Below are 50,549 nucleotides of genomic sequence, written 5' to 3'. Positions count from 1 at the left end.
GGCGGCCGGCGGCCGGCGGTCGGCGGTCGGCGGTCGGCGGTCGGCGGTCGGCGGTCGGCGGCCAGGACGGAACCGGCGCCGGGCGGGGCCACCCGCGCGAGCACCCGCGCCCCGCGCGACCTTCCGGTTCCCTGCCGGTCCCTCGGCGTTCACCAGCCGTTCGGGCAGGCGGGTGGTCCGGCCCGGCGAGCTCGCATACGGTGGTCGGCGTCCAGCGCGGACGTACGCCGCACGGCACCGCCGACCCGCACGTGGCCGGCACCACCGGCCCTCGCCGGGCCGGTACGGAGCCCGGAGCGGACAGGCGACCGCACGGGACACGGGGGGAGTCGCCGGTGGCCGAGGCCACCGCGCGGGGCGCACGGGGGGCGCGCGATGGACCGGAGCCTGTACCACGAGACGAGATCCACCGGAGCGGCCCTGGCCGCCACCGCCGTCTGCGCCGTGGCGGGTGGTGCCGTGCACGGGTTCGAGCTGCCGCCCGCGGGAGACACACGCCGGGTCTTCCTGGCGTTGCTCGCGCTCATGGTGCTGTCGATGCTCGTGGAACTGGTCGTGGACGTACGGCGTTTCCGCAAGGCCGTCCCCCTGGCCGACGACGTGGAGCCGCCGCCGGACGAGCGGCTGCGCGAGCGCCTCTTCCTCCCGGGCCTCTTCGCCTTCATCGTCGTGCCGACGACGGCGGCGGCCCTTGCGTGGGGATGGTGGGTCGCGCTGTTCCCGCTGACGTCCGCCGCCGAGTGGGGGACGCAGGCCGTGGTCATCACCGTCTGGGAGCGCCGGAACGGCCTGCTGCTGTGGCGGAAGTTCACGATGGGCAACGTGGGTCTCGCGACCTCCCCGCTCAGTCCACGGCCACCGACGCGAAACGCCACCGGTGCACCGTCCGCGTGACCAGGCCGGTGTCCGGTTCGGGCAGTTCCGGCAGTTCGGCGTCGTAGGCGGCGTCCCACCAGGTGACGACGAGGACGCGGTCCTGCGGGGCGCGGAGCGTCTCCCGGCGCAGCGGGGTGCCGTCGAGCGGCTGCGCCCGTGCCCAGGCCAGCAGCTCCTCGCCCCGGCCGGGCACGGCCCGCGCCTCCCACATCAGCGCGACGGTCACGAGTACAGGTTCTCCTTGCTGACCTCGTGCACGTGGTCGTGGCCGTGGCCGTGCGTGTGGCCCTGCCCCGGGACGTGCGGTTCCGTCACCGGCAGGGAGGAGTCGGCCGAGAGGTCCCAGTCGGAGGCGGCCCGGCCCCGGGCGACCATCTCCGCGCCGAGCGCGGCCACCATCGCACCGTTGTCCGTGCACAGCCCCGGCCGCGGCACACGTAGCCGGATGCCGGCCGCCTCGCAGCGCTCCTGGGCCAGGACCCGCAGCCGGGAGTTGGCGGCCACGCCGCCGCCGATCATCAGATGGTCGACGCCCTGGTCCTTGCAGGCCCGCACCGCCTTGCGGGTCAGTACGTCCACGACCGCCTCCTGGAAGGAGGCCGCCACGTCCCGCACCGGCACCTCCTCCCCCGCCGCCCGCTTCGCCTCGATCCAGCGGGCCACGGCCGTCTTCAGCCCGGAGAAGGAGAAGTCGTACGCCGCGTCGCGCGGGCCGGTCAGTCCGCGCGGGAACGCGATCGCGGCCGGGTCGCCCTCGCGCGCGTACCGGTCGATGACGGGGCCGCCGGGGAAGCCCAGGTTCAGCACGCGGGCGATCTTGTCGAAGGCTTCGCCGGCCGCGTCGTCGATGGTGGCGCCCATCGGGCGGACGTCGGAGGTGATGTCCGTCGACAGCAGCAGCGAGGAGTGCCCGCCGGAGACCAGCAGCGCCATCGTCGGCTCGGGCAGCGCGCCGTGCTCCAGCTGGTCGACGCAGATGTGCGAGGCGAGGTGGTTGACGCCGTACAGGGGCTTGCCGAGGGCGTAGGCGTACGCCTTCGCCGCCGAGACACCGACCAGCAGGGCGCCGGCGAGGCCGGGACCCGCGGTGACGGCGATGCCGTCGAGGTCGCGCGCGCTCACCCCCGCCTCCTTCAGGGCGCGGTCGATGGTGGGGACCATCGCCTCCAGGTGGGCACGGCTCGCCACCTCGGGGACGACCCCGCCGAAACGGGCGTGCTCGTCGACGCTGGACGCGACGGCGTCGGCCAGCAGAGTGGTGCCGCGCACGACACCGACGCCGGTCTCGTCGCAGGAGGTCTCGATCCCCAGGACGAGGGGCTCGTCGCGTGAGTCAGCCATGGTTGTCGGTTCCTTGTACGGAGTCGGCGCCCGCGGCGGGGCCGCCACCGGGCGCTGTGGTCAGTCGCATCACCAGGGCATCCACGTTGCCCGGCTGGTAGTAGCCGCGCCGGAAACCGATCGCCTCGAAGCCGAAGCGCTCGTACAGCCGCTGCGCGCGGGTGTTGTCCACCCGGCACTCCAGCATCACCTCGGCGCACTCGAAGGCGGTCGCCGCCCGCAGCAGCTCGGCCAGCAGCCGCCCGCCGAGTCCGGTGCCCCAGTGGTCGCGGGCGACGGCGATGGTCTGCACGTCGGACTGGTCGCCGGAGGCGGCGAGGCCCGCGTACCCGACGATCCGGGCGCCGCGCTCGCCGACCGCGCCGCCGTCACCGGCCGCGCCCCCCTCGCCCACCGCGCCGTCCCCGCCCACCGCTCCGTCCGGTCCGGCCGTTCCGGGGACCTCCGCGACGACGTACTTCCGGGTCGCCCCGGGGCCGCGCGCGTGGGCCAGCTCGGACCAGAACATGCCTCTCGACCAGGCGTCCTCCGGGAACAGCTCCCGTTCCATCCGGAGCACGGGGTCGATGTCCCACCAGCGCATCTCGCGCAGCTCGGGCTGTACGGGTGGCGTCACGGGCTCGGTCGCTCCGGTCACTTGGGGGTGACCACCTTGTAGTTCTTGGGGACCTGGGCGTCGGGCCGGCGCAGGTACAGCGGCCGGGGCGCGGGCAGCTCCCCGCCCGCCGCGAGCTTCTCGGCGGCCAGGGACGCCAGGGCGGCGGCGGACACGTGCTCGGGCTCGTGCGCCTTCGGGAAGGTGTCCGGGTAGAGCAGCGCGCCCGCGCCGACGGCCGGGAGTCCGGCCACCTGCTCGGCGATGTCGGCGGGACGGTCGACCGCCGGGTCGGTGAGGCGGGTGCGTGAGTCGGCGTACCGGGCCCAGTAGACCTCCTTGCGGCGGGCGTCGGTCGCCACCACGAAGGGTCCCTCCAGGTCGGCGGCGTAGGCGAGGCCGTCCAGCGTGCACACGCCGTGCACGGGCACGCCGAGCGCGAGTCCGAACGTGTCCGCGGTCATCAGGCCGACGCGCAGCCCCGTGTACGGGCCGGGGCCGGTGCCGGCGACGATGCCGGTGACGGCGTCGAGCCCGAGACCGGCCTCGGCGAGCACGCGGTCGACGGCGGGCAGCAGCAGCTCGCCGTGCCGGCGTGCGTCCACCTGGCTCGACGAGGCGATGACGTCCGTACCGTCGTGCAGCGCGACGGTCACGGCGGGCGTGGCGGTATCCAGAGCGAGCAAGAGCACGCAAACAGCCTACGGCGCCGCGGGGCCCGTGTCGGACGCCCACCGGCCGGCCCGGCGCCGCCCGCCCGTGCCGCCCTGCGCCGACCGGAGGCATCCCGCGTCGCCCACGGCGACCGCGCGATCACCGAGTGCTACCGTCGCGGGGAAACGGGTGCACGCGTACGACGACGAGGTGGTCGCCAGTGGTAAGCAGCAGCGCCGGTCTCGTCACCGGCCTCACGGCGGCGGCCCTCGTGACGATCGGCTTCCTCGGCCACCAGGCGTCGACCAGCGCCCCGGCCGACCCCGGCCGGACCCGGGCCAGCAGCACGCCCGCTCCCGGCGCCTCCAAGGCACCCCGCGACCTCCGGCGCCCCGACGCGCTGCCCTCGGGCTCCGGCAAGGGTGAACGGGTGGTGTACTCGGTGGACGACGACCGGGTGTGGCTGGTCGACCCGGGCGACCGGGTCCGGCGCACCTTCCGGGTCACGCCCAGCGGGGTGGACCCGGCACCGGGCACCTACGCGGTCACGTCCCGCTCCAAACGGGTCACCGGCTCCGACGGCATCCCGGTCGAGCACGTCGTGCGCTTCACCAGCGTCGGCGGCGTGGTCATCGGGTTCAGCGCGGCGGTGGACGGTTCCATGGCGAAGCCCGGCCCGGGCCGGCGCACCGGCGGCATCCGGGAGACGCGCGCGGACGGCGACGCGATGTGGCGGTTCGCGACGGTCGGGCAGCGGGTCGTCGTCGTCCCCTGAGACGCCGGGAGCCCCATGGACCGCCCAGGACTCACGTGACGCACGCGGCCTGGACCGCCCGAAACTCACGTGACACACGCGGTCTGGACCCGCCCAGGACCCACGGCAACACGGCCACCAGGGCTCACCGGCAGCACGGCACGGGTCAGGCGGCCTCGCGGCGTTCCCGTACAGGACGGCGGATCTCCGGTTCGGGCGCGCGCGGCGGTGTCGAGATCACCGTCGCGGCGGCACAGGACGCGAGCAGGTCGCGCATCGAAACTCCGGCGGACGCGGACGCGGGCGCGGGCGACTGCGGCCGCTGCCGGGTTTGCGGCCGCGACTGCGGCTGCGACTCGGTCTCTGACATGGACGCCTCCTGAAGGTCGGGGGCGGGCGTAGTTAGGCATGCCTAACTACGAGCTGGATACCATGTGACCACGCGCAAGACCCGGAACGCAATATTTTCCCGACACCCTGTCGGAACGCCTCCCGGTCGAAAGCCCCGGGAGCCCGAGCCCGGGTTCAGACGGTGAGCACGCTCAGGTCGGCCGCGGCCCAGCGCTCACCGACGCCCATGAGCGTCACGTACCGCACCTCGTCGGTGGTGTCGCCGACGGCCCGGTCGATCCGGAGCCGCAGCCGGTCGTCGGTCAGCTCCTCGACCTTGCCCTCGCCCCACTCCACCACGATCACCGAGTCGGACAGGGAGACGTCGAGGTCGAGGTCCTCCATCTCGTCCAGGCCGCCGGACAGCCGGTAGGCGTCGACGTGGACGAGCGGCGGTCCGTCGCCGAGCGAGGGGTGCACGCGGGCGATCACGAAGGTCGGGGAGGTGACGGCGCCGCGCACGCCGAGGCCCTCGCCGAGCCCCCGGGTCAGCGTCGTCTTGCCCGCGCCCAGCTCCCCGCTGAGCATCACCAGGTCGCCGGCGCGCAGGACCGTGGCGAGCCTGCGGCCCAGTTCCCTCATCTGCTCCGGGGAGGTGACGGTGATCGCGACGCCCGAGGCGGACTCGGCGAGCTCGTAGGGCGCAGGGGATGCAGGGGGCACAGGGGCCTGGGGGGTCCGGGGGGTCTCAGAGGGCTCAGCCGGGTCCCGCGGTGCTGCTGGTGCTTCCATAGCCGTCAACGGTAGCGGCTGGCGGCACCGCGCCCGCGCGGGCGAGCAGGTCGGCAAGCCGGTCGGTGACCAGCTCCGGATGTTCCAGCATCACCAGGTGCCCCGCGTCGGGCACGAGCACCAGCTCCGCGTCCGGCAGCAGGTCGGCGATCGCCTCGCTGTGCTCGCTCGGCGTGACCAGGTCCCGTACGCCGGCCAGGACGAGGAGGGGCAGGCCGGCGAAGTGGGCGAGGGCCTCGGTCTTGTCGTGGTCGTTGAAGGCCGGGTAGTACTCGGCGACCACGTCGATCGGCGTGGACTCGATCATCCGCTCGGCGAACCGGGCCACGGCCGGGTCGACGTCCCGGGACGCGAACGAGTACCGCTTGATGATCCCGGCGAACAGGTCCGCCGTGGCCCGCCGCCCCTTCTCCACGAGCTCGGCCCGCTGCCCCAGTGCCTTCAGCACGCCCGGCAGCACCCGCCGGACCGCGTTGACACCGGCCACGGGCAGCCCGAAGTTGACCTCGCCGAGCCGCCCGGAGGACGTGCCGACGAGCGCGACGCCGACGACCCGTTCGGCGACCAGGGCGGGGAACGCGTCGGCCAGGGCCATCACGGTCATGCCGCCCATGGAGTGCCCGACCAGCACGATCGGCCCCTCGGGTGCGGCCGCGTCGATGACGGCCTTCAGGTCCCGGCCCAGGTCCTCGATGGTGACCGGCCGGCCGTCCCGCACCTGCGAGACGCCACGGCCGGACCGTCCGTGGCTGCGCTGGTCCCAGTACACGGTGCGGACGACGCCCCTGAGGGCCTCCCGCTGGAAGTGCCAGGAGTCCTGGTTGAGGCAGTAACCGTGAGCGAAGACGACCGTCACGGGGGCGGGCGCCTTGCGGCCGAACAGCCGCCGGCGGCGCCGGGTGAGCGCGGACTCCGTCTCCGGATCGACGTCGTCGACCTCGTAGTACAGCTCGGTGCCGTCGTCGGCGTACGCCTTGCCCGGGGTGCCGCGCAGTGCGCCGTACGGGCCCGCCGAATCGAGTGCGAGCCGGGCCTTCTGGCGTATCCCGCGGCCGACGGTGAGCCGTTCTATCGCCACGCCGGCCGCGGCGCCCGCCGCGACCACGCCTATCGCGACACCGGCGATGCCGGTCGCCCGGCGCCATCCGCCGGCGGCGGCCTCCGTGGCGGAGGCGACGGCTGCGGTGACGACCTCCGCGTTGCTCTCGCTCACGTACCGCTCCTTCTTCGCCGGGCCGTCACGCGGTTCCCCGCTGGTCGCGGACTCCCGCTGGTCGCGGATTCCCGCTGTCGCGGACTCCCGCCGGTTACTGATTCCCGCTGGTTGCTGATTCCCCTGGACGCGTGCCGTGCACGTCACGCCTTGGCCGGACGCGTCACTCGTTCACGTAGACGCGCGGAACGCGTGTTCCGATGCGGGTGACGATCTCGTACGCGATGGTGCCCGCCGCCTGCGCCCAGTCCTCGGCGGTGGGCTCGCCGCGGTCGCCGGGGCCGAACAGCACCGCCTCGGTGCCCGGCTCCGGCCGGTCCCCGCCCAGGTCGACGACGAACTGGTCCATCGCGATCCGCCCCGCCACGGTGCGCCACTTGCCGTCGACCAGGACGGGACCGGCGGAGGAGGCGTGGCGCGGGACGCCGTCCGCGTAGCCGAGGGGGACGAGGCCGAGGGTGGTCTCGCCGGGGGTGGTGTAGTGGTGCCCGTAGCTGACGCCGTGGCCGCCGGGCACCTGCTTGACCAGGGCCAGCGAGGCGGCCAGCGTCATCACGGGGCGCAGTCCGAAGTCGGCGGGCGTGCCGATCTCGGGGCTGGGCGAGACGCCGTACATGGCGATGCCGGGCCGTACGAGGTCGAAGTGGGCCTCGGGGAGCGTGAGGGTGGCCGGCGAGTTGGCGATGTGCCGCACCTCCGGGCGTACGCCCTGCTGCTCCGCGTACGCCGTCATCTCCCGGAAGACGGTGAGCTGGGCTGCGATGGACGGGTGCCCGGGCTCGTCGGCGCAGGCGAAGTGCGACCAGAGCCCGGTGACGCGGAGCAGCCCCTCGTCCTCGGCCCGCCGTGCCTCTCGGACCAGTTCCGCCCAGTCCGCGCCGGGCTGGCAGCCGCTCCGTCCGAGCCCGGTGTCGGCCTTGAGCTGCACGCGTGCGGGGAGCCCGGCCCGCCGTGCCGCCCCGACGACCTCCTCCAGGGCCCACATGCCGCTGACCGACACGTCGAGGCCGGCCTCGACGGCCTCCCGCCAGGGGCCGCCGGGTGTCCACAGCCAGCACATGATCCGCACGTCGTCCGGCAGCGCCGGGTCCGCGCGCAGCGCGAGGGCCTCCTGCGGCGTGGCGGTGCCCAGCCAGGTCGCGCCCGCCGCGACGGCCGCGCGGGCACACGGAATCGCGCCGTGTCCGTAGGCGTCGGCCTTGACGACGGCCATGAGAGCCGCCCCGGGGGCCCGTTCGCGCAGTGCGCGGACGTTGGCCCGCAGGGCGGCCAGATCGATCTCGGCCCGGGCCCGCGACACCGCGGCCCGCCGAGCAGCTGTCTCACTCATCGTGCCCCCAGTCTCTCAGAGCACCCGGACCCGGCTTCCCCCGCGAAAGGCCGACCGCTCGCGACGTCGTTAGGGTGCCCGGCATGAGCATCATCGGGGTCGGGATCGACGTGGCGGAGATCGAGCGGTTCGGGGCGTCGCTGGAGCGCACACCGGCCATGGCCCAGCGGCTCTTCCTGGAGAGCGAGTTGCTGCTGCCGAGCGGGGAGCGCCGGGGCATCGCCTCGCTCGCCGCCCGGTTCGCGGCGAAGGAGGCGCTGGCCAAGGCGCTCGGCGCGCCGGCGGGGCTGCACTGGACGGACGCCGAGGTGTACGTCGAGGACAGCGGGCAGCCGCGGCTGCGGGTGACGGGGACGGTGGCGGCGCGGGCGGCGGAGCTGGGGGTGGCGTCGTGGCACGTGTCGCTGAGCCATGACGCGGGGGTGGCGTCGGCGGTGGTGATCGCGGAAGGCTGACGCCCATGAACGTCAGTGGTGCGGGTGTCAACGTCAGTGGTACGGGTGTCGCGGGTGTCCACGTCGGCGGTGCGGGTGTCGAGGACATGGGCGCGGGGGTCGAGGACATCGGCGCGGGGATCAGGATGGTTTCCGTGCCGTCGGGACGGGTGACCCTGTCGGACCGGCGGACGCGGCGCAGCTGGCCGGTGGAGGTGGCGTCCTGCCGGCTGGCGGCGTTCCCGGTCACGCGGGCCGAGTACGCGCGGGTCACCGGTCGGCGGTCCCCGGCCGCGCGGGAGGAGCGGCTGCCCGTCGTGGAGGTCTCCTGGACGGAGGCGGTCGAGTTCTGCAACCTGCTGTCGCGGCGCGAGGGGCTCCGCCCGGCCTACCGCGTCGCCGCCGAGGACGGCGGTGGTGGCGTGGGCGGCGGCGGTGCTGACGGCGATGGCGTCGGCGATGGCGGCGTCGTCTGGGACACGTCCGCCGACGGGTACCGCCTGCCGACCGAGGCCGAATGGGAACACGCCTGCCGCGCGGGCACCGACGGCCCGCGCTACGGCCCCCTGGACGCCATCGCCCGCTACCGCGGCAACTCCCGGGAGCGCGTCCACGAGGTGGGCGGCAGGCTGCCGAACGCGTGGGGCCTGTACGACACGCTCGGCAACGTCTGGGAGTGGTGCTGGGACCTCTACGACGCCGAGGTGTACGGCACCTACCGGGTGCTGCGCGGCGGCGGCTGGTTCGACGAGCACTGGAGCGTCCGGGCCTCCGTGCGGCGTCGCAGCCACCCGACGTTCCGGGTCGACGACGTGGGGTTCCGCGTCGCCCGTTCGGCGGGCGGGGGTCAGGTGCCGGTCGGCTGAACCCGGATGTGCATGCGCTCGCCCTGCGCTCCGTACAGGGCGAGCCACTCGACGGGCCGGTCCCCCGCGTTGGCGATGCCGTGCGGGACGCGGGGGTCGAACTCCGCCGTCTCGCCGGCCGCCAGGACGAGGTCGTGGTCGCCGAGGGCGAGGAGCAGGCGGCCGGAGAGGACGTAGATCCATTCGTGGCCCTCGTGGGAGCCCTGTTCGGGTCGCGGGGTCCACTCGGTGCGGGCGTTCGCGGGGGCGGGCAGGATCTGCTTGTACGCGTGCAGCCCGTCGTTGGGGTTGCGTGTGAGGGGGATCCAGGTCTGGCCGTGCCGGGTGAAGGGGCGCGGGTGGACGCGGGGGTCGCCGGTGCTGGAGCCGACCAGGTCGTCCAGGGGCAGCCGGTGCGCCCTGGCCAGCGGCAGCAGGTGCCGCAGCCCCGGCTCGCGCTGCCCCGACTCCAGCCGGGACAGGGTGGACACGGAGATGCCGGTGGCGGCGCCGAGCTGGGCCAGCGTGAGGCCGCGGGCCTGCCGGACGGCACGCAGGCGGGCCCCCAGGGAGGTCATCACCTGTGCCGTCTCGTCGTCGTCACCCATGGGACAACTGTCCCTCATACCGCGGGGGCGGTCCGTGACGTTCACGGCGTACGGGGAAGACTCGACGGCATGCGGACTGCGTACAGCGTGGAGACGGTCAGGAACGCCGAACGGGAGCTGATGGCACGGCTCCCGGAGGGGGCGTTGATGCAGCGGGCCGCGGCCGGGCTCGCCGCCGCCTGCGCGGAGGTGCTCGGGCGGGTGGCCGGACGGGTGTACGGCAGCCGGGTGGTGCTGCTGGTCGGGAGCGGGGACAACGGCGGCGACGCCCTGTACGCCGGGGCGCGGCTCGCCCGGCGCGGGGCGGGCGTGACGGCGGTGCCGCTCACGCCGGAGCGCGCGCACGGAGGGGGGCTGACGGCGCTGCGCCGGGCGGGTGGCCGGGTCGCGGCCACCGCCTCCGCCGGGGAGCTGATCGAGCGGGCGGACCTGGTCGTCGACGGCATCGTCGGGATCGGTGGCAGGGGCGGACTGCGTCCGGAGGCGGTGCCGCTCGCCGACGCGGCCGCGCGGTCCCGGGCCGCCGTGCTCGCCGTCGACCTGCCGAGCGGGGTCGACGCGGACACCGGGCAGGTGCGGGGGGCCGCGGTCCGGGCCGAGCTGACGGTGACGTTCGGGGCGCACAAGCCGGGGCTGCTGGTCGATCCGGCGCGGGAGTACGCCGGGTCGGTGCGGCTGGTGGACATCGGGCTGCCGCTGCCGAACGACGCGGCCGAGCTGGAGGCGTTGCAGCACGCGGACGTGGCGCGGCTGCTACCGGTGCCGGGCGCGGAGAGCGACAAGTACCGGCGGGGGGTCGTCGGCATCGCCGCCGGGTCGGCCCGCTATCCGGGCGCCGCCGTGCTCGCCGTCGCCGGGGCGCTGCGGGGCGGGGCCGGGGCGGTGCGGTACGTCGGCCCGGCGGGGGACGCGGTGATCGCCCGCTACCCGGAGACGCTCGTGTCCGACCAGGGTCCGAAGCGGGCGGGGCGGGTGCAGGCATGGGTCGTCGGACCGGGCGCCGGGGATGACGCCGGGACGGTGGCGGAGGTACTGGCGGCGGAGGTGCCGGTGCTGATCGACGCGGACGGGCTGCGGCTGGCGGACGCCGGGGCGGTGCGGGACCGTACGGCGCCGACACTGATGACGCCGCATGCCGGGGAGGCGGCGGCGCTGCTCGGGGTGGCCCGGGAGGAGGTCGAGGGCGCGCGGCTGGCCTCGGCACGGGAGCTGGCGCGGCGGTACGGGGCGACGGTGCTGCTGAAGGGGTCGACGACGGTGGTGGCCGGGGCGGAGGGAGGCCCGGTACGGGTCAACCCGACGGGGACGTCGTGGCTCGCCACGGCCGGGAGCGGGGACGTGCTGTCGGGCCTGGCGGGGTCCCTGCTGGCGGCGGGACTCTCGGCGCGGGACGCGGGGAGCGTCGCGGCGTACGTCCACGGCCTGGCGGGCCGTTTCGCGGCGGGCGGGGCGCCGACGGGGGCGCACGACGTCGCGGAGGCGATTCCGGGGGCGTGGCGGGATGTGGCCCGGGTGGGGTGAGTGGGGTTATGTCGTGGGCGCCCGGGTCCTACGGTGTTCGCATGACGCCGGCATCCGCCTCGGGCCCCCCTGACCCCGCCTCGTTGCCCAGGGCCGAGTTCGCCTTCCCCGGCCCGCTGCGCGACCGGCTCGTGGCGGCGGTCCTCGACGGCTCGAAGACCACCACGACCGGTCTCGCCGTCGACTACGAGCACGCGGGTGAAGCGCTGCCGGAAGCAGGGCGCCGCGAGGTGGTCGTCGACTCCCACGACCGCCCGGTCGCCGTCATCGAGGTGACCGACGTGCGCGTCGTCCCACTGGCCGGGGTGGACCTCGCCCACGCGGTGGACGAGGGTGAGGGCTGCACCACCGTGGCCGAGTGGCGGGCGGGCCACGAACGGTTCTGGCACAGCGAGGAGATGCGCGCGGCCCTGGACGACCCGGGCTTCACCGTGGACGACACGACACCGGCGGTCCTGGAACGCTTCCGCCTCGTCACCGTGGTGCACCCGGCCGACGGGTGACTCACTCGGAGCGGCGCTCCTCCTGCGGCTGGTCCGGCATCCCCGCGAAGAGTTCCTCGACCCGAGCGACCGTTCCGGCGCGGTCGAGCCAGTCGTCGAGGCGGGCGAGATCCATGCAGGCGGTGACGCGGGCGCGGGCGTCGTCGGACACGATGAGGCCACGGACTTCGAGCACCCGCAGGACACCCTGGGCCTTCCCTTCGGCCTCCCCCTTGGCCCTGCCCTCGGCCTCCCCCTTGGCCCTGCCCTCGGCCTCCCCCTTGGCCCTGCCTTCGTAGTACGTCTCCTCCCAGACCGTTCCCCTGCCCGGGAAATATGAGATGACCATCTTCTCCAGCTCCCTCCATGTCTCTCGGGCCGGAGTGTCCTCCAGGCCCACTTCCAGCAGTTCCGCCCAGTACTTTGCTGTGGGTTTGTCGAACGACCGCATTCCACGGGCCAGCACATGCAGTATGGCGTCGATGTCCCGGCTTTCGCTGTGCACGATGGCGGAGAACGTCGCAAGCGCCGGCTCTCGCGCCACCACCGCTTCGTCGGTGATTTCCGGAACACTGTCCGGGCCCAGCACGAACGGACGCGTGACCTGGGATGCCCAGGGCCCGACCCGGCACTCGAAGGGCCCGGCGGCCCAGGCCGCCGTGGACCGGCTGCGGCAGACCGCGACGAGCAGCACCGGCAGGCCGAACTTCGCTCGCAAGTAGGCCACGTAGTACGGCCAGTTGACTCCCTTGTCAGGGGCTTTTCGGGTCTGGGCCTCGACGGCGAGCAGGAAGCTCTCCCCGTCGGACGGCTCGACCTTCAGCACCGTGTCGACACGGCGCTCGAGCGGTTTCAGCTCCGTGACGTCGGGAGTCATGAGCTCGATATCCGCCTTGACGGGCGACGGCATGCCCAACGCCTCGAAGATCGGCCTGAGAACCTCCGGATGATCCTGGAAGATCCGGTGCGAGGTCTCGTGGGTGGATGTGACCATGCGCGCAACCTATTTCCGGAGCAGGGCGGAATTTTCGTGTAATCAGGAGGCGTTCACTCTTTCGAGTAGCGAGGAAATGTTCACCCGTCCTCGCCACAGCGCCCAGTTCGCACCAGCCGTACTTGCCGCGGTGGTTGCCGCCTCTGGCCGGCGGCCACCCAGCCCCACACGTCGGCGCAGGCCCGCACCAGGGCCAGACCCCGCCCTTCCTCGACTTCCAGGCCCCGGTCGGCACCGCGCCACGCCGCGCGCCCCACTCGAGGGCCTTCTCGAACGCACCGCGGCGGAACACGCCACCGTGCGGGTCATCACCTCACACGGCTGTCCTCGTCCGTTCCGAGGCACGGCTCAGCGTTCGAAGTGCCCGGCCAGGGCGGCCCTCACCTTCCCGGCCGGTACCTCCACCACCTTCCTGGACGCCCGGAAGCCCGCTCACTCCACCGTGACCGACTTCGCCAGGTTCCGGGGCTGATCCACCTCGTTCCCCCGGGCCGTCGCCAGCTCGCACGCGAAGACCTGGAGCGGCACCGTCGCCACCAGCGGCTGGAGCAGCGTCGGGGTCGCGGGGATGCGGACGAGGTGGTCGGCGTAGGGGACGACGGCCTCGTCGCCCTCCTCGGCGATGACGATGGTGCGGGCGCCGCGGGCGCGGATCTCCTGGATGTTGGACACGATCTTGTCGTGGAGGACCGAGCGCCCGCGCGGGGACGGGACGACCACGACGACCGGCAGGTCCTCCTCGATCAGCGCGATCGGCCCGTGCTTCAGCTCGCCCGCGGCGAAGCCCTCGGCGTGCATGTACGCCAGTTCCTTGAGCTTGAGGGCGCCTTCGAGGGCGACCGGGTGGCCGACGTGCCGGCCGAGGAAGAGCACCGTGTTCTTGTGGGCGAGGGAGCGCGCCAGTTCCCGTACGGGCTGCATCGTCCCGAGGACCTGTTCGACCGCGTCGGAGATCCGTGCGAGGTCGCGGACGACGTCGCGGACCTCGTCCCCGTACTTCGTGCCGCGCGCCTGCCCCAGGTACAGGGCGACCAGGTAGCAGGCCACCAGCTGGGTGAGGAAGGCCTTGGTGGAGGCGACGGCGACCTCGGGGCCGGCGTGCGTGTAGAGCACGGCGTCGGACTCGCGCGGGATGGTGGAGCCGTTGGTGTTGCAGATGGCCAGCACCTTCGCGCCCTGTTCGCGGGCGTGGCGCAGGGCCATGAGGGTGTCCATGGTCTCGCCGGACTGGGAGATCGCGACGACCAGGGTCTGCTGGTCGAGGATCGGGTCGCGGTAGCGGAACTCGCTGGCCAGCTCCACCTCGCAGGGGATGCGCGTCCAGTGCTCGATGGCGTACTTGGCGATCAGCCCCGCGTGGAAGGCCGTACCGCACGCGATGATGACGACCTTGTCGACCTCCCGGAGCATCTCCGCGGGGATGCGCACCTCGTCCAGGCTCAGCGTGCCGGAGCCGTCGATGCGTCCCAGGAGGGTGTCGGCGATCGCCTTCGGCTGCTCGGCGATCTCCTTGAGCATGAAGGAGTCGTAGCCGCCCTTCTCGGCGGCCGAGGCGTCCCAGTCGACGTGGTACGAGCGCACGTCGGCCGGGCTGCCGTCGAAGCCGGTGACCGTCACGCCGTCGCGGCGCAGCTCGACGACCTGGTCCTGGCCCAGCTCGACCGCGTCCCGGGTGTGTGCGATGAAGGCCGCCACGTCCGAGGCGAGGAAGGACTCGCCCTCCCCCACGCCCACCACGAGCGGCGAGTTGCGGCGCGCGCCCACGACGACGTCCGGCGCGTCCGCGTGCACCGCGACCAGCGTGAACGCGCCCTCCAGGCGCCGGCACACCAGGCGCATCGCCTCGGCGAGGTCGGCGCAGGCGGAGAATTCCTCGGCGAGCAGGTGGGCGACGACCTCGGTGTCGGTCTCGGAGACCAGGTCGTGGCCGCGCTCCGCCAGCTCGGCCCGCAGCGAGGCGAAGTTCTCGATGATGCCGTTGTGGACGACGGCCACCCGGCCCGCGTTGTCGAGGTGCGGGTGGGCGTTGGCGTCGGTCGGCCCGCCGTGCGTGGCCCAGCGGGTGTGGCCGATTCCGGTGGCGGCGGCCGGCAGTGGCCGTTCGGCCAGTTCCTTGTCCAGGTTGACGAGCTTTCCGGCGCGCTTGGCGGTGGCGAGGCCGCCGTCCGCGAGCACGGCGACGCCCGCCGAGTCGTATCCCCGGTATTCGAGCCGTTTCAGCCCGGCCATCACGACATCGAGCGCCGGCTGAGACCCCACGTATCCCACGATTCCGCACATGATCGGCAGCCTACGATCAGAAGCGGTCGCGAATCGGGCTTCCCGTGCCCGAAATCGGAAATTCCCACCGGGGTACGAACGCCTCCGGCGGACCCGCCGTCAGCGGCCCGGCGCCGGCCGGGCCGTCGACGGCCCGCCGTCAGCCGAGCTTGGCCACCTGTGCGGCGACGACGTCCGCGGGGACCTCGAAGTCCGCACCGCTCACCATCGAGGAGAGGTTGGTGGCGGCGAAGGAGGCGACCGTGGCGCCCTTGCGGACCACGACGAGCTTCATGGGCGCGTTGGCCTCCTTGCCGATGTCGAGGCCGACGGTGACGGCGAGGCCCTCGTCCCCGCCCTCGGGAGCGGCGGTCGTGGTGACCTCGGCGACCCGCATCTTGTCGCTGCCCACGCTCGCGACGAAGCCGCCGGCGCACTGCTCGGCGGCCGTCTTCAGCTCGGCCAGCGCCTGCTCGGCGCCGCCGCCCGGATAGGAGGCCACGTTCAGCCTGATCATGTCCACGCTGATGTTGGTCATGTCCTGGCCGTCCGGCCCCGAGCCCTTGGAGAGCGTCTCCGTCTGACCCTGCCAGGAGCGCTTCACGCTGGCCCCCGGCTCACCCGGGGCCACCGCGGTCTGGGCGAGGGCGAGCGGCAGACAGGCCTTGTCGTCCGTCGAGATCTGGTCCTCGGCGATGTCCTCATCGGCCGGGATCTTGGTGGAGACCTTGCCGTTCTTGACGTCGGCCTGGGCGAGGGCGATCTTCTCCAGCTCGGCGGCGGTCAGCGCGTCGCCCGCGGGGGCGGACTCGTCCGCCCCGGCCTTGTCGCCACCCGCCGGGGCGGACTGCTCGGCCTTGGCCTTGTCGTCACCGGATGCGCCTCCGTCGTCGGACGACCCGCCGCAGGCGGTGACGAGCAGGGCCAGGGCAGCGGCGGAGGCCGCGAGCGCGGTGCGGCGGACAGCGGTCGAACTCACGTCGGCACTCTTTCGTCGGGATGATGTGAAGGGATGTCGAGGTACGCCGGGCACGCCGGGTACGTCGGGATACGTCGGATAGGCCGAGGCACTTCGAGGCACTTCGAGGCACATAGAGGCGTGTCACAGCACGTCGAGGCATGTCGGGGCACGTCGAGGCGTGTCGATGCGGGCGGACGGGCCTCGCCCGGCCTCGTGCACCGTACATACGACAATCACACACATGATCGATAACCGGCCACCCGTACTCGCCCGTAACTTCGACGGGCCGCCGGCCCCGGCCCACCGGCCGACGTGACAGAGCCCACCCGCCACCCCGTTCGAACTCCGTTAACAATGGACTGTGATCTCATCGGTCTCCTCGATACCCAGGAGCGCCCACCGGCAGCGGCCGGAGGCGACTCCCTATGTCGACCTCACCCGTCCCGAGTGGAGCGCGCTGCGCGACAAGACGCCGCTGCCGCTGACCGCCGAGGAGGTCGAGAAGCTGCGCGGCCTGGGCGACGTCATCGACCTCGACGAGGTGCGGGACATCTACCTCCCGCTGTCCCGGCTCCTCAACCTCTACGTCGGCGCCACCGACGGCCTGCGCGGCGCGCTGAACACCTTCCTCGGTGAACAGGGCTCGCAGTCCGGCACCCCCTTCGTCATCGGGGTCGCCGGATCGGTCGCCGTCGGCAAGTCCACCGTCGCCCGCCTGCTCCAGGCGCTGCTGTCCCGATGGCCCGAGCACCCGCGCGTGGAACTCGTCACGACCGACGGCTTCCTGCTGCCCACGAAGGAGCTGGAGGCCCGCGGCATGATGTCCCGCAAGGGCTTCCCCGAGTCGTACGACCGCCGGGCCCTCACCCGCTTCGTCGCCGACATCAAGGCGGGCAAGAGCGAGGTGACCGCGCCGGTCTACTCCCACCTCATCTACGACATCGTCCCGGACCAGAAGCTCGTCGTCCGCCGGCCCGACATCCTGATCGTCGAGGGCCTCAACGTGCTCCAGCCCGCGCTGCCCGGCAAGGACGGCCGCACCAGGGTCGGTCTCGCCGACTACTTCGACTTCAGCGTGTACGTCGACGCCCGCACCGAGGACATCGAACGCTGGTACCTCAGCCGCTTCCGCAAGCTGCGCGAGACCGCCTTCCAGAACCCGTCCTCGTACTTCCGCAAGTACACCCAGGTGTCTGAGGAGGAGGCCCTCGACTACGCCCGCACCACCTGGCGCACCATCAACAAGCCCAACCTGGTGGAGAACGTGGCCCCGACCCGGGGCCGGGCCGCCCTGATCCTGCGCAAGGGCCCCGACCACAAGGTGCAGCGCCTGCGCCTGCGCAAGCTGTGACGGAGCCTCACCCAGCCGGTAGAAATACCGGATGCTGCATCTGCGCCTGATCACCCCGGCCGACCGCACCGACGAGGTGGTCCGCCTCATCGGCCGGACGGTCGGCACCACCCACCTGGTCGTCCTGCCGGGCGCCGCTCGCGAACCTGCCGGAGACGTCGTCATGTGCGACGTCGCCCGCGAGTCCGGCGACGAACTCATCAGCCGGCTGCGGACGCTGGGCGTCGACAACCGCGGCGCCATCACCGCCGAGAACCTCGACCTGTCGCTCTCCGAGCACGCCGACCGGGCGGAGAAGGACGCGCCGGGCGAGCCCGCCGACGCGGTGCTGTGGGAGCAGCTGGAGGAGGCGACCCACGAGGAGTCGACCCTCTCCATCACCTACGTCGCCTTCATCACCCTCGCCACGATGATCGCGGCCTGCGGCGTGGTGCTCGACAACGCGATCCTGATCGTGGGCGCGATGGCGGTCGGACCGGAGTTCGGTCCGCTGGCCGGCATCTGCACCGCGATCGTGCAGCGGGCCCCGCGCCTGGCCCTGCGCTCGGCGATCGCCCTGCTGGTGGGCTTCGCGGTGGCGATGGCGGTGACGGTGGGCTTCAGCTGGATCATGGCCGCGTTCGGCCAGTTCAGCGAGGGCAAACTGGAGGCCGACCGGCCCAACACCGGATTCGTCTACGCCCCGGACGCGTTCTCCTTCGTGGTGGCGGTCCTCGCCGGGATCGCGGGCACCCTGTCCCTGACCTCGGCGAAGTCGGGCGCCCTGGTCGGTGTCGCCATCTCCGTCACCACGGTCCCGGCCGCGGCGAACGCGGCCGTGGCCCTGAGTTTCGGCGACACCGGCCAGATGGTGGGCTCCAGCGAACAGCTCCTGCTGAACCTGTTCGGCATCGTCGTGGCCGGCACCCTGACCCTCCTCGCCCAGAAGGCGTTGTGGGCGACGCAGCGTTCACGGCTCACGAAGCCGGCACAACCCTGACGGCACGTCACTCCTGAGGCGCCGAGCGCCGGGAGGGGCAGTACCGCCACGGCCGCGCCGCGGCGCACAGAAGCCCATCCCAGCCCCAGCCGCAACCGCAACCGCAACCGCAACCGCAACCGCAACCCCAGGACTACCCCAGCGCCGACTTCACCGCGTCGGCCAGCCGCCCGGCGACGGACCGGGCCTGCTCGATGTCCGCCGCCTCCACCATCACCCGCACCAGCGGCTCCGTCCCGGAGGGACGCAACAGCACCCGCCCGGTGCTCCCGAGCTCACGCTCGGCCTCGGAAACCGCCGTGGCCAACTCGGCGGAGGTGGTCACTCGCGACTTGTCCACGTCCGGCACATTGATCAGCACCTGCGGCAGCCGCTCCATGACGGACGCGAGGTCCCGCAGCGTACGGCCGGTCTGCGCGACCCGCGCCGCCAGCATCAGGCCGGTCAGCGTGCCGTCGCCGGTGGTGGCGTGGTCGAGGATGATGACGTGGCCGGACTGCTCGCCGCCGAGGGCGTAGCCGTTGGCCTTCATCTCCTCCAGGACGTACCGGTCACCGACGCCGGTCTGCGCGAACCGGATGCCCTCGCGCTCCATGGCGAGCTTGAAGCCCAGGTTGGACATGACGGTCGCGACGACGGTGTCGGAGCGCAGCGCGTCGCGCTCCCGCATCGCCAGCGCGAGCACGGCCAGGATCTGGTCGCCGTCCACCTCCGCACCGGTGTGGTCCACGGCCAGGCAGCGGTCGGCGTCGCCGTCGTGGGCGATGCCCAGGTCGGCGCCGTGCTCGACGACGGCGGCCTTGAGCAGGTCGAGGTGGGTGGAGCCGCAGCCGTCGTTGATGTTGAGGCCGTCGGGCACCGCGCCGATGGTGACCAGCTCGGCGCCGGCCCGCGCGAACGCCTCCGGCGAGACCCGGGAGGCCGCGCCGTGCGCCTCGTCGAGGACGATCTTCAGCCCGTCCAGGCGGTTCGGGAGTACGCCGACGAGGTGGGCGACGTACTGGTCCAGCCCCTCGTCGTACTCGCGCACACGGCCCACGCCTGCTCCGGTCGGGCGGTCCCAGGGGGCGCCGGTGCGGTGCTCGGCGTAGACGGACTCGATGCGGTCCTCCAGCTCGTCGGCGAGCTTGTGGCCGCCGCGGGCGAAGAACTTGATGCCGTTGTCGGGCATGGCGTTGTGGCTCGCGGAGAGCATCACACCGAGGTCGGCGCCGAGCGCCCCGGTGAGGTGGGCCACCGCGGGCGTCGGCAGCACGCCGACCCGCAGCACGTCCACGCCGGCACTGGCCAGGCCCGCGACCACGGCGGCCTCCAGGAACTCCCCGGAGGCGCGCGGGTCCCGTCCGACGACCGCGGTCGCCCGGTGCCCGGCGAAGGTGCCCGCCTCGGCCAGTACGTGCGCCGCGGCGACGGAGAGGCCGAGCGCCAGCTCCGCCGTCAGATCCGCGTTGGCGACACCGCGCACGCCGTCCGTGCCGAAGAGTCGTCCCACTTGTCCTCCTGAGGAAACGTCAATTCCGGAAGCGGCTGCCGATGAATGCGGCCCACGCAGTCGGCTCCCGTGGTCCAGGGCACGCGCTGCCCGACCATACGATCACACAAGCCCTTGAACGTTTGAACATCTGACCATGTCAGCGTCTCAACGTTTTAACGTCTTGTGCCGTTATACGCCCAACGAAGCGGATAAACGAACGCCCCGGCAGCACTGTGGCGTGCCGCCGGGGCGTTCGGAGTACGTTCGAGCGAGCTGAGCAGCCCGCGCCACGTACGTGCAGGCAGCGAAGCTTAACGCTTGCTGTACTGCGGAGCCTTGCGGGCCTTCTTCAGACCGGCCTTCTTGCGCTCGACCGCACGGTCGTCGCGGCGGAGGAAGCCGGCCTTCTTGAGGGCGCCGCGGTTGTTGTCCACGTCGGCCTCGTTCAGGGCGCGGGCGACACCGAGACGGAGCGCACCGGCCTGGCCGGAGACGCCGCCACCCGCGATGCGGGCGATGACGTCGTAACGGCCCTCGAGCTCGAGCACCTTGAAGGGCTCGTTGACTTCCTGCTGGTGCACCTTGTTCGGGAAGTAGTCCTCGAGGGTGCGGCCGTTGATCTTCCACTTGCCGGTGCCCGGGACGATCCGGACACGGGCGATGGCGTTCTTGCGGCGGCCCAGGCCGGCGGCCGGCTGGGGCTCGCCGAACGCGGAGGCCATGGACTCCGAGGTGTACTCGCCCTCGACGGGCACCTCGGACTCGGTGGTGTAGCTGTCGATGTCAAGCTCTTCGAGCGGCTGCTCGGCAGTGGTCTCGGCCACGATGCTCCTCAGATTCTCTTCAGTCTTAGGGGGTGGCCGGAACTACTGCGCGACCTGGGTGATCTCGAACGGCTGCGGCTGCTGCGCGCCGTGCGGGTGCTGGTCACCCTTGTAGACCTTCAGCTTCGAGAGCATCTGACGGCCCAGGGAGTTCTTCGGGAGCATGCCCTTGACGGCCTTCTCGATGGCCTTCTCCGGGTTCTTGTCCAGCAGCTCGTCGTAGCGCACGGAGCGCAGACCGCCCGGGTAGCCGGAGTGGCGGTACGCCATCTTCTGGGTCCGCTTGTTGCCGGAGAGGTGCACCTTGTCGGCGTTGATGATGATGACGAAGTCACCGGTGTCGACGTGGGGCGCGTAGATCGGCTTGTGCTTGCCGCGCAGGATGGAGGCCGTGGTGGAGGCCAGACGCCCCAGGACGACGTCCTGAGCGTCGATGACGTGCCACTGGCGCGTCACATCGCCGGGCTTGGGGCTGTACGTACGCACGGTTCGTAGCCTTCGCTTCTTCAGTGAGTGGTCCTGACATTGGTCACCGAAGACGATCACGACAGCCTTGACCGCACCGCGGTGACGCATACCGCGTGCAGATCGCTGGTCATCGGTCCCGGTGGACCGGTGTAAGGGCCCCTCACGTGAGAATGAGCAAGCCAATACACATACGACTGTGCAGAATACCCGGGGCCCCCTAGCCGGGTCAAAACGGGGCCGCGGCGGCCCGCGCGGGCTCCGGCGCAGGCCCGGCACCCGCGTGATCCCCGGCGGCCGTCCGCGTGGCCCCGGCCCGCCGGGCGACGGCCAGCGCCAGCACGCACAGGGTGAACGCGTCCTTGAAGGCCCGCCGCCGCTCCGACTCCAGCCAGGGCCAGGTCAGCCCCGGGACCTGGGGCACCAGGGCGATCCAGAACCAGGCGCCGCGGGCCACCGAACCGGCGTACGGCAGCCCGGCCAGCAGCAGGGGCAGGGCGACCAGGAGGTAGTGGTCGTAGGACGGCCGGGAGACGAGGAACGCCGAGAGCATCAGGCCCGCGCCGGTCTCCGCGAACCGCAGCGGGCCGGGGCCGGCCCGCCGCCAGCGCAGGCGGGCGCAGAACACCCCGGCCCCGGCCGCCGCCACCGCGAGCCCCTGGGCGAGCGCGCCCGGCACCCCGAGCCGGGGCAGCACGGCCGCCGGGGAGGCCTCGTAGAGCCGTACGAAACCGTCGTCGCCGTGCAGCAGGAACGGCAGGGTGCGGGTGAAGAAGCCGGCCGGGTCGGGCATCAGCAGTGCCGCCGCGCCCGAGGCCAGCGCGGGCACCAGGACGGCCGCCGCCAGCGCCCGCCACCGTCCGGCGAACAGGAAGAGCAGGACGACGGGCGCGAGCAGCGGCTTGAGCGCCACGGCCGCGCCGATCACCAGGCCCGCCGCCGTCCACCGCCCCCGGCTCGCCAGCAGCAGCGACAGCGGCAGGGCCACCGCCGCCGTGACCGTCCAGTTGCCGAGACGCACCAGGTGCCCGAACGGCGCGAAGCCCACCGCGAGCCCGGTCAGCCCGAGGACCGCCAGCCGGCTGCGCAGCGGTACGCGGTGCAGCCGCAGCGCACAGGCCCAGGCCAGCGCCAGCAGGGCCGTCACCGCGCACGGCACCAGCACCCGCAGCACGGCGCCGGGCAGCAGCGCCTGCGGAGCCGCGGCCAGGACCGCGCTCGGGAGATAGAGGAAGTGCGGATCGTCGTACGGGGAGCCGCCGGCCAGCCAGGTGCGGGCGGCCCGCACGACGATCGCGTTGTCCATCCCGCCGTCCGGGGTCACCCGCCCCGCGTGCACGGCGGACGCCGTCAGCACCACCGCGAGCACCGCCCACGCGGGGCCGCCCGCGGGTCGCACCAACCACCCGGAGATGTCGTCTTTGCCCGTCCGCATGAGCGGAACGCTAGGTGCTCCGGGGCTCCATGAGGCGCACCAGCGCGCCACCGGGCCCGTCTAAGATGCGGCCCATGAGCTTTGGGCAGGGGGGACCTCAGTCGCAGTGGGATCCCTGGAAACCGCAATCGCAGCAGCAGCCCTGGGACGGTCCATCGCAGCAGCAGCCCTGGAACGCCGGTGACGGGGGTGCCTCCCCGGACTGGGCGGCCCTCGCCGAGGCCTCCGAGGCCCGGGCCAAGCGGCGCCGCCTGTTCGTCATCGGCGGGGGCGCGCTGGCCACCGTGGCGATAGCCGGCGCCGTCGCGGTGGCCGTGGTCTCCGCGAACGGCTCCGGCCAGGCGTCCGACGGCCCCTCCTCCCAGCTGCCCGCGACGTCGGGCCTGCCCAGCGCGTCGGCCGCGTCCCCGTCGTTCGCCCCGACCAGCGCCCCGCCGCCGCTGGATCCGAAGGACTTCGTCTCCAGCGCCCAGAAGGACAAGGCCCCCCTCGGCCCGGACCTGCTCTTCCCCGGCACCCAGCTGACCATGGGCGAGACGGTCTACAAGAAGGGCCCGACGGCCGACACCCGCACCTGCGGGGCCGCCGCCCAGGGCACCCTGCCCAAGGTCCTCGACGCCAACGGCTGCACCCGGCTGCTGCGCGTCACCTACACCGAGGGCGACACCGCCGTGACGGTCGGTGTGGCCGTCTTCGACACCGAGGCGCAGGCCGTCAAGGCCAAGAAGCAGGCCGACACGAAGAGCATCGTGCGCTCGCTGTCCGGCGGCGGCGTCCCGTCGTTCTGCTCCGGCGCCGTCTGCCGCTCCACCACCAATTCCTACGGCCGCTACGCCTACTTCACCGTCTCCGGGTTCACCGACGGCAAGAACGTGACGGAGAAGTCCACGCAGGTGTTCCGGGCCGGCGACGACCTGGCCGAGTTCACCTTCCGGCAGATCCGCCGGCGCGGCGAGGCCCAGGCGTCGGCGGCGGCCCAGGCGGGCTGACCGCCTCGCCGTCCCGCGACGTTCCGCCGGCGGACGTTCCGGCGGACGACGGAACGGGGCATCGACGACGGGAGCGGGGCATCGTCGAACGGCACTCCGGCGGGGCGTGACCGCACCGTACGCCGACCGCACCGTACGTTCAGCAGCAGCCGCTCCCCGGCAGCGTCCGCTTGTTCCGCGCCTCGAGGTTGCGCGCCGCCAGCAGCTCGTCGGCCGGGTAGCCGACCTCCTCCAGCGTCAGCCCGTGCGGCCGTACGACGTGCACCGCCGAGTCCCGTACACCGGCGGCGAGCACCTCGGCGGGCCAGCCGGGCGGGCGGTGGCCGTCCCCGACGAACAGCAACGCGCCGATCAGCGAGCGCACCATGTTGTGGCAGAAGGCGTCGGCCCGCACGGTCGCGGTGATGATCCCGTCGTCCTCCCCGCGCACCAGGCTCAGCTCCTGGAGGGTCCGGATGGTGGTGGCGCCCTCACGCTTCTTGCAGTAGGCGGCGAAGTCGTGCTCCCCCAGCAGTCCGCGGGCGGCCTCGTTCATGGCGTCCACGTCGAGCGGCCAGTCGTGCCACAGGACGTGGCCGCGCAGCAGGGGGTCGACGCCGCCGGGGTTGTCGGTGACCCGGTAGGCGTAGCGCCGCCAGACGGCGGAGAACCGGGCGTTGAAGCCGCTGGGCGCCTCGCGCAGGGCCCACACCCGCACGTCCCTGGACAGCCGGCCGGCGAGCCGCTTGAGCAGCTTGGCGTGGTGCTCGGCCCAGACCTCGCGCGGCAGGTCGACATGGGCGACCTGGCCGCGGGCGTGCACACCGGCGTCGGTCCGCCCCGCCACGGTCAGCTCGTACGTGTCCCGGGACCGGGTGACCGTCCGCAGCGCGTCCTCGATCTCGCCCTGCACGGTCCGCCGCCCGCCGGCCTGCTTGGCCCAGCCGGAGAACTCGGTCCCGTCGTAGGAAAGGTCCAGCCGCACCCGTACGTACCCGGGCTCTACTTCGTCACTCACCCAGAGATCCTCTCAGCACACACGAAAGCGGGCCCGCCCTCGAGAGGGACGGGCCCGCGAACGCCCTGGAAGGGGCGCGGGACTGTGCTCGACGTGCCACGGCGCAGCCGCAGCCGCCGTCGCACAGCCCCGGCAGAACGCTTACGCGTCCTTCGACTCCTCGGCGGAAGCCTCGTCGGCCTTGGTCGTGTCGACCTTGGTCTCCGTGGCCTCGGTGGCCTCGGCGTCCTTGGCGGCACGCTTGGTGGCGGCCTCGGCCTCGCCGGTCGCCTCCTGCGCCACGGTCAGCGCCTCGACCAGCTCGATGACGGCCATGGGCGCGTTGTCGCCACGGCGGTTACCGATCTTGGTGATCCGGGTGTAACCACCGGGACGGTTCTCGTAGCGCGGGCCGATCTCGGTGAAGAGCGTGTGGACGATGCTCTTGTCCGTGATCACCTGGAGCACCTGACGGCGGTTGTGAAGGTCGCCCTTCTTCGCCTTGGTGACCAGACGCTCGGCGTACGGACGCAGCTTGCGCGCCTTCGCCTCGGTGGTGGTGATGCGGCCGTGCTCGAAGAGCGACTTCGCGAGGTTCGCGAGGAGCAGCTTCTCGTGCGCGGCGCTGCCGCCCAGACGGGCACCCTTGGTGGGCTTCGGCATGGTTTCTCCTAGGTGTCTGCCCCGGCCGTATCAGGTACCGAAGTCAGTATCTGAGCAGACGGTTGTCTGTCAGAGATCCGGTCGCTCCTTCGAGCGCCGGAAGGTCCCGCGCCCCTCAGGGGCGCGGGAACGGCGCGACCGGCCGCGGCGGGGCCGCGGCCGGAAGCGAACCGGTCGAGCCCGAGCTCAGTACTGCTCGGTCTCGACGAAGCCCGCGTCCGCGTCGTCGTCGGCGCCGAAGGCGTCGGCCGCGGCGGTCGGGTCGAATCCGGGCGGGCTGTCCTTGAGCGCGAGGCCCATGCCGGCCAGCTTCGCCTTGACCTCGTCGATCGACTTCGCACCGAAGTTGCGGATGTCGAGCAGGTCGGCCTCGGAGCGGGCGACGAGCTCACCCACGGAGTGGATGCCCTCGCGCTTGAGGCAGTTGTACGACCGAACGGTGAGCTCCAGCTCCTCGATCGGCAGCGCCAGGTCGGCGGCGAGCGCGGCGTCCGTCGGGGACGGACCCATGTCGATGCCCTCGGCGTCGATGTTCAGCTCGCGGGCGAGACCGAACAGCTCGACCAGGGTCTTGCCGGCCGACGCCATGGCGTCGCGCGGACGCATGGCCTGCTTGGTCTCGACGTCGACGATCAGCTTGTCGAAGTCGGTGCGCTGCTCGACACGCGTGGCCTCGACCTTGTACGTGACCTTGAGGACCGGCGAGTAGATCGAGTCGACCGGGATACGGCCGATCTCCTGGCCCACCTGCTTGTTCTGCACGGCGGAGACGTAGCCGCGACCGCGCTCGACGGTCAGCTCCATCTCCAGCTTGCCCTTGCCGTTGAGCGTGGCGAGGACGAGGTCGGGGTTGTGCACCTCGACACCGGCCGGGGGCGCGATGTCGGCGGCGGTGACCAGACCCGGGCCCTGCTTGCGCAGGTACATCACGACCGGCTCGTCGTGCTCCGAGGAGACGACCAGCTGCTTGATGTTGAGGATCAGGTCGGTGACGTCCTCCTTGACGCCCGGCACGGTGGTGAACTCGTGCAGGACACCGTCGATGCGGATGGACGTGACCGCCGCACCCGGGATCGAGGAGAGGAGCGTACGGCGCAGGGAGTTGCCGAGGGTGTAGCCGAAGCCCGGCTCCAGCGGCTCGATGACGAACCGGGAGCGGAACTCGTCGACGACCTCTTCGGTCAACGAGGGACGCTGAGCGATCAGCATGTGTGTTCCTTCAGTCAGGGGCGCCCGCTATTTGACGCCCGACCAGTACTGCAAGGGTACGGGCGATACGGCCGAAAGAGCCGTACCGCCCGTGGAAACCCTGGTGAAGCGAGACCGGACGCGTCCGGAAGGACGCGACGGATCAGACGCGACGGCGCTTCGGCGGGCGGCAGCCGTTGTGCGGCGTCGGGGTGACGTCCTGGATCGAGCCGACCTCGAGGCCGGTCGCCTGCAGGGAACGGATGGCGGTCTCACGACCGGAACCCGGGCCCTTGACGAAGACGTCGACCTTGCGCATGCCGTGCTCCTGAGCGCGGCGGGCAGCCGACTCGGCGGCCATCTGCGCGGCGAACGGCGTGGACTTCCGGGAGCCCTTGAAGCCGACGTGGCCGGCGGAGGCCCAGGAGATCACGTTGCCGGTCGGGTCCGTGATGGACACGATCGTGTTGTTGAACGTGCTCTTGATGTGCGCGTGGCCGTGAGCGACGTTCTTCTTTTCCTTGCGGCGCACCTTCTTGGCAGCGCCCTGACGTCCCTTGGGGGGCATGTCGTACTCCTACGGGAGGTGGTCGGTCCTACAGCGAAGACCGCTGGACGGCGAGTCCGCTGCGGACTACTTCTTGCCCGGCTTCTTCTTGCCGGCGATGGCGCGACGCGGGCCCTTGCGGGTACGCGCGTTGGTGCTGGTGCGCTGACCGCGGACGGGCAGACCGCGACGGTGACGGAGACCCTGGTAGGTGCCGATCTCGACCTTGCGGCGGATGTCGGCCTGGATCTCGCGACGGAGGTCACCCTCGGTCTTGATGTTGTTGTCGACGTACTCGCGGATCGCGACGAGCTGCTCCTCGGAGAGGTCGCGAACACGGGTGTTCGGGTCCACTCCGGTGGCAGCCAGCGTCTGCTGCGAGAGCGTCCGGCCGATGCCGAACACGTAGGTGAGGGCGATCTCGACGCGCTTTTCGCGCGGGATGTCAACACCGGAAACGCGTGCCATTCAATGGCTCCTGGTGATCTTCGGAGGTCTTCCACAGAACCGGTTCCCGGGCCGCCGTGTCAGGTACGGATCGGGTCCCCGGCCTCCGAACCGGGGGTGTCGGACGCCTGGGCGCCCGGGTCCTGCGTATGAACATATTCAGCTCGCGTCGCGCGAAGTCCTGCGAATCGCGGAGGGAACGGTCGTGCGTCAGCCCTGGCGCTGCTTGTGGCGCGGGTTGTCGCAGATGACCATGACCCGGCCGTGACGGCGGATCACCCTGCACTTGTCGCAGATCTTCTTGACGCTCGGCTTGACCTTCATTGAGTGAAGTTCTCCGGGCTCAGTGCCCCCGCACCATACGGAGCCGGGGCAGGGGAAAGATCTACTTGTACCGTTGGAGAAGCTCCCCTGGATCGCTCCGGGGAGTTTGACAGGACCAGCCTGTCCGACGACGACCCTCCCGGCCGCCGGGGCGGGTACGGGACCCGCCCAAGCTCACTTGTACCGGTAGACGATCCGGCCACGCGTCAGGTCGTACGGAGACAGCTCCACCACGACCCGGTCGTCAGGGAGGATGCGGATGTAGTGCATACGCATCTTGCCGCTGATGTGTGCCAGGACCTGGTGGCCGTTCTGGAGCTCGACCCTGAACATCGCGTTGGGGAGAGACTCGACGACAGTGCCCTCGATCTCGATGGCACCTTGCTTCTTGGCCACGCTTCGCCCTTCGAATCGACTACCTTGATCGACTCTCGCGCTTCGCACGAGTGCATGCAGGCATGCGGGTGCACGAGATCCGACGAGTCAGTCTACGTCAGCACACCCGGAAAGGCGAAACGAGGAAGTCTGCCCCACTCGGGCGATCGTTATGCGGGCCCTCGGCCCAGCGGGTCCGGCGCCGCCGTGACACCCGGCTCCGCCGGATCCGCCCCGCCTCAGGCCTCTCGCCCCCGGCGCCCCTCGCGCGGGCTGGGCGCCGAGGGCGCCTCACAGGCTTCGAGCGGCTGCGCCGGCCCTCGGCCGACGGCCACCGCACCGCCGTCCCTCACCCCAGCGGGTCCGGCGCCGCCGTAATGCCCAGCTCCGCCAGCTTCGCCTTACCGCCGTCAGGGGCGGTCAGGACCAGCGGCCCCTGCTCGGTGAGGGCCACGGAGTGCTCCCAGTGCGAGGACCAGGTGCCGTCGGTGGTGATGACCGTCCAGTCGTCCTGGAGGACCTTGGTGCGCGGGGTACCGAGGGACACCATCGGCTCGATGGCCAGGCAGAAGCCGGGGACCAGCTTGGGGCCCTTGCCGCGCTTGCGGTCGACGTAGTTCAGCAGGTGCGGGTCCATGTGCATCTCGGTGCCGATGCCGTGGCCGCCGTAGTCCTCGATGATCCCGTACTTGCCGCCGCCGGGCTTCGGCTGGCGGCGGATGTACGTCTCGACGGCCCGGGAGATGTCGACGAGCCGGTTGCCCAGCTTCATGGCCGCGATGCCCGCCCACATCGACTCCTCGGTCACCCGGGAGAGCTCGACCAGCTCCGGGGAGTGACCGGAGCCGACGAAGGCCGTGTACGCGGCGTCGCCGTGCCAGCCGTCGATGATCGCGCCGCAGTCGATGGAGATGACGTCGCCGTCCTTGAGGACCACGTCGTCGGACGGGATGCCGTGGACGACGACCTCGTTGACCGAGGTGCAGATGGTCGCCGGGAAGCCGCCGTAGCCGAGGAAGTTCGGCTTGGCGTTGTGCTCCGAGAGCACCTTGCGGGCGACCTGGTCCAGGTCCTTGGTCGTGGCGCCGGGCACGGCCGCCTCGCGCGTGGCCGCGTGGATGGCGGCGACGACCAGCCCCGCCTCACGCATCTTGGCGATCTGCTCGGGGCTCTTGATCTGCACCATGGGGACTGCGGCCTTTCTGGACCGGAGGGGACGAGGAACGCTTCCAACGATACGGGGCGGGGACCACCCCATCACACAGCTCAGCCGCGGCCCCTGAGCAGGGGACCGCGGCTGCAGCCGGGACCGGAGACTACTGGTCGCGCTTGAGCGCCTCCAGCGCACGGCCCGTGACCTCGTCCACCGGTCCCGTCGCCGCGATGGTGACGACCAGGCCCTGCGACTTGTAGTAGTCGATGATCGGCTCGGTCTGCGTGTGGTAGACCTCGAGCCGCTTGCGGACCGTCTCCTCGGAGTCGTCGTCCCGCTGGTACAGCTCGCCGCCGCAGACGTCGCAGACGCCTTCCTGCTTCGGCGGCGTGTACGTCACGTGGAAGACGTGCGCCGAGTTGTTGCGGCAGACGCGCCGGCCGGCGATCCGCTTGACGACCTCGTCCTCCGGGGCCTCCAGGTCCAGCACCGCGTCGAGCTTCATGTCCTCGGTCTCGAGCAGCTCGTCCAGCGCCTCCGCCTGGGAGACGTTGCGCGGGAAACCGTCCAGCAGGAAGCCGCCCTCGGCGTCGGGCTGCTCCATGCGGTCCTTCGCCATGGCGATGGTGACCTCGTCCGGTACGAGGTTGCCGGCGTCCATGTAGGACTTCGCGAGCTTGCCCAGGTCGGTCTGCTGGCTGATGTTCGCGCGGAACAGGTCGCCCGTGGAGATGTGCGGGATGTGCAGCGTCTCGGCAAGGCGGGTGGCCTGCGTTCCCTTACCGGCGCCCGGCGGCCCGACGAGGACGATTCGCATCAGCGGAGGAACCCTTCGTAATTGCGCTGCTGGAGCTGGCTCTCGATCTGCTTCACCGTCTCGAGACCGACACCCACGATGATCAGGATGCTCGTCCCGCCGAACGGGAAGTTCTGGTTTGCCCCGAAACCGGCCAACGCCATTGTCGGTACGAGAGAGATCAGGCCCAGATACAGCGAACCCGGCCAGGTGATCCGGTTGAGTACGTAGCTCAGATACTCAGCGGTCGGTCGGCCAGCCCGGATGCCCGGGATGAACCCACCATACTTCTTCATGTTGTCCGCGACTTCCTCGGGGTTGAACGAGATCGCCACGTAGAAGAAGGCGAAGAACACGATCAGGAGGAAGTACAGAATGATGTGCGGAGTCGCGGCCGTGTCGGCGAGGTTCTTCTGGATCCAGGTGGCCCAGCCCGCCTGCGAGCCGGAGAACTGGACGATCAGCGCCGGGATGTAGAGCAGCGACGAGGCGAAGATGACGGGGATGACACCCGCCTGGTTCACCTTGAGCGGGATGTACGTCGACGTGCCACCGTAGGAACGGCGGCCGATCATGCGCTTCGCGTACTGCACCGGAACGCGGCGCTGCGCCTGCTCCACGAAGACGACCAGGCCGACCATGACGAAGCCGACGAGCATGACGGTGCCGAACTCGATCCAGCCGTCCGCCAGCTCACCCTGCTTCTTGATGGCCCACAGGGCGGACGGGAAGGTCGCGGCGATCGAGATGAACATCAGGATCGACATGCCGTTGCCGACACCGCGGTCGGTGATCAGCTCGCCGAGCCACATGACGGCGGCCGTACCGGCGGTCATGGTGACCACCATGACGACGGTGGTGAAGATGGCCTGGTCGGGAACGATCTGACCGGCGACGGTGCAGCCGGAGAACAGGGCGCCGCTGCGGGCGGTGGCCACCAGACCGGTGCCCTGCAGGATGGCGAGCGCGATGGTCAGGTAGCGGGTGTACTGCGTGATCTTCGCCGTACCCGCCTGGCCCTCCTTCTTCAGGGCTTCCAGGCGCGGGATCACCACGGTCAGCAGCTGCAGAATGATGCTCGCCGTGATGTACGGCATGATGCCGAGCGCGAAGACCGTGATCTGCAGCAGGGCGCCGCCGCTGAACATGTTCACCAGACCGAAGAGGCCCTGGTTGCCGGACGCCTGGTCCACACACTCCTGGACGTTCTTGTAATCGACGCCTGGGATGGGGATGTGGGTACCGAGCCGGTAGACCACGATGATGCCGAGCGTGAAGAGCAGCTTCTTGCGCAGGTCGGGCGTCTTGAACGCCCGGGCGAACGCGGTGAGCACGGTGCCTCCTGCGACCCCCGCGCTACTGCGTCAAGGGTGACGGTCTTGAGGATTCGACTGACGACTAAGTAAGTAACGGTCAACTGCCGCCCAGGGTGCCCCATGTGACGCACCCGTGAAAGAGGGCAGCGCAGGCCACCTTACCGGCGGGAGTACTTTCCTTGGAACGACCAACCGGGGATACCCCTTTTGTGGGGCATCCCCGGTCGGGATCGCTCATGTCATCGAGACGCCTGAAGGGTTCAGACGAGCTCGGTGACGGTACCGCCGGCGGCGGTGATCTTCTCCTTGGCGGAGCCGGAGACGGCGTCGACCGTCACCTGCAGCGCCACGGAGATCTCGCCCTGGCCGAGGACCTTGACGAGGCTGTTCTTGCGAACGGCACCCTTGGCCACCAGACCCTCGACGGTGACCTCGCCACCCTCGGGGTAGAGCGCGGCCAGCTTCTCGAGGTTCACGACCTGGAACTCGGTCTTGAACGGGTTCTTGAAGCCCTTCAGCTTCGGAAGACGCATGTGGAGGGGCATCTGGCCACCCTCGAAGCGCTCCGGAACCTGGTAACGGGCCTTCGTACCCTTCGTACCACGACCAGCCGTCTTACCCTTCGACGCCTCACCACGACCCACACGGGTCTTGGCGGTCTTGGCGCCCGGGGCGGGACGGAGGTTGTGGATCTTGAGCGGGTTCTGCTCACCCATGATCAGTCGACCTCCTCGACCGTCACGAGGTGGCGGACGGTGTGCACCATGCCGCGGAACTCGGGGCGGTCCTCCTTGACGACCTGCGTGTTGATCCCCTTGAGACCAAGGGAACGCAGGGTGTCACGGTGGTTCTGCTTGCTGCCGATGTAGGACTTGACCTGCGTAATCTTGAGCTGCGCCATGATTACGCACCCGCCCCGGCACGCGCACGGAGAAGAGCCGCGGGGGCGACGTCCTCGAGCGGCAGACCACGGCGGGCCGCGATCTCCTCGGGACGCTGCAGGCCCTTGAGGGCCTCCACGGTCGCGTGCACGATGTTGATCTGGTTGTCGGAGCCCAGGGACTTCGACAGCACGTCGTGGATACCGGCGCACTCGAGCACGGCGCGCACCGGACCACCGGCGATCACACCGGTACCCGGGGACGCGGGCTTGAGCAGCACGACGCCGGCGGCCTTCTCACCCTGGATGGGGTGGGGGATGGTGCCCTGGATACGGGGGACCTTGAAGAAGTGCTTCTTGGCCTCCTCAACACCCTTGGCGATGGCGGCCGGCACCTCCTTGGCCTTGCCGTAACCGACACCCACGGTGCCGTCACCGTCGCCCACCACGACCAGCGCGGTGAAGCTGAAGCGACGACCACCCTTCACAACCTTGGCGACACGGTTGATCGCGACGACGCGCTCAACGTAAGCGGTCTTCTCGGCGGCAGCTGCGCCGCCGTCACGGCCCTTCCGGTCCCGCCGCTCGCCGCCACCGGCACCGCCACCGCGGCGCTGGGGTCCAGCCATTGGAATTACCTCTCTCTGTTTCCGCTAGCGATACGGAACCGGGTCAGAACTTCAGACCGGCTTCGCGGGCGGCGTCCGCCAGGGCGGCGATGCGCCCGGCGTACTGGTTGCCACCGCGGTCGAAGACCACGGCCTCGACACCCGCGGCCTTGGCACGCTCGGCGACGAGTGCGCCGACCTGCTTGGCCTGCGCGGACTTGTCCGCCTCGCCACCACGGATCGAGGTGTCCAGGGTGGACGCCGACGCAAGGGTGTGGCCCTTGAGGTCGTCGATCACCTGGGCCACGATGTGGCGGTTCGAGCGGGTAACGACCAGACGAGGACGCTCCGCCGTACCGGCGATCCGCTTGCGGATCCGGATGTGACGGCGCTTGATCGCGGCGCGCTTGTAGGCGTCGCCCTTCAGGATCTTCTGTCCGTATGCCATGGCTTACTTACCCGCCTTTCCGACCTTGCGTCGGATGACTTCGCCCTCGTACTTGACGCCCTTGGCCTTGTACGGGTCGGGCTTGCGCAGCTTGCGGATGTTGGCCGCAACCTCGCCGACCTTTTGCTTGTCGATGCCCTCGACCGAGAAGCGGGTCGGGTTCTCCACCTTGAAGGTGATGCCCTCGGGGGCCTCGACCAGGATCGGGTGGCTGTAGCCGAGGGAGAACTCCAGGTTCGAACCCTTGGCGATCACGCGGTAACCGACACCGCTGATCTCGAGCTTCTTCACGTAACCCTGGGTCACGCCGGTGATCATGTTCGCCACCAGCGTGCGGGACAGGCCGTGCAGGGCCTTGCTCTGACGCTCGTCGTTGGGGCGGGTGACGTTCAGAACGCCGTCCTCACCCTTGGCGATGTCGATCGGCGCCACGACGGTGTGAGTCAGCGAGCCCTTCGGGCCCTTGACCGAGACCGTACGGCCGTCGATGGTGACGTCCACGCCGGCGGGAACCGCGATGGGGAGCTTGCCGATGCGCGACATAGCTGTTTCCTCCGTTCCCTTCCGTTACCAGACGTAGGCGAGGACTTCTCCGCCTACGCCCTTCTTGCCGGCCTGCTTGTCGGTGAGGAGCCCGTGCGACGTGGAGATGATCGCCACGCCGAGGCCACCCAGCACCTTGGGCAGGTTGGTGGACTTCGCGTACACCCGGAGACCGGGCTTGGAGATCCGCTTGATGCCCGCGATGGAGCGCTCACGGTTCGGGCCGAACTTCAGCTCGAGGACGAGGTTCTTGCCGACCTCGGCGTCCTCGGTCTTCCAGCCCGTGATGAAGCCCTCCTGCTGGAGGATCTCCGCGATGTGAGACTTGATCTTGGACGCCGGCATCGTCACGGAGTCGTGGTACGCCGAGTTCGCGTTCCGCAGACGCGTAAGCATGTCTGCGATCGGATCAGTCATGGTCATGAATTGGCCTTCGGCCTCTCTCGCCGGGGTTTCCTGGTGCGCCATCCCTCTCCCCGATCCGAGACGGGACGGGTGCGGCGCGGTGGACCTACGGCGTAGTAAGCAAATATGTGCAGGCACAGCCTGCGGGCGTAGGGGCGGCAGACGCCCAACCCCACAAGCCTAAGGCATGTGGAGGCGGGCCCCTGCCGACCCAGATGCTTACCGAGAGTCTGAATAACCCGGGATTACCGGATTACCAGGAGCTCTTGGTCACGCCCGGCAGCTCGCCACGGTGAGCCATCTCACGAAGGCACACGCGGCACAGGCCGAACTTGCGGTACACGGAGTGCGGGCGGCCACAGCGCTGGCAGCGGGTGTAGCCACGCACACCGAACTTGGGCTTGCGGGCAGCCTTAGCGATCAGAGCCTTCTTCGCCATCTCGCTCACGCCTCCTTGAAGGGGAAGCCGAGGTGACGAAGGAGCGCGCGGCCCTCAGCGTCGTTGGTCGCCGTGGTCACCACGGTGATGTCCATACCCCGGGTGCGGTCGATCTTGTCCTGGTCGATCTCGTGGAACATGACCTGCTCCGTGAGACCGAAGGTGTAGTTGCCACGGCCGTCGAACTGCTTGGGGGACAGGCCGCGGAAGTCGCGGATGCGCGGCAGCGCGAGCGACAGGGTGCGGTCCAGGAACTCCCACATGCGGTCGCCACGGAGCGTGACGTGGGCACCGATCGGCTGGCCCTCGCGCAGCTTGAACTGCGCGATGGACTTGCGGGCCTTGGTGACGGCCGGCTTCTGACCGGTGATCGTGGTGAGGTCGCGAATAGCGCCGTCGATCAGCTTGGAGTCGCGGGCGGCGTCGCCCACACCCATGTTGACCACGATCTTGACGAGGCCGGGGATCTGCATGACGTTCTCGTAGGAGAACTCCTCACGCAGCTTGCCCGCGATCTCCTCGCGGTACTTCGTCTTCAGACGCGGAGTGGTGGTGGTAGCCATCAGATGTCCTCACCCGTCCGCTTGGCAACGCGAACCTTGTTGCCCTCGTCGTCGAAGCGGTAACCGACGCGCGTGACGACCTTGTTGCCGTCCTTCTCCACGACCAGCTGGACGTTGGAGACGTGGATCGGGGCCTCGGTGGTCACGATGCCGCCGGCCTGCGAACCGCGAGCGGTCGGCCCGGCCTTGGTGTGCTTCTTGACCCGGTTGACACCCTCGACCAGGACGCGGTCCTCGCGGGGGAAGGCCGCGATGACCTTGCCCTGCTTGCCCTTGTCCTTACCGGTGATGACCTGAACCAGGTCGCCCTTCTTGATCTTCATGCTCACAGCACCTCCGGCGCGAGGGAGATGATCTTCATGAACTTCTTCTCGCGCAGCTCACGGCCCACCGGGCCGAAGATACGGGTGCCACGAGGGTCGCCGTCGTTCTTCAGAATGACGGCGGCGTTCTCGTCGAAGCGGATGTACGAGCCGTCCGGACGGCGGCGCTCCTTGACGGTGCGAACGATGACCGCCTTGACGACGTCACCCTTCTTCACGTTGCCACCGGGGATCGCGTCCTTGACGGTGGCGACGATGACGTCACCGATACCCGCGTAGCGGCGACCGGAGCCACCGAGCACACGGATGGTGAGAATTTCCTTCGCACCCGTGTTGTCGGCGACGCGCAGTCGCGACTCCTGCTGGATCACGTCTATCTCCTGATTGTCTGCCGGTTCCCGGCAGGGGCCTCGGAAGGCCCCTGCCGAGCCTGGCGGAACTGACCTGCGTGGGTTTGCCCCGCAGGCGGATTTGCTGGAATTCCCTTACGGGAATTACCTACTTGGCCTTCTCGAGGACCTCGACGACGCGCCAGCGCTTCGTCGCGGACAGCGGCCGGGTCTCCATGAGGAGGACGCGGTCGCCGACACCCGCGGCGTTCTGCTCGTCGTGAGCCTTGAGCTTGTTGGTACGGCGGATGACCTTGCCGTACAGCGCGTGGGTCACGCGGTCCTCGACGGCGACGACGACGGTCTTGTCCATCTTGTCGCTGACGACCAGACCCTGGCGGGTCTTGCGGAAGCCGCGGCCGGCCTTCGTCTCTTCAGTCACGTTGTTCTCGCTCATCAGGCGCTCTCCACCGTCTCGATGCCCAGCTCGCGCTCACGCATCAGGGTGTAGATCCGCGCGATGTCCTTGCGGACGGCCTTGAGCCGACCGTGGTTCTCGAGCTGACCCGTCGCCGCCTGGAAGCGGAGGTTGAACAGCTCTTCCTTGGCCTCGCGGAGCTTCGCGAGAAGCTCCTCGTTGCCCAGCTCGCGCAGCTCGGACGCCTTGGTACCGGCCGACATCACGCTTCACCTGCCTCGCGCTTGACGATCCGGCACTTCATCGGCAGCTTGTGGGCCGCACGAGTCAGCGCCTCACGGGCGATCTTCTCGTTGGGGTAGGACAGCTCGAACATGACCCGACCCGGGTGCACGTTCGCGATCCACCACTCGGGAGAACCCTTACCGGAACCCATGCGGGTCTCGGCGGGCTTCTTCGTGAGCGGGCGGTCCGGGTAGATGTTGATCCAGACCTTGCCGCCACGCTTGATGTGGCGGGTCATCGCGATACGGGCCGCCTCGATCTGGCGGTTGGTCACGTACGCCGGCGTGAGGGCCTGGATGCCGTACTCGCCGAACGCAACCTGCGTACCGCCCTTGGCCATACCGCGGCGCTTCGGGTGGTGCTGCTTGCGGTGCTTGACCCTACGGGGGATCAGCATGTCGGTCAGGCCTCCGTTCCGGTGCTCTCAGCCGGAGCGGCAGCGGCGGCGGGAGCCTCGGCCTTGGGGGCCTCGGCAGGCTGCTGCTGGCCGCTCTGGGCCCCCTGCTGCTGCGGCTTGCGACCGCGACCGCCACGCTCGCCACCGCGGCCACCACGGGCCGGGCGGTCGTTGCCACCACGGGCCGGGCGGTTGCCGGCGCGGGCAGCGGCGTTCTCGGCGCGGACCTCGGCGATGTTCTTGACGTCGCCCTTGTAGATCCAGACCTTCACGCCGATGCGGCCGAAGGTCGTCTTGGCCTCGAAGAAGCCGTAGTCCACGTTCGCGCGGAGCGTGTGCAGGGGCACACGGCCCTCGCGGTAGAACTCCGAGCGGGACATCTCGGCGCCGCCGAGGCGGCCACCGCACTGGATCTTGATGCCCTTGGCGCCGGCCTTCATCGTGCCCTGCATGCTCTTGCGCATGGCACGACGGAAGGAGACGCGGGAGGAGAGCTGCTCGGCGACGGCCTGGGCCACCAGCTGAGCGTCCGTCTCCGGGCTCTTGACCTCGAGGATGTTCAGCTGGACCTGCTTGCCGGTCAGCTTCTCCAGGTCACCGCGGATGCGGTCGGCCTCGGCGCCGCGGCGGCCGATGACGATGCCGGGACGAGCGGTGTGGATGTCCACACGCACGCGGTCACGGGTGCGCTCGATCTCCACCTTCGAGATGCCGGCGCGCTCCATGCCGGACGTCATCATCCGACGGATGGCGACGTCTTCCTTGACGTAGTCCTTGTACAGCTTGTCGGCGTACCAACGCGACTTGAAGTCGGTCGTGACACCGAGCCGGAACCCGTGCGGGTTTACCTTCTGGCCCATTACCGGGTTCCTTCCTTGCTGCTGACGACCACGGTGATGTGGCTGGTCCGCTTGCGGATCCGGTAGGCGCGACCCTGGGCGCGCGGCCGGAACCGCTTCAGGGTCGGGCCCTCGTCGACGTAGGCCTCGGAAATGAAGAGGCTGTCGGCGTCGGTGTGGTCGTAGTTGTGCGCGGCGTTGGCAATGGCGCTGTCCAGCACCTTGCCGACCGGCACGCTCGCGGCCTGCGGGGCGAAACGCAGGACCGCCTGAGCCTCCGTGGCATCCATGCCACGGATGAGGTCCACCACGCGGCGGGCCTTCATGGGCGTGACGCGGATGTACCGCGCCTGGGCCCTGGCTTCCATGGTTGTCCCTTCAGTGTTTGTCATGGTCTTTCACACCCCGCTGACTAGCGGCGCTTCGACTTCCGGTCGTCCTTGACGTGACCCCGGAAGGTGCGCGTCGGCGAGAACTCGCCGAGCTTGTGGCCGACCATGGACTCGGTGACAAACACCGGGATGTGGGTCTTGCCGTTGTGCACCGCGATCGTGTGGCCGAGCATCGCCGGGACGATCATCGAGCGACGGGACCAGGTCTTGATGACGTTCTTGGAACCGGCTTCGTTCTGCGTGTCCACCTTCTTGATCAGGTGGTCGTCGACGAAGGGTCCCTTCTTCAAGCTACGAGGCATCTCAACCCGTCCTTAGCGCTTCTTGTTCGTCTTGCGGCGGCGGACGATGTACTTGTTCGACGCCTTCTTGGGCGAACGAGTACGGCCTTCCTTCTTGCCCCACGGGGACACGGGGTGGCGACCACCGGAGGTCCGGCCCTCACCACCACCGTGCGGGTGGTCCACCGGGTTCATGACCACACCACGGACGGTCGGGCGAACGCCCAGCCACCGCTTGCGGCCCGCCTTGCCCCAGTTGATGTTCGACTGCTCGGCGTTGCCGACCTCGCCGACGGTGGCGCGGCAGCGCACGTCGACCAGGCGGATCTCTCCGGACGGCATGCGCAGGTGGGCCATCGAGCCCTCCTTCGCGAGCAGCTGCACGGAGGCACCGGCGGAGCGGGCGAACTTGGCACCGCCACCGGGACGGAGCTCGATCGCGTGGATCGTGGTACCGACCGGGATGTTGCGGAGGGCCAGGTTGTTGCCCGGCTTGATGTCGGCCCCGGGACCGTTCTCGACGCGGTCACCCTGCTGCAGGTTGCGCGGGGCGAGGATGTAGCGCTTCTCGCCGTCGGCGTAGTGCAGCAGCGCGATGCGCGCGGTGCGGTTGGGGTCGTACTCGATGTGCGCGACCTTCGCCGGCACGCCGTCCTTGTCGTGGCGACGGAAGTCGATGACACGGTAGGCGCGCTTGTGTCCGCCACCCTGGTGGCGAACGGTCACACGACCGGCGTTGTTACGGCCGCCCTTGCTGTGCAGCGGGCGGACCAGCGACTTCTCCGGCGTGGACCGCGTGACCTCGACGAAGTCGGCGACGGAGGAGCCACGGCGGCCCGGCGTCGTCGGCTTGTACTTGCGGATTCCCATTTCTCAGTCCTCGTCCGATATTCGGACGATCCGGACCTCCGTCAGGAGGTCGGACCGCCGAAGATGTCGATACGGTCGCCCTCGGCAAGGGTCACGATCGCGCGCTTGCTGTCGGCACGCTTGCCGAAGCCGGTGCGGGTCCGCTTGCGCTTGCCCTGGCGGTTGATCGTGTTGACCCCGGTGACCTTGACCGAGAAGACCGCCTGGACGGCCTCCTTGATCTCGGTCTTGTTGGAGCCCGGCGCGACGATGAACGTGTACTTGTTCTCGTCGAGGAGCGCGTAGCTCTTCTCGGACACGACCGGCTTCAGCAGCACGTCACGGGGGTCCGTGAACGCCTTGCTCGCCGGGGTGACGACGGTGTTCTTGCCCTCGGCCTCGTGGCGGCGCGCCTTGGCGACGCGCGCGGCCTTGGCGGCCTTGGCCGCCTTGGAGGCGATGCTCGGGTGACGCGTAGCCATCAGGCTTCGCTCCCTTCGGTGTCAACGGCCTTGTTGGGGCCAGACACGAAGGACTCGAAAGCGGCCTGGGTGAAGACCACGTCGTCCGAGACGAGAACGTCGTACGTGTTCAGCTGGCCCGGCTCCAGGATGTGGATCTGGGGCAGGTTGCGGGCGGACAGCCACGCGGCCTCGTCGGTGCGGTCGGCGACCAGGAGCAGGTTCTTGCGCTCCGAGATCTTGCCGAACAGCGTCCGGGCGGCCTTCGTGGACGGGTTCTCGCCCTCGATGACGCCGGTGACGACGTGGATGCGGTTGTGGCGGGCCCGGTCGGTGAGGGCGTGGCGCAGGGCCGCGGCCTTCATCTTCTTCGGGGTCCGCTGCGAGTAGTCACGCGGCTGCGGGCCGTGGACGACGCCACCGCCGGCGAACTGCGGCGCACGGGTCGAACCCTGGCGGGCGCGGCCGGTGCCCTTCTGGCGGTACGGCTTCTTGCCGCCACCACGGACTTCACCGCGACGCTTGGTCTTGTGCGTGCCCTGGCGGGCAGCGGCGTTCTGCGCGACGACGACCTGGTGGATCAGCGGGATGCTGATCTTCTCCACGCCGAAGATCTCCGCGGGGAGCTCGACGCTTCCGGTCTTCTCGCCGGCAGGCGAAAGGATGTCAACAGTGCTCATCGGTTACCTCAGGCCCCCTTGGCCGCAGTGCGGACCAGGACGAGGCCGCCGTTCGGACCGGGAACCGCGCCCTTGATGAGCAGCAGGCCCTTCTCCGCGTCAACGGCGTGGACGGTCAGGTTCTGGGTGGTGACCCGCTCGTTGCCCATGCGGCCGGCCATGCGGAGGCCCTTGAACACGCGGCCCGGGGTGGCGCAGCCACCGATGGAACCGGGCGAGCGGTGCTTGCGCTGGGTGCCGTGTCCGGCGCCGAGGCCCTTGAAGTTGTGACGCTTCATGACACCGGCGAAGCCCTTGCCCTTGCTCTTGCCAGTGACGTCGACCTTGAGGCCGGCCTCGAAGACCTCGGCGGTGACTTCCTGACCGAGCGTGTACTCGGCGGCGTCGGCCGTGCGGATCTCGACGAGGTGGCGGCGGGGGGTGACGTCGGCCTTGGCGAAGTGGCCCTTGAGGGGCTTGTTCACCTTGCGCGGGTCGATCTCGCCGAACGCGATCTGGACGGACTCGTAGCCGTCGACGTCGTTCGTGCGGACCTGGGTGACGACGTTGGGGCCGGCCTTGACGACGGTGACGGGAACAACACGGTTGTTCTCGTCCCACACCTGCGTCATGCCGAGCTTCTCGCCCAGGATGCCCTTGATCTGCTTGGTCATCTTCAGATCACCGGCCTTAGAGCTTGATCTCGATGTCGACACCGGCCGGGAGGTCGAGTCGCATCAGAGAGTCAACGGTCTTGGGGGTCGGGTCGAGGATGTCGATCAGGCGCTTGTGCGTGCGCATCTCGAAGTGCTCGCGCGAGTCCTTGTACTTGTGCGGCGACTTGATGACGCAGTACACGTTCTTCTCAGTGGGCAGCGGCACCGGGCCCGCGACCGACGCACCAGTGCGAGTCACCGTCTCGACGATCTTCTTCGCCGAAGAGTCGATGACCTCGTGGTCGTAGGCCTTGAGCCGGATGCGGATCTTCTGTCCCGCCATGGCTACTTCGTAGTCCTGTCTCTCGTAACGCTCTGGACCCGGTGGTCCCTTTTCTGTCCGCTCCCCCTCCGACCCACGCGGTCGGGCGTGTCGCACTCTCGCTGAAACGGATGTCCCTTTCGGGACTTCCCTGCAGTGGGAGTCGCGGGCCCTTCCGGAACCGCGGGGCGGGGGCGAGAGGCCCACCGGGTGCCTGGTCTGCACCCCGCTGACGCTTCCCGGAAGATTCCCGTACGTCCGCCCCTACACCTTTCGGCGTAACGCATGGGACGACGAGTACTGTGGGACTCGCTTCCGGTCCTCCCGGCGGGAGGCGCGCAGCATCGGCACTCGACCGAGCAACCCCGTTAGTCTGCCATACGGGGCAGGGGGCTGGCCAATCGAAGTGGATGACTGTACCCCACGTCACCGAGGGCTACACACTGCGGCGTTTCCGGGGGGACACCCTTCCGCGCCCTGGCGGGCGCCCCGGCTCACCGCCGGCCGTCCGCGTTGCGCATCCGCGCGAACGACGTGTCCAGCCCCTTCTTCAGCAGCCTCGACACCGGCCGTTCCACGAGGCGGTGGATCAGGTAGCTCAGCACCAGGAAGCCCGTGATGATCAGGGCGATGAGCAGCCTGGCGTCCATCGTGTCGCGGAGGCGGGCGATGAGGGCCGTACCGGCCGCGTAGTGGATCAGGTAGAGCGGGTACGTCAGGGCACCGGCCGTGACCAGCCACTTCCAGCGGATGCGGTCCGTGTGGCCGAGCGCGACGGCGACCATGAAGAGCAGGAAGACGGTGAAGATCGCCACGCTGCCGCGCCAGCTCGAGACCCGCTCGACCTCGTCGATCCGGTTGCCCAGTTCCAGCTGGCCCATCAGCCAGGACATGGCGAGGATGCCCCACAGGAGCAGGTCCTGGCCGAAGCGGTGCATGAGGTAGAGGGCGAGGCCGGCGATGAAGTACCAGGCGCCGTCCGGGTTGGCGGCCAGCTCCAGCAGGTGGAGGTCGGCGACCGGGGCGAGCATGGCGACCGCGCCCCACACGCAGCAGAAGAGGACGACCCTGCGGTAGGTCAGGCCCATGGCGACGACGACCAGGAAGAGCAGGTAGAAGCGCAGTTCGGACCAGAGGGTCCAGTAGACGCCGTCGACGTTCGGCACGCCGGAGCCGGACTGGAGCATGGTCAGGTTGAGGAGGACCTCGCGCAGGCGGAGGTGCTCCCACACGCCCGGCACGGCGATCAGCACGGCCGTGGTGAACACGACCGCGAACCAGTACGCCGGGTAGAGCCGGATCACGCGGGAGACGAAGAACTGGCGCGGTGTGCGGCCCCAGCACGACATGCAGATCACGAAGCCGCTGATCACGAAGAAGATCTCGACGCCGATCCAGCCGTAGGAGGCGAAGCGGAACACCGTGGGCATGATCTCGGAGACCGGGCGGTCCCAGATCAGGTTGCCGGGGCGGTCGGCGCGCCAGGTGCCGGCGTAGTGGTGCGCGGCCACCATCAGCGCGGCGAGCAGGCGGATGCCGTCGATGACGTACAGCCGGCCGCCGGTGCGCTCTCCGCCGGTGCGCTTCCCGCCCGCGCGTTTCCCGTCCGGCGCGGCCGGCCGGTGCCCGCGGGCGCCGGCCGGTGACGCCTCCTGGCCCGGCAGGACCACGGCGAGCGGCGGGAGCGGTTGCTTCGGCCGTCCCTCCGCCCGCTCGGGCACCGATGTCTCACTGTCCGCTGCGCGCACCATCCGAACAGACAAGAACAGTGGCCACGGAAGCGGTAGGGGTTCGGGTAAACCCCCGCACCCCCTCCTCGCCGTGTTCGTGGGGCGTTCTCCCCGGGTTCAGATGACGCCCTGGGCCAGCATCGCGTCCGCCACCCGCTCGAAGCCGGCGATGTTCGCGCCGGTCACGTAGTCGCCGGGGGCTCCGTAGCGCTCGGCGGTCTCGTGGCAGGTGGTGTGGATGTCGTTCATGATGTGGGTCAGCTCCTCCTCGACCCGCGCCGCCGTCCAGGACGTACGGGCGTGGTTCTGCGCCATCTCCAGGGCGCTGACCGCGACACCGCCCGCGTTGGCCGCCTTGCCGGGGCCGAAGGCGACGCCGGAGCGCTGGAAGAGGTGGACGGCCTCGGGGGTGGCCGGCATGTTCGCGCCCTCGGAGACCGCCTTCACGCCGTTGCGGATGAGCGTGGCGGCGGCGTTCTCGTCCAGTTCGTTCTGCGTGGCGGACGGGAGGGCGATGTCGGCCGGGACGTCCCAGACGTTTCCGCCGGGCACGAAGCGGGCCGAGGCGCCGCGGCGCTCGGCGTACGTGTCGACCCGGCCGCGCTCGACCTCCTTGATCTGCTTCAGCAGGCCGAGGTCGATGCCCTTCTCGTCGATGACGTAGCCGGAGGAGTCGGAGCAGGTCACGGCGTTCGCGCCGAGGGCGGCGAGCTTCTCGATCGTGTAGATCGCGACGTTCCCGGAGCCGGACACGACGGCCGTCTGGCCCTCCAGGTCCTCACCGCGCTCGCGCAGCATCGCCGCCGCGAAGAGCACGTTGCCGTATCCGGTGGCCTCCGGGCGGATCAGCGAGCCGCCCCAGCCCTGGCCCTTGCCGGTGAGGACGCCGGCCTCCCAGCGGTTGGTGATCCGGCGGTACTGGCCGAACAGGTAGCCGATCTCCCGGCCGCCGACGCCGATGTCACCCGCGGGGACGTCGGTGTGCTCGCCGATGTGCCGGTACAGCTCCGTCATGAACGACTGGCAGAACCGCATGACCTCCGCGTCGCTGCGGCCGTGCGGGTCGAAGTCGCTGCCGCCCTTGCCGCCGCCGATGCCGAGGCCGGTCAGCGCGTTCTTGAAGATCTGCTCGAAGCCCAGGAACTTGATGACGCCCAGGTTGACGGAAGGGTGGAAGCGCAGGCCGCCCTTGTAGGGGCCCAGCGCGCTGTTGAACTCGACGCGGAAGCCCCGGTTGACGTGGACGCGTCCCTGGTCGTCCTGCCACGGCACCCGGAACATGACCTGCCGCTCCGGCTCGACCAGCCGCTCGACGAGGCCGGGCTCGGCGTACTCGGGGCGGGCCTCGAGCACCGGCGCGAGCGTCTCCAGCACCTCGTGGGCGGCCTGGTGGAACTCGGGCTGGGCCGGGTTGCGGTGCTCGATCTCGGTGAGGAGGTTGTCGAGCGCGGTCCTGGTCTCGCTTCGCGTCGTCACGGGGGGCCTTTCTGGCACGGCGGGCACCGGAGACCGGGACGGGGGCGGGGGTACGGGGCGCACAGGACGCACAGGGGGTGTACGCGGTTGTACGGGGGCCGTACGGGCCGTCCGTCCGGGCCGGTCCGGTGATGGGCGCTCGGCGCCGTTGCCGCGCGCGGGACACTTAAGTGTTACGCGCATGTAAACATCCTGGCCAGTGTCCTGCGCAGGACGTGACCACTATGTGAGACCGATCTTTCGTACACCGGCCGTTAACGGATGTCCGGCAAGAAGGCTACCCGAGCGTCCCCGACAGCGGTCAAGCGTCGCCGTTGAGCATGGCGGCGGTGAGGACGTTCCCGCCGACGCCCCAGCCGCCGTCGGGGACCTCGTCGACGAGGACGACGGTGGTCGGGCGGGCCCGCTCGCCGTAGATCTCCGCGTACAGGTCGGTGGTGCGCTCGACGATCTTCCTCTTGTCCTCGGCGGTGAGGGTGCCCGCGGGGACCTTGAAGTGGGCGAAAGGCATGTCAGATCATTCCTCCGTTGGCGCGCAGGATCTGGCCGTTCACCCAGTGCCCGGCGGGGCTGCCGAGGAAGGCGACCACGGCCGCGATGTCGTCGGGGGTGCCCAGCCGCTCCAGGGGCGGGGTCTTGGCGAGCCGGTCGATCTGTTCCGGTGTCTTGCCGTCGAGGAACAGGTCCGTGGCCGTCGGCCCGGGTGCGACCGTGTTCACGGTGATGTCCCGCCCGCGCAGCTCCCGGGCCAGGATCAGTGTCATCGCCTCCACGGCTCCCTTGCTGGCCGCGTAGGCGCCGTACGTGGGGAACTGCGTGCCGACGACGGACGTCGAGAACCCGACGAACGAGCCCCCCGCCCGCAGCCGCCGCGCCGCCTGCTGGGCGACGACGAAGGTGCCGCGGATGTTGGTGCGGTGCATGGCGTCGAGCGCCGCCAGGTCGAGGTCGGCGATGGGTGAAAGGGCCATCCGACCGGCCGAGTTGACGACCACGTCGACGCCGCCGAACTCCTCCTCCGCCCGGTCGAACAGCGCGGCGACCTCCTTCTCCTCCGCCACGTCCGCCTGTACGGCGACCGCCCGTCCGCCGGCCCCGGTGATCGCCTCCACCGTCTCGTCGGCGGCCGAGGCGTCGCGGGCGTAGTTGACGACGACGGCCAGGCCGTCCTCGGCGAGCCTCTGCGAGACCGCCCGGCCGATCCCGCGCGATCCTCCCGTGACGACGGCGACCCGCCGGGTGTCTGCCTCCGGTGCTGGAGGCCGTTGATGTGTGTGCGTGCTCATGACTCCACGATGCGCGCGGCCGGCCCGCGCAACCAGGGGACGTCATCCCCTGGGTCGCCGCCCCGGCCGGACGCAGAATGGACGGCATGAGCGCTGTGAAGTACGCCGAGCTGGGAGCGTTCCTGCGTTCGCGCCGCGAGCGCATCCGCCCGGCCGACGTCGGACTCCCGGCCGGACCGCGCCGCCGGGTGCCGGGGCTGCGCCGCGAGGAGGTCGCCCTGCTCGCCGGGGCGTCCGTGGACTACTACAACGAGCTGGAGCGCGGCGCCGGATCCCAGCCGTCCGAGCAGATGATCGCCGCACTGGCGAGGGCGCTGCGGCTGACCTCCGACGAGCGGGACTACCTGTACCGGCTCGCCGACCGCCCGGTGCCCGTACAGGGCGGGGCCGCCTCGCACGTCCACCCCGGCATGCTCGACCTGCTCGGCCGGATGACCTCGACCCCGGCCCAGGTCATCACGGACCTGCACGTCACCCTCGTACAGAATCCGCTGGCAGTGGCGCTGCTGGGCGACCAGTCCGGCTTCCGGGGACCCCGGGCCAGCTTCGTCCACCGCTGGTTCACCGAGCCGGACGCCCGGCGCCTGTACCCCGAGGCCGACCACGAGCGTCAGTCCCGCTCCTTCGTCGCCGACCTGCGGGCCGCCGCCGCGAGGCGGGATGCGAAGGACGCGGAGACCGGCACGATGATCCGCACGCTGCTCGACGTCTCCCCCGAGTTCGCCGCGCTGTGGGCCGAGCACGACGTGGCGTTCCGGCGGAGCGACCGGAAACGGCTCCTCCACCCCACGCTGGGCCTCGTCGAGGTCAACTGCCTGAACCTGTTCAGCGAGGACGGGCGGCAGCGGCTGCTCTGGTTCACACCGGCCGTGGGGACGGACAGCGCGGGGCTGCTGGAGCTGCTCGCGGTGGTGGGGACGCAGGAGGTCGTCGAGCCGACGGTCAGTTCTCCGACGCGTACGGCAGGAAGTCCGCCCAGGCGGCGGGGGTGAGGGTCAGGCGGGGGCCGTCGGTGTGCTTGGAGTCGCGGATGTGGATGGTGCGGGGGGTGGCGGCGACCTCGACGCAGGACTCGCCGTTGGTACCGCCGCTGTAGCTGCTCTTGAACCACGCCAGTTCGGAGGCATCCCCGGCGGAGGCCTTGCGCATCATGTCTCTCCCAGCAGTTTCTCGATGAAGGCCAGCGACTCCCGAGGCGGGAGTGCCTGCGCCCGGATGGTGCCGTACTGCAACTCCAGGATGCGGAGTTGCTTCGGGTCGGAGACGGGCCGTCCGTTGAACAGGCCGTCGGCGCGTCCCACCGCCGTTCCGTCCGGGAACTTCAGCAGCTCGATCCTGCCATCCAAGCCTGGGTGGGCTTCCGTGTTGGTCGGCATGACCTGAAGTGTGACGCTGTTCAATCGCCCTACCTCCAGCAGACGTTGGAGCTGCTGTCGCCACACCATTGTGCCCCCAACCTGTCGGCGCAGCGGCGCCTCTTCCACCACGAAGTGGATGGACGACGCGGGGTCGCGTTCAAAGACCGACTGCCGGGCCAGCCGAGCGGCCACCATGCGTTCCACGTCATCCGGTGAGTACGGCGGTTGTGCCGCTCCGATCAGAATCCGCACGTGCTCTGACGTCTGCAACAAGCCCGGGATGATGTTGCACTCGTACACCCCGATCTCAACCGCCTTCCCCTCCAGCTTCCCCAGCTCCCGAACCTTCTTCGGGTACCGGACCTTCTTCACGTCCTCCCAGGCCGCCGAGATGAGCCCACCGGCCTCCAACACCTCGTCGGCCCTGTCCAGATACTCCTGCCGGGGAATCCGTTTGCCGCCCTCGACCTTGTAGACGAGGTCCTCCCCGTACCCCACCGCCGCCCCGAACTCGCCGGCGCGCATGCCCACGGCCTCGCGCCGCAGCTTCAACTGCCGTCCCACCGTCGTGATGACCGCGACGCCCCACTCGTCGTCCGGATCGACCTCCCACCCCGGCTCGTCCGCCTCGCTCCTGAGCCGACCCGCCTCCGCCTCGACCGTCATCCCGCGCCCCTTCGTCGTACTCGCCGCATTGCTCCCAGCGCCCTACCCGCACACGCCACCCCGACAGCACCGACACCACCGGACAACCACCGGACAGTGACCGCCTGTACGCGCTGAGTCACTTCTCACGGTACGCACACGACGCCACGCTGAGTGACGTGAACCAGAATTCCGCCGAACTCACGACCTCCGTCCGCAACTTCAGCGTGCAGCTCTCCCCCACGCCACGCGGAGCCCGCCTCGCCCGCCTGCTCGCGACCGAGCAGCTCCGCTCCTGGGGACTGCCCCTGGACCCGGCACGCCTGCTCGTCGCCGAACTGGCCAACAACGCGGCGGACCACGGACGCGTCCCCGGCCGCGATTTCCGGCTCACGCTCCACGTCGTCGGCGAGACCCTCCGTATCGAGGTCACCGACACCCGAGGCCAGGAACTCCCCCGCCCCCAAGCACCCGCCCCCGACGCCGAATCCGGCCGTGGCCTGCTGCTCGTGGAAGCGCTGGCGGACCGCTGGGGAGTCACCGAGGGCCGCTTCCCGCGCAAGACCGTCTGGGCGGAACTGGGCCTTACGGCACCGCGACCCACGTTCTGAGGTTGCGGTGCCGTCGGCGCCTTACCAATAACAAGAACTCGGCGAAAAGAACCCCACCAAGCCCCGCCCCTCCCGCCCGAGGCGCGTCGTCACTCGGGTGGGTGAACATCACCGGCTCGGCTGGATTTCCGGGGCCCCAACTCCCCTACTCTCAGCGCAAACGACCGACAGAAATACGTCGGCCCCCGCCGGGACTGGCATCCCACTGCGAGGGCCTGACCACCAAGGAAGAAAGAGGCTTCCCCGATGGGTACCCAAAACCCTAGCGCGCCCTCGCGCGCCCAGTCAGCTCCTGCCGCCGATCGACCCGTTCGCGTCGCCACGGCGGCGGCGTCATCCACGAGAACACCCGCCACACCACCCGCTTCGTGGTGATCGGCAACCACCTGGTCCAGCACCCGGACCTGTCGCTGCTCGCGATCGGCCTCGCCTGCCACATCCAGTCGCTGCCCACCGGCGCGGGCGCCGACATCAAGACGCTCACCGCCCGCTTCACAGAGGGCCCGACCCGCATCGCGGCCGCCCTGCGCGAACTGGAGGCGTACGGCTACCTGCGCCGCGAGCGCGTACGCACGTCCACCGGCCGCATCGTCACCCGCACGGTCTCCTGCAACCAGCCGAAGACGCCCCGCCGAGAGCCGGCCGACACCGGCTGCCCGGACCGACCGACGCCCCGGCCCACCCGCCCGGCAGGACGGCCTCCAGAGCAACGGGAGCACGCAACCCCTTCCCGCCCGCGCCACACCGGCACCGAAGCGCGCCCCCGCAAGGCCCTCCCCGCCGTACCGCAGCCCAACTGCACCGCCCCGGCCCTCCTCCAGCAGGCCACCGAGCTGCTCACCACCCTGCGCCGACGCGACCCCCGCCTCCTCCTCTCCGCGGCGGACACCGCCCACCTGACCCCCGGCGTCGCCGCCTGGCTGGAACGGGACGTCGCTCCCACCGCCGTACGCCACGCCCTGACCGCCGACCTGCCGGACGACCCCCTGCGTCGCCCGGCCGCCCTGCTCGCCCACCGCCTCACCGCCCAACTGCCACCCCCGCCGCCGTACAGGCCCCCCGCCGGTCCGCCACCGCCCCGCTACGAGGTGCGCAACTGCGACGGCTGCGACCGCGGCTTCCGTGCCCCGAGACCGAAGACCGCTGCCGCGACTGCCGGGCAGTCGGTGCACCCGCTTGAAGCCCACAGCCCGCTTCCCCGAAGGCGCCCAGCCAGGAGGCGTGCTTCGACGGGAGCACCCGGCGTTGCGGTCGTGTGCGTAACATCGTCGCTCGAAAAGGCTGTTGACCAGCCGAAGCAGCTCAGTCTCAGGGTTGGGAAATGACGGACAACGGGGGTGGCGCCGGGGCGCCGGTACGGCGCTCCCGGCTCGCCGACTACGCGGAGATGACCCGGCTGCCCGAACCGCCGGATGCAGCCCCGGAGCCGCCTGAGCCCGACACCGCCGAGACGGCCGAGGCCGCCGGGGCACCCAGCTCGGGAGAGCCGGGTGAGAGCGTCGGGCCGTCCGCCGAGGAGGTAGCGGCCCGGCGTCGCGAGTTCGCCGGGCTGCTGGCGACATTCACGGGAATTGCCGTAGCAACCAGCCGGAAGTAGCAGACCTGCATGAGTTCCGAACACTCCGACCGCCGGATCAACCCCCGCTTCGCCCAAGACCTGGGCGGCTACATCGTGCCGGGAGGGCCGCCTCGCTACGCCCGTCACACAGGCCGGCCCGTGCAGTACGTGGCGATCGCCGACTCCGACGATCAGGTGATCGGTTACGTGTGGGTGAACGACGAGGACGAAGCCGGGTCGGTGTGGTCACGCAACGCTGCGGGACCTGCCGCCGCCAACGAAGCGGGTGTCTGGGGGAAGCGCCTGCGCAACGCCAAGGAACGCGGGCTCCGGCCCACGCAGGCTCTGGCCGAGTTGCTGGCGACGCCGTCCACCAGCCCGAGGAGTCACATCGTGCCGGACTCCCTCGCCGAGGCCGAGAGCCTCGCCGTCCTGGACGACCTCACCGAGCGGAGGTGGGGCAGGGACAACGTCAAGGGCGGCGCCATGGCGGCGAT

Annotated in this window: 66 protein-coding genes and 2 pseudogenes; 14 read left to right on the top strand and 54 right to left on the bottom strand. The window is 70.5% G+C overall.

Annotated elements, in window-relative coordinates; all coding sequences use genetic code 11:
• Nucleotides 1-375: 375 nt before the first annotated feature.
• Nucleotides 376-894 carry a hypothetical protein gene (locus ACP4IX_RS33215; RefSeq protein WP_426558211.1) on the top strand — a complete coding sequence of 173 codons (519 nt, stop codon included), beginning with the start codon at nucleotides 376-378 and terminating at the stop codon, nucleotides 892-894.
• On the opposite strand, the gene ACP4IX_RS33210 is transcribed toward ACP4IX_RS33215, so the two are convergent.
• The 4 genes from ACP4IX_RS33210 to tsaB are packed head-to-tail and all read right to left on the bottom strand — an operon-like array spanning nucleotide 845 to nucleotide 3,504.
• Entirely contained in the window at nucleotides 845-1,102 is a 258-nt protein-coding gene (locus ACP4IX_RS33210) for a hypothetical protein (protein WP_426558209.1), read from the bottom strand. The two genes, ACP4IX_RS33215 and ACP4IX_RS33210, sit on opposite strands and share 50 nt — an antisense overlap.
• A complete protein-coding gene (tsaD, locus tag ACP4IX_RS33205) occupies nucleotides 1,099-2,217 on the bottom strand; it encodes a tRNA (adenosine(37)-N6)-threonylcarbamoyltransferase complex transferase subunit TsaD (protein WP_426523633.1) in 1,119 nt (372 codons plus the stop codon). The genes ACP4IX_RS33210 and tsaD overlap by 4 nt, the downstream gene beginning before the upstream one ends.
• Nucleotides 2,210-2,800 carry a ribosomal protein S18-alanine N-acetyltransferase gene (gene rimI / locus ACP4IX_RS33200; protein WP_426523658.1) on the bottom strand — a complete coding sequence of 197 codons (591 nt, stop codon included), beginning with the start codon at nucleotides 2,798-2,800 and terminating at the stop codon, nucleotides 2,210-2,212. Before rimI ends, tsaD begins: the two co-directional genes overlap by 8 nt.
• A gap of 50 nt (nucleotides 2,801-2,850) precedes the next feature.
• Nucleotides 2,851-3,504, bottom strand: a complete 654-nt coding sequence (gene tsaB / locus ACP4IX_RS33195) for a tRNA (adenosine(37)-N6)-threonylcarbamoyltransferase complex dimerization subunit type 1 TsaB (RefSeq protein WP_426523632.1) — start codon at nucleotides 3,502-3,504, stop codon at nucleotides 2,851-2,853.
• A gap of 182 nt (nucleotides 3,505-3,686) precedes the next feature.
• Between tsaB and ACP4IX_RS33190 the strand changes: the two genes are divergently transcribed.
• Nucleotides 3,687-4,241, top strand: a complete 555-nt coding sequence (locus ACP4IX_RS33190) for a hypothetical protein (protein ID WP_426523631.1) — start codon at nucleotides 3,687-3,689, stop codon at nucleotides 4,239-4,241.
• Nucleotides 4,242-4,386: 145 nt separating this feature from the next.
• Here ACP4IX_RS33190 and ACP4IX_RS33185 read toward each other — a convergent pair whose 3' ends face one another.
• The 4 genes from ACP4IX_RS33185 to alr all read right to left on the bottom strand — a co-directional run bounded on the left by ACP4IX_RS33185 (nucleotide 4,387) and on the right by alr (nucleotide 7,885).
• On the bottom strand, nucleotides 4,387-4,590 hold the full coding sequence (locus ACP4IX_RS33185; protein WP_426558207.1) for a hypothetical protein: 204 nt from the start codon (nucleotides 4,588-4,590) through the stop codon (nucleotides 4,387-4,389).
• A gap of 155 nt (nucleotides 4,591-4,745) precedes the next feature.
• Entirely contained in the window at nucleotides 4,746-5,342 is a 597-nt protein-coding gene (gene tsaE, locus ACP4IX_RS33180) for a tRNA (adenosine(37)-N6)-threonylcarbamoyltransferase complex ATPase subunit type 1 TsaE (protein ID WP_426558205.1), read from the bottom strand.
• Complete coding sequence (locus ACP4IX_RS33175) at nucleotides 5,308-6,555, bottom strand: alpha/beta fold hydrolase (protein WP_426558203.1); 1,248 nt, start codon at nucleotides 6,553-6,555, stop codon at nucleotides 5,308-5,310. The genes tsaE and ACP4IX_RS33175 overlap by 35 nt, the downstream gene beginning before the upstream one ends.
• 163 nt (nucleotides 6,556-6,718) lie before the next feature.
• Nucleotides 6,719-7,885, bottom strand: coding sequence for an alanine racemase (alr, locus tag ACP4IX_RS33170; protein WP_426523627.1), 1,167 nt, complete (start codon nucleotides 7,883-7,885; stop codon nucleotides 6,719-6,721).
• An 83-nt stretch (nucleotides 7,886-7,968) separates the two neighbouring features.
• On the opposite strand from alr, the gene ACP4IX_RS33165 reads away from it, so the two are divergent.
• Together ACP4IX_RS33165 and ACP4IX_RS33160 are read left to right on the top strand one after the other, a co-directional pair.
• Entirely contained in the window at nucleotides 7,969-8,340 is a 372-nt protein-coding gene (locus ACP4IX_RS33165) for a holo-ACP synthase (protein WP_426558201.1), read from the top strand.
• A 125-nt stretch (nucleotides 8,341-8,465) separates the two neighbouring features.
• Entirely contained in the window at nucleotides 8,466-9,185 is a 720-nt protein-coding gene (locus ACP4IX_RS33160; RefSeq protein ID WP_426523657.1) for a formylglycine-generating enzyme family protein, read from the top strand.
• Here ACP4IX_RS33160 and ACP4IX_RS33155 read toward each other — a convergent pair.
• Nucleotides 9,167-9,772 carry a helix-turn-helix domain-containing protein gene (locus tag ACP4IX_RS33155; protein ID WP_426558199.1) on the bottom strand — a complete coding sequence of 202 codons (606 nt, stop codon included), beginning with the start codon at nucleotides 9,770-9,772 and terminating at the stop codon, nucleotides 9,167-9,169. The two genes, ACP4IX_RS33160 and ACP4IX_RS33155, sit on opposite strands and share 19 nt — an antisense overlap.
• Before the next feature lie 69 nt (nucleotides 9,773-9,841).
• Between ACP4IX_RS33155 and ACP4IX_RS33150 the strand changes: the two genes are divergently transcribed.
• Nucleotides 9,842-11,293: an NAD(P)H-hydrate dehydratase gene (locus ACP4IX_RS33150; RefSeq protein ID WP_426558197.1), complete on the top strand. Its 1,452-nt coding sequence runs from the start codon at nucleotides 9,842-9,844 to the stop codon at nucleotides 11,291-11,293.
• Nucleotides 11,294-11,334: 41 nt separating this feature from the next.
• Entirely contained in the window at nucleotides 11,335-11,796 is a 462-nt protein-coding gene (locus ACP4IX_RS33145) for an ASCH domain-containing protein (RefSeq protein ID WP_426558195.1), read from the top strand.
• Nucleotide 11,797: 1 nt separating this feature from the next.
• Here the strand turns inward: ACP4IX_RS33145 and ACP4IX_RS33140 are convergent, their stop codons facing one another.
• The 4 genes and pseudogenes from ACP4IX_RS33140 to ACP4IX_RS33125 form a co-directional block, all read right to left on the bottom strand.
• Nucleotides 11,798-12,769: a hypothetical protein gene (locus ACP4IX_RS33140; RefSeq protein ID WP_426558193.1), complete on the bottom strand. Its 972-nt coding sequence runs from the start codon at nucleotides 12,767-12,769 to the stop codon at nucleotides 11,798-11,800.
• 97 nt (nucleotides 12,770-12,866) lie between these two features.
• Nucleotides 12,867-12,987: pseudogene (locus tag ACP4IX_RS33135) on the bottom strand (ATP-binding protein); the annotation flags it as partial.
• 214 nt (nucleotides 12,988-13,201) lie between these two features.
• Nucleotides 13,202-15,049 (bottom strand): glutamine--fructose-6-phosphate transaminase (isomerizing), encoded by a 1,848-nt coding sequence (glmS, locus tag ACP4IX_RS33130; RefSeq protein ID WP_426523621.1) that lies wholly within the window; start codon nucleotides 15,047-15,049, stop codon nucleotides 13,202-13,204.
• 139 nt (nucleotides 15,050-15,188) lie between these two features.
• On the bottom strand, nucleotides 15,189-16,007 hold the full coding sequence (locus ACP4IX_RS33125; RefSeq protein ID WP_426523620.1) for a hypothetical protein: 819 nt from the start codon (nucleotides 16,005-16,007) through the stop codon (nucleotides 15,189-15,191).
• A gap of 343 nt (nucleotides 16,008-16,350) precedes the next feature.
• Here ACP4IX_RS33125 and coaA point away from each other — a divergent pair, with 343 nt between their 5' ends.
• Together coaA and ACP4IX_RS33115 are read left to right on the top strand one after the other, a co-directional pair.
• Nucleotides 16,351-17,340, top strand: a complete 990-nt coding sequence (gene coaA / locus ACP4IX_RS33120) for a type I pantothenate kinase (RefSeq protein WP_426523619.1) — start codon at nucleotides 16,351-16,353, stop codon at nucleotides 17,338-17,340.
• 31 nt (nucleotides 17,341-17,371) lie between these two features.
• A complete protein-coding gene (locus tag ACP4IX_RS33115; protein ID WP_426523618.1) occupies nucleotides 17,372-18,319 on the top strand; it encodes a DUF389 domain-containing protein in 948 nt (315 codons plus the stop codon).
• 133 nt (nucleotides 18,320-18,452) lie between these two features.
• On the opposite strand, the gene glmM is transcribed toward ACP4IX_RS33115, so the two are convergent.
• The 4 genes from glmM to ACP4IX_RS33095 form a co-directional block, all read right to left on the bottom strand.
• The gene (glmM, locus tag ACP4IX_RS33110; protein ID WP_426523617.1) at nucleotides 18,453-19,811 is read right to left on the bottom strand and encodes a phosphoglucosamine mutase; all 1,359 of its coding nucleotides are present in this window, start codon (nucleotides 19,809-19,811) and stop codon (nucleotides 18,453-18,455) included.
• A gap of 293 nt (nucleotides 19,812-20,104) precedes the next feature.
• Nucleotides 20,105-20,617 carry a 30S ribosomal protein S9 gene (rpsI, locus tag ACP4IX_RS33105; protein WP_398131114.1) on the bottom strand — a complete coding sequence of 171 codons (513 nt, stop codon included), beginning with the start codon at nucleotides 20,615-20,617 and terminating at the stop codon, nucleotides 20,105-20,107.
• A gap of 42 nt (nucleotides 20,618-20,659) precedes the next feature.
• Entirely contained in the window at nucleotides 20,660-21,103 is a 444-nt protein-coding gene (rplM, locus tag ACP4IX_RS33100) for a 50S ribosomal protein L13 (protein WP_031041507.1), read from the bottom strand.
• A 208-nt stretch (nucleotides 21,104-21,311) separates the two neighbouring features.
• On the bottom strand, nucleotides 21,312-22,517 hold the full coding sequence (locus tag ACP4IX_RS33095) for a glycosyltransferase 87 family protein (protein ID WP_426558191.1): 1,206 nt from the start codon (nucleotides 22,515-22,517) through the stop codon (nucleotides 21,312-21,314).
• Between the two features lie 74 nt (nucleotides 22,518-22,591).
• Between ACP4IX_RS33095 and ACP4IX_RS33090 the strand changes: the two genes are divergently transcribed.
• Entirely contained in the window at nucleotides 22,592-23,506 is a 915-nt protein-coding gene (locus ACP4IX_RS33090; protein WP_426558189.1) for a hypothetical protein, read from the top strand.
• A gap of 139 nt (nucleotides 23,507-23,645) precedes the next feature.
• Here ACP4IX_RS33090 and truA read toward each other — a convergent pair whose 3' ends face one another.
• From truA to ACP4IX_RS32915, 35 genes are all read right to left on the bottom strand, one after another.
• Nucleotides 23,646-24,503: a tRNA pseudouridine(38-40) synthase TruA gene (truA, locus tag ACP4IX_RS33085; RefSeq protein ID WP_426558187.1), complete on the bottom strand. Its 858-nt coding sequence runs from the start codon at nucleotides 24,501-24,503 to the stop codon at nucleotides 23,646-23,648.
• 141 nt (nucleotides 24,504-24,644) lie between these two features.
• Nucleotides 24,645-25,145: a 50S ribosomal protein L17 gene (gene rplQ / locus ACP4IX_RS33080; RefSeq protein ID WP_426558185.1), complete on the bottom strand. Its 501-nt coding sequence runs from the start codon at nucleotides 25,143-25,145 to the stop codon at nucleotides 24,645-24,647.
• A gap of 186 nt (nucleotides 25,146-25,331) precedes the next feature.
• Nucleotides 25,332-26,354 carry a DNA-directed RNA polymerase subunit alpha gene (locus ACP4IX_RS33075; protein WP_003966937.1) on the bottom strand — a complete coding sequence of 341 codons (1,023 nt, stop codon included), beginning with the start codon at nucleotides 26,352-26,354 and terminating at the stop codon, nucleotides 25,332-25,334.
• Between the two features lie 142 nt (nucleotides 26,355-26,496).
• Entirely contained in the window at nucleotides 26,497-26,901 is a 405-nt protein-coding gene (gene rpsK, locus ACP4IX_RS33070) for a 30S ribosomal protein S11 (protein ID WP_003948617.1), read from the bottom strand.
• A 66-nt stretch (nucleotides 26,902-26,967) separates the two neighbouring features.
• On the bottom strand, nucleotides 26,968-27,348 hold the full coding sequence (gene rpsM, locus ACP4IX_RS33065) for a 30S ribosomal protein S13 (RefSeq protein ID WP_004984507.1): 381 nt from the start codon (nucleotides 27,346-27,348) through the stop codon (nucleotides 26,968-26,970).
• A gap of 189 nt (nucleotides 27,349-27,537) precedes the next feature.
• Nucleotides 27,538-27,651 (bottom strand): 50S ribosomal protein L36, encoded by a 114-nt coding sequence (gene rpmJ, locus ACP4IX_RS33060; protein ID WP_003974245.1) that lies wholly within the window; start codon nucleotides 27,649-27,651, stop codon nucleotides 27,538-27,540.
• A gap of 174 nt (nucleotides 27,652-27,825) precedes the next feature.
• Complete coding sequence (gene infA / locus ACP4IX_RS33055) at nucleotides 27,826-28,047, bottom strand: translation initiation factor IF-1 (RefSeq protein ID WP_004927214.1); 222 nt, start codon at nucleotides 28,045-28,047, stop codon at nucleotides 27,826-27,828.
• A 328-nt stretch (nucleotides 28,048-28,375) separates the two neighbouring features.
• Nucleotides 28,376-29,212 (bottom strand): type I methionyl aminopeptidase, encoded by an 837-nt coding sequence (map, locus tag ACP4IX_RS33050; RefSeq protein ID WP_426523612.1) that lies wholly within the window; start codon nucleotides 29,210-29,212, stop codon nucleotides 28,376-28,378.
• A gap of 130 nt (nucleotides 29,213-29,342) precedes the next feature.
• Nucleotides 29,343-29,996 carry an adenylate kinase gene (locus ACP4IX_RS33045; protein ID WP_426523611.1) on the bottom strand — a complete coding sequence of 218 codons (654 nt, stop codon included), beginning with the start codon at nucleotides 29,994-29,996 and terminating at the stop codon, nucleotides 29,343-29,345.
• A complete protein-coding gene (secY, locus tag ACP4IX_RS33040) occupies nucleotides 29,996-31,309 on the bottom strand; it encodes a preprotein translocase subunit SecY (protein WP_426523610.1) in 1,314 nt (437 codons plus the stop codon). Before secY ends, ACP4IX_RS33045 begins: the two co-directional genes overlap by 1 nt.
• Nucleotides 31,310-31,551: 242 nt before the next feature.
• The gene (gene rplO / locus ACP4IX_RS33035; protein WP_351602488.1) at nucleotides 31,552-32,007 is read right to left on the bottom strand and encodes a 50S ribosomal protein L15; all 456 of its coding nucleotides are present in this window, start codon (nucleotides 32,005-32,007) and stop codon (nucleotides 31,552-31,554) included.
• Between the two features lie 2 nt (nucleotides 32,008-32,009).
• Nucleotides 32,010-32,192 carry a 50S ribosomal protein L30 gene (gene rpmD, locus ACP4IX_RS33030; protein ID WP_003974250.1) on the bottom strand — a complete coding sequence of 61 codons (183 nt, stop codon included), beginning with the start codon at nucleotides 32,190-32,192 and terminating at the stop codon, nucleotides 32,010-32,012.
• A 2-nt stretch (nucleotides 32,193-32,194) separates the two neighbouring features.
• The gene (rpsE, locus tag ACP4IX_RS33025) at nucleotides 32,195-32,800 is read right to left on the bottom strand and encodes a 30S ribosomal protein S5 (protein WP_004927232.1); all 606 of its coding nucleotides are present in this window, start codon (nucleotides 32,798-32,800) and stop codon (nucleotides 32,195-32,197) included.
• Between the two features lie 43 nt (nucleotides 32,801-32,843).
• On the bottom strand, nucleotides 32,844-33,227 hold the full coding sequence (gene rplR / locus ACP4IX_RS33020) for a 50S ribosomal protein L18 (RefSeq protein ID WP_217143309.1): 384 nt from the start codon (nucleotides 33,225-33,227) through the stop codon (nucleotides 32,844-32,846).
• A gap of 3 nt (nucleotides 33,228-33,230) precedes the next feature.
• Nucleotides 33,231-33,770 (bottom strand): 50S ribosomal protein L6, encoded by a 540-nt coding sequence (gene rplF / locus ACP4IX_RS33015; protein ID WP_426523609.1) that lies wholly within the window; start codon nucleotides 33,768-33,770, stop codon nucleotides 33,231-33,233.
• A 24-nt stretch (nucleotides 33,771-33,794) separates the two neighbouring features.
• A complete protein-coding gene (gene rpsH / locus ACP4IX_RS33010; protein WP_026248232.1) occupies nucleotides 33,795-34,193 on the bottom strand; it encodes a 30S ribosomal protein S8 in 399 nt (132 codons plus the stop codon).
• Between the two features lie 235 nt (nucleotides 34,194-34,428).
• A complete protein-coding gene (locus ACP4IX_RS33005; protein WP_003948630.1) occupies nucleotides 34,429-34,614 on the bottom strand; it encodes a type Z 30S ribosomal protein S14 in 186 nt (61 codons plus the stop codon).
• 5 nt (nucleotides 34,615-34,619) lie between these two features.
• Complete coding sequence (rplE, locus tag ACP4IX_RS33000; RefSeq protein WP_030619154.1) at nucleotides 34,620-35,177, bottom strand: 50S ribosomal protein L5; 558 nt, start codon at nucleotides 35,175-35,177, stop codon at nucleotides 34,620-34,622.
• Nucleotides 35,177-35,500 carry a 50S ribosomal protein L24 gene (gene rplX, locus ACP4IX_RS32995; RefSeq protein ID WP_003974256.1) on the bottom strand — a complete coding sequence of 108 codons (324 nt, stop codon included), beginning with the start codon at nucleotides 35,498-35,500 and terminating at the stop codon, nucleotides 35,177-35,179. Before rplX ends, rplE begins: the two co-directional genes overlap by 1 nt.
• Before the next feature lie 2 nt (nucleotides 35,501-35,502).
• On the bottom strand, nucleotides 35,503-35,871 hold the full coding sequence (gene rplN, locus ACP4IX_RS32990) for a 50S ribosomal protein L14 (protein WP_003974257.1): 369 nt from the start codon (nucleotides 35,869-35,871) through the stop codon (nucleotides 35,503-35,505).
• 127 nt (nucleotides 35,872-35,998) lie between these two features.
• Nucleotides 35,999-36,286, bottom strand: a complete 288-nt coding sequence (gene rpsQ, locus ACP4IX_RS32985; RefSeq protein ID WP_210974119.1) for a 30S ribosomal protein S17 — start codon at nucleotides 36,284-36,286, stop codon at nucleotides 35,999-36,001.
• Nucleotides 36,286-36,510 (bottom strand): 50S ribosomal protein L29, encoded by a 225-nt coding sequence (gene rpmC, locus ACP4IX_RS32980; RefSeq protein WP_003974259.1) that lies wholly within the window; start codon nucleotides 36,508-36,510, stop codon nucleotides 36,286-36,288. Before rpmC ends, rpsQ begins: the two co-directional genes overlap by 1 nt.
• Complete coding sequence (gene rplP / locus ACP4IX_RS32975) at nucleotides 36,510-36,929, bottom strand: 50S ribosomal protein L16 (RefSeq protein WP_003974260.1); 420 nt, start codon at nucleotides 36,927-36,929, stop codon at nucleotides 36,510-36,512. Before rplP ends, rpmC begins: the two co-directional genes overlap by 1 nt.
• A 5-nt stretch (nucleotides 36,930-36,934) precedes the next feature.
• Nucleotides 36,935-37,789 (bottom strand): 30S ribosomal protein S3, encoded by an 855-nt coding sequence (rpsC, locus tag ACP4IX_RS32970; protein WP_426523608.1) that lies wholly within the window; start codon nucleotides 37,787-37,789, stop codon nucleotides 36,935-36,937.
• Nucleotides 37,789-38,136 (bottom strand): 50S ribosomal protein L22, encoded by a 348-nt coding sequence (gene rplV / locus ACP4IX_RS32965; RefSeq protein ID WP_003974262.1) that lies wholly within the window; start codon nucleotides 38,134-38,136, stop codon nucleotides 37,789-37,791. Before rplV ends, rpsC begins: the two co-directional genes overlap by 1 nt.
• Nucleotides 38,137-38,180: 44 nt before the next feature.
• Nucleotides 38,181-38,462: a 30S ribosomal protein S19 gene (rpsS, locus tag ACP4IX_RS32960; protein ID WP_055418366.1), complete on the bottom strand. Its 282-nt coding sequence runs from the start codon at nucleotides 38,460-38,462 to the stop codon at nucleotides 38,181-38,183.
• Nucleotides 38,463-38,474: 12 nt separating this feature from the next.
• The gene (gene rplB / locus ACP4IX_RS32955) at nucleotides 38,475-39,311 is read right to left on the bottom strand and encodes a 50S ribosomal protein L2 (protein ID WP_217143312.1); all 837 of its coding nucleotides are present in this window, start codon (nucleotides 39,309-39,311) and stop codon (nucleotides 38,475-38,477) included.
• A gap of 41 nt (nucleotides 39,312-39,352) precedes the next feature.
• Nucleotides 39,353-39,772 (bottom strand): 50S ribosomal protein L23, encoded by a 420-nt coding sequence (gene rplW / locus ACP4IX_RS32950; protein WP_426523607.1) that lies wholly within the window; start codon nucleotides 39,770-39,772, stop codon nucleotides 39,353-39,355.
• Nucleotides 39,772-40,431 (bottom strand): 50S ribosomal protein L4, encoded by a 660-nt coding sequence (gene rplD / locus ACP4IX_RS32945; protein WP_426523606.1) that lies wholly within the window; start codon nucleotides 40,429-40,431, stop codon nucleotides 39,772-39,774. Before rplD ends, rplW begins: the two co-directional genes overlap by 1 nt.
• 8 nt (nucleotides 40,432-40,439) lie before the next feature.
• Nucleotides 40,440-41,084, bottom strand: a complete 645-nt coding sequence (gene rplC, locus ACP4IX_RS32940; RefSeq protein WP_133887692.1) for a 50S ribosomal protein L3 — start codon at nucleotides 41,082-41,084, stop codon at nucleotides 40,440-40,442.
• Between the two features lie 16 nt (nucleotides 41,085-41,100).
• The gene (gene rpsJ / locus ACP4IX_RS32935; RefSeq protein ID WP_003948644.1) at nucleotides 41,101-41,409 is read right to left on the bottom strand and encodes a 30S ribosomal protein S10; all 309 of its coding nucleotides are present in this window, start codon (nucleotides 41,407-41,409) and stop codon (nucleotides 41,101-41,103) included.
• 473 nt (nucleotides 41,410-41,882) lie between these two features.
• The gene (locus ACP4IX_RS32930) at nucleotides 41,883-43,139 is read right to left on the bottom strand and encodes an acyltransferase family protein (RefSeq protein ID WP_426558183.1); all 1,257 of its coding nucleotides are present in this window, start codon (nucleotides 43,137-43,139) and stop codon (nucleotides 41,883-41,885) included.
• Between the two features lie 96 nt (nucleotides 43,140-43,235).
• Nucleotides 43,236-44,594, bottom strand: a complete 1,359-nt coding sequence (gdhA, locus tag ACP4IX_RS32925) for an NADP-specific glutamate dehydrogenase (protein ID WP_426523604.1) — start codon at nucleotides 44,592-44,594, stop codon at nucleotides 43,236-43,238.
• A 301-nt stretch (nucleotides 44,595-44,895) separates the two neighbouring features.
• Nucleotides 44,896-45,105 (bottom strand): 4-oxalocrotonate tautomerase family protein, encoded by a 210-nt coding sequence (locus tag ACP4IX_RS32920; RefSeq protein WP_426558181.1) that lies wholly within the window; start codon nucleotides 45,103-45,105, stop codon nucleotides 44,896-44,898.
• A 1-nt stretch (nucleotide 45,106) separates the two neighbouring features.
• Nucleotides 45,107-45,880, bottom strand: coding sequence for an SDR family oxidoreductase (locus ACP4IX_RS32915; protein ID WP_426558179.1), 774 nt, complete (start codon nucleotides 45,878-45,880; stop codon nucleotides 45,107-45,109).
• A gap of 77 nt (nucleotides 45,881-45,957) precedes the next feature.
• On the opposite strand from ACP4IX_RS32915, the gene ACP4IX_RS32910 reads away from it, so the two are divergent.
• Nucleotides 45,958-46,872, top strand: a complete 915-nt coding sequence (locus tag ACP4IX_RS32910; protein WP_426558177.1) for a helix-turn-helix transcriptional regulator — start codon at nucleotides 45,958-45,960, stop codon at nucleotides 46,870-46,872.
• Here ACP4IX_RS32910 and ACP4IX_RS32905 read toward each other — a convergent pair.
• Together ACP4IX_RS32905 and ACP4IX_RS32900 are read right to left on the bottom strand one after the other, a co-directional pair.
• A complete protein-coding gene (locus tag ACP4IX_RS32905; RefSeq protein ID WP_426558175.1) occupies nucleotides 46,823-47,032 on the bottom strand; it encodes a DUF397 domain-containing protein in 210 nt (69 codons plus the stop codon). The two genes, ACP4IX_RS32910 and ACP4IX_RS32905, sit on opposite strands and share 50 nt — an antisense overlap.
• Nucleotides 47,029-47,904: a helix-turn-helix domain-containing protein gene (locus ACP4IX_RS32900; RefSeq protein ID WP_426558173.1), complete on the bottom strand. Its 876-nt coding sequence runs from the start codon at nucleotides 47,902-47,904 to the stop codon at nucleotides 47,029-47,031. Before ACP4IX_RS32900 ends, ACP4IX_RS32905 begins: the two co-directional genes overlap by 4 nt.
• Before the next feature lie 158 nt (nucleotides 47,905-48,062).
• Between ACP4IX_RS32900 and ACP4IX_RS32895 the strand changes: the two genes are divergently transcribed.
• The 4 genes and pseudogenes from ACP4IX_RS32895 to ACP4IX_RS32880 all read left to right on the top strand — a co-directional run.
• Complete coding sequence (locus tag ACP4IX_RS32895; RefSeq protein ID WP_426558171.1) at nucleotides 48,063-48,494, top strand: ATP-binding protein; 432 nt, start codon at nucleotides 48,063-48,065, stop codon at nucleotides 48,492-48,494.
• A 246-nt stretch (nucleotides 48,495-48,740) separates the two neighbouring features.
• Nucleotides 48,741-49,674 (top strand): annotated as a pseudogene (locus ACP4IX_RS32890) (helix-turn-helix domain-containing protein).
• A 141-nt stretch (nucleotides 49,675-49,815) separates the two neighbouring features.
• Nucleotides 49,816-50,091, top strand: a complete 276-nt coding sequence (locus ACP4IX_RS32885) for a hypothetical protein (protein WP_426558169.1) — start codon at nucleotides 49,816-49,818, stop codon at nucleotides 50,089-50,091.
• A gap of 9 nt (nucleotides 50,092-50,100) precedes the next feature.
• A partial coding sequence (locus tag ACP4IX_RS32880; protein WP_426558167.1) for a hypothetical protein occupies nucleotides 50,101-50,549 on the top strand: 449 nt, incomplete at its 3' end.

Source organism: Streptomyces sp. WG5, assembly GCF_049974565.1.
Classification (GTDB): Bacteria; Actinomycetota; Actinomycetes; order Streptomycetales; family Streptomycetaceae; genus Streptomyces.
This window is presented reverse-complemented; position numbering and strand designations above follow the sequence as displayed.

Coding starts and splice junctions, on each gene's coding strand:
- rimI (WP_426523658.1), bottom strand. CDS start 2,800: ATGCGCTGGTGGGACATCGACCCCGTGCTCCGGATGGAACGGGAGCTG.
- ACP4IX_RS33075 (WP_003966937.1), bottom strand. CDS start 26,354: ATGCTGATCGCTCAGCGTCCCTCGTTGACCGAAGAGGTCGTCGACGAG.
- ACP4IX_RS32930 (WP_426558183.1), bottom strand. CDS start 43,139: ATGGTGCGCGCAGCGGACAGTGAGACATCGGTGCCCGAGCGGGCGGAG.
- ACP4IX_RS32885 (WP_426558169.1), top strand. CDS start 49,816: ATGACGGACAACGGGGGTGGCGCCGGGGCGCCGGTACGGCGCTCCCGG.
- ACP4IX_RS33140 (WP_426558193.1), bottom strand. CDS start 12,769: ATGGTCACATCCACCCACGAGACCTCGCACCGGATCTTCCAGGATCAT.
- ACP4IX_RS33215 (WP_426558211.1), top strand. CDS start 376: ATGGACCGGAGCCTGTACCACGAGACGAGATCCACCGGAGCGGCCCTG.
- rplR (WP_217143309.1), bottom strand. CDS start 33,227: ATGGCATACGGACAGAAGATCCTGAAGGGCGACGCCTACAAGCGCGCC.
- rpsC (WP_426523608.1), bottom strand. CDS start 37,789: ATGGGCCAGAAGGTAAACCCGCACGGGTTCCGGCTCGGTGTCACGACC.
- alr (WP_426523627.1), bottom strand. CDS start 7,885: ATGAGTGAGACAGCTGCTCGGCGGGCCGCGGTGTCGCGGGCCCGGGCC.
- ACP4IX_RS33150 (WP_426558197.1), top strand. CDS start 9,842: ATGCGGACTGCGTACAGCGTGGAGACGGTCAGGAACGCCGAACGGGAG.
- tsaE (WP_426558205.1), bottom strand. CDS start 5,342: ATGGAAGCACCAGCAGCACCGCGGGACCCGGCTGAGCCCTCTGAGACC.
- rpsE (WP_004927232.1), bottom strand. CDS start 32,800: ATGGCTGGACCCCAGCGCCGCGGTGGCGGTGCCGGTGGCGGCGAGCGG.
- ACP4IX_RS32920 (WP_426558181.1), bottom strand. CDS start 45,105: ATGCCTTTCGCCCACTTCAAGGTCCCCGCGGGCACCCTCACCGCCGAG.
- rpsS (WP_055418366.1), bottom strand. CDS start 38,462: ATGCCTCGTAGCTTGAAGAAGGGACCCTTCGTCGACGACCACCTGATC.
- rplO (WP_351602488.1), bottom strand. CDS start 32,007: ATGGGTGAGCAGAACCCGCTCAAGATCCACAACCTCCGTCCCGCCCCG.
- tsaD (WP_426523633.1), bottom strand. CDS start 2,217: ATGGCTGACTCACGCGACGAGCCCCTCGTCCTGGGGATCGAGACCTCC.
- rplQ (WP_426558185.1), bottom strand. CDS start 25,145: ATGCCGAAGCCCACCAAGGGTGCCCGTCTGGGCGGCAGCGCCGCGCAC.
- rplE (WP_030619154.1), bottom strand. CDS start 35,177: ATGGCTACCACCACCACTCCGCGTCTGAAGACGAAGTACCGCGAGGAG.
- ACP4IX_RS32905 (WP_426558175.1), bottom strand. CDS start 47,032: ATGATGCGCAAGGCCTCCGCCGGGGATGCCTCCGAACTGGCGTGGTTC.
- ACP4IX_RS32915 (WP_426558179.1), bottom strand. CDS start 45,880: ATGAGCACGCACACACATCAACGGCCTCCAGCACCGGAGGCAGACACC.
- glmS (WP_426523621.1), bottom strand. CDS start 15,049: ATGTGCGGAATCGTGGGATACGTGGGGTCTCAGCCGGCGCTCGATGTC.
- rplP (WP_003974260.1), bottom strand. CDS start 36,929: ATGCTGATCCCCCGTAGGGTCAAGCACCGCAAGCAGCACCACCCGAAG.
- ACP4IX_RS33045 (WP_426523611.1), bottom strand. CDS start 29,996: ATGCGAATCGTCCTCGTCGGGCCGCCGGGCGCCGGTAAGGGAACGCAG.
- rpmC (WP_003974259.1), bottom strand. CDS start 36,510: ATGTCGGCCGGTACCAAGGCGTCCGAGCTGCGCGAGCTGGGCAACGAG.
- ACP4IX_RS33165 (WP_426558201.1), top strand. CDS start 7,969: ATGAGCATCATCGGGGTCGGGATCGACGTGGCGGAGATCGAGCGGTTC.
- rpsH (WP_026248232.1), bottom strand. CDS start 34,193: ATGACCATGACTGATCCGATCGCAGACATGCTTACGCGTCTGCGGAAC.
- rpsQ (WP_210974119.1), bottom strand. CDS start 36,286: ATGAGCGAGAACAACGTGACTGAAGAGACGAAGGCCGGCCGCGGCTTC.
- rplB (WP_217143312.1), bottom strand. CDS start 39,311: ATGGGAATCCGCAAGTACAAGCCGACGACGCCGGGCCGCCGTGGCTCC.
- rpmD (WP_003974250.1), bottom strand. CDS start 32,192: ATGGCGCAGCTCAAGATTACGCAGGTCAAGTCCTACATCGGCAGCAAG.
- ACP4IX_RS33005 (WP_003948630.1), bottom strand. CDS start 34,614: ATGGCGAAGAAGGCTCTGATCGCTAAGGCTGCCCGCAAGCCCAAGTTC.
- ACP4IX_RS33090 (WP_426558189.1), top strand. CDS start 22,592: ATGAGCTTTGGGCAGGGGGGACCTCAGTCGCAGTGGGATCCCTGGAAA.
- ACP4IX_RS33095 (WP_426558191.1), bottom strand. CDS start 22,517: ATGCGGACGGGCAAAGACGACATCTCCGGGTGGTTGGTGCGACCCGCG.
- ACP4IX_RS33185 (WP_426558207.1), bottom strand. CDS start 4,590: ATGTCAGAGACCGAGTCGCAGCCGCAGTCGCGGCCGCAAACCCGGCAG.
- rpsM (WP_004984507.1), bottom strand. CDS start 27,348: ATGGCACGCGTTTCCGGTGTTGACATCCCGCGCGAAAAGCGCGTCGAG.
- rplV (WP_003974262.1), bottom strand. CDS start 38,136: ATGGAAGCCAGGGCCCAGGCGCGGTACATCCGCGTCACGCCCATGAAG.
- rplF (WP_426523609.1), bottom strand. CDS start 33,770: ATGTCGCGCATCGGCAAGCTCCCCATCGCGGTTCCCGCCGGCGTGGAC.
- rpsK (WP_003948617.1), bottom strand. CDS start 26,901: ATGCCCCCCAAGGGACGTCAGGGCGCTGCCAAGAAGGTGCGCCGCAAG.
- ACP4IX_RS33160 (WP_426523657.1), top strand. CDS start 8,466: ATGGTTTCCGTGCCGTCGGGACGGGTGACCCTGTCGGACCGGCGGACG.
- ACP4IX_RS32910 (WP_426558177.1), top strand. CDS start 45,958: ATGGACGGCATGAGCGCTGTGAAGTACGCCGAGCTGGGAGCGTTCCTG.
- rplX (WP_003974256.1), bottom strand. CDS start 35,500: ATGAAGATCAAGAAGGGCGACCTGGTTCAGGTCATCACCGGTAAGGAC.
- rplD (WP_426523606.1), bottom strand. CDS start 40,431: ATGAGCACTGTTGACATCCTTTCGCCTGCCGGCGAGAAGACCGGAAGC.
- rplC (WP_133887692.1), bottom strand. CDS start 41,084: ATGACCAAGCAGATCAAGGGCATCCTGGGCGAGAAGCTCGGCATGACG.
- ACP4IX_RS32900 (WP_426558173.1), bottom strand. CDS start 47,904: ATGACGGTCGAGGCGGAGGCGGGTCGGCTCAGGAGCGAGGCGGACGAG.
- ACP4IX_RS33155 (WP_426558199.1), bottom strand. CDS start 9,772: ATGGGTGACGACGACGAGACGGCACAGGTGATGACCTCCCTGGGGGCC.
- map (WP_426523612.1), bottom strand. CDS start 29,212: ATGGTGCAGATCAAGAGCCCCGAGCAGATCGCCAAGATGCGTGAGGCG.
- ACP4IX_RS33145 (WP_426558195.1), top strand. CDS start 11,335: ATGACGCCGGCATCCGCCTCGGGCCCCCCTGACCCCGCCTCGTTGCCC.
- rpmJ (WP_003974245.1), bottom strand. CDS start 27,651: ATGAAGGTCAAGCCGAGCGTCAAGAAGATCTGCGACAAGTGCAGGGTG.
- ACP4IX_RS33115 (WP_426523618.1), top strand. CDS start 17,372: ATGCTGCATCTGCGCCTGATCACCCCGGCCGACCGCACCGACGAGGTG.
- rpsJ (WP_003948644.1), bottom strand. CDS start 41,409: ATGGCGGGACAGAAGATCCGCATCCGGCTCAAGGCCTACGACCACGAG.
- rplW (WP_426523607.1), bottom strand. CDS start 39,772: ATGGCTACGCGTCACCCGAGCATCGCCTCCAAGGCGGCCAAGGCCGCC.